Origin of the sequence: Streptomyces sp. NPDC053048, from assembly GCF_044547045.1 — a bacterium.
Taxonomy (GTDB): domain Bacteria; phylum Actinomycetota; class Actinomycetes; order Streptomycetales; family Streptomycetaceae; genus Streptomyces.
In genome coordinates this window covers 227,286-283,462 of record NZ_JBITZS010000005.1, presented here as the reverse complement: position 1 = coordinate 283,462, position 56,177 = coordinate 227,286, and the positions used below count along the sequence as shown (strand labels likewise).

Here is a 56,177-nt window from a genome sequence, read left to right as displayed (position 1 = left end):
CGACGGCGGCACGGAAGGGCTCTACCGGGCACCGGACGAGGGCGGGGCGGCTCGGGAGACCACCCGGGCGGCCGAATCGACGGACCGGGCGCTTCGGCGTCGGCGCCCACGACGGCCGGGATATCCTTGACCAAATTCCATCAAGAGTGAACAAGGACGGCAAAGCACTTGAAGGCGATACCCAAGAGCGTCACGGCGGTCACCGGAATCGCGCTCGCCCTGGCCCTGGCCGCTTGCGGCACCGGTGAGGAGAAGACGAGCGGTACGGGCGGCGACAGGGGCACTGAGCGCCGGGAGGGCGAGAACAGCGCCGACAAGGCCCTCAAGGCCGCCGATCCGCTCACCACCCTCAAGGCGGCAGTCGTCAAGGGCGCTCAGCAGAACACCTACCGCACCAAGGGCAAGCGCAAGAGCGCCGACGGTGAGTTCACCAGCGAGGGCGTCTACCAGGTGAAGCCCGACGCCGCCGAGATGAAGGACTTCGGCCCCAAGACCGAGGACACCCCGGACGGCCTCAGCCACATCATCAAGATCAACGACACGATGTACGGCAACACCGCCGCGATCCCCGGCAAGAAATGGTGGACGTTCGACCTCGGCGGAGCGAAGGCAAAGGAGCAGGCCGAGCCCTTCGTCCTGATGGCCGCCGCCCTGGCCACCACCGGCGACCTCAAGAGCACCGGCGTGGAGACGGCCGGCGGCCGTCGGGCGGCCCATTACCAGGGCACTGTCGTCGTCTCCGAACTCAGTGCCTACAAGGGCGATGCCATGAAGGACAAGGACCGGGACGCCTATGTGAATCGGCTCAAGGACCAGGGCCTCGAGCGGATCACCCTCGGCGTCTGGGTCGACGGGAACGGGCTGGTCGCCAGGACCGAGGAGAAGGGCAAGGGTTCCAAGGGCGACTACAGCACCACCGACGACTACAGCGGCTTCGGTGAGCCCGTGACCATCAAGGCGCCGCCCGCCTCCGAAACCGCGGGCAAGCAGGAGTCGATGGAAGCCCTCGCCAAGAAGAAGTAGCCCCAACTGGTCGTGCGTCATGACGACCCGGGCCCGGGGGCTACCGGCATCGGCAGCCCCCGGGCCCGAGCAGGCCCACCGGGCCGTAGACCGAGTGGCTGCGTGAGATGTAGTACACCGTTTGTGGGGCACGTGCAGCCATGCGGCGTGGTGGCCGGATCTGAATGGTGGGGGAGAGGGGGCGTGCAACCTCTCGGGGGTGTGGAGTGTCTGTCTGGGCACGGAGACGGCCGTCCCGCGTACATCCATCACCCGGCACCATGCGACTCGAGACTCCACGGAGGACACAGTGAGGCATGTTGTACGTACTCGCGTTGCGGGAGCTGCGCTGCTCGCCGCCACCACCGTCACCGCGCTGGTGGCGGGCACCGGGACGTCCGTCGCCGCTCCGGCTCGCGCCGACGCCACGTACAACAAGGAGTGCGGCACCGGATACACAAAGGTCAACCAGATACCGATTCCGGACCGCGGGACGGTCTTCCTGGCCTACAACGCCGCCACCGGCAAGAACTGCGTGGTCACCAAGCGGAACAGCTCGGCCGGCCCGGCCCTGTGGGTGGGCTCCTGGCTCCAGCGCAACCAGGACCTGAAGTCGAAGCAGGAACAGTACGGCTTCTACACGTCGTACGCGGGGCCGGTCTACCTGGACGCCAAGGGCAAGTGCGTCGACTGGGGCGGCGAGATCGACGGTTATGTCGTGGCCCGCTACAAGACAAACTGCGGCACGCTGGCGCAGAGCGGGCAGCAGGCGGGCTGACCGCCTGACCGCCTGACCGCTGACGGCGAACGGCGGGCGGAGGCGCTGAGTGGAGCGGCGGGCTGCGGGACGTACGGCCCTGCCTGCCGCTCCGCTCAGCGCCGCCCGAGCGTGCCCAGTGGGCCGAATGGGTGACCTTTGATTCGATTTTCGGTCGGGCGGACAGCCACCCGGTCGCCCATCACCGAGTTGCCAGTCATGGGCGTGAGAGGTCCGATGGGAGTTCGGGGCCCCTCAAGGCGTACAACCGGGAGGCCGGAGCCATGCGGGTAATTCGTTGGCCACGTCCCGGCACGGCAGAGGTCGGCACTGCGAAAGCACCGCCCGCCCCGGCTGAAGGCGACATCGCCGTGGACGTGGCGGTGACTGTGATGAGTCCGGGCACCGAGCGGGCCCACTTCCTCGGCTTGCCCACCGCCCAGGTCCGGTTCCCGTACCTGCCCGGCTATCTGGCGGCCGGCACGGTCCGTTCGGCAGGCCCGGACCTCCTGGAAGGCCATCGGGTGGCCCTGCGTGGCGTCGGGCATCAGAGCCTCGCCGTCGCTCCGGTCGAATCGGTGCATCGGCTGCCCGATGATGTGGCGTTCGAGGACGCCGCGGTCTGGCATCTCGCTCTGACCGCGATGCACGGGCTGGCGCTCGGCGGCCACCGGGACGGCGAGCCACTGGCGGTGCTGGGAGCCGGTCTGCTGGGAGCCATCACGCGGCGGCTGTGTGCGGCTCGCGGCCCGTCCCCGTCCGTGTGCTTGGCGGTCGCCGCATCGGCCGCCAAGGAGTGGACCACGCGGACCGAGCCCGGCACCACCTTCGCACTCGCCGAGCAGGTCGGCGCGTGGTCGAGGAGGTTTCCCCTCGTCGTGGACGTCACAGGCACGGCGGACGGCCTTCGGACGGCGACGTCCGTGGTGGCCGACGGAGGACGGGTGGTGGTACTGGGCTCGCCCCGGGCGATGCTCGCGCCGTTCCCTTGCGGTGAGGTCTACGGCCGCGGGGTTCAGGTGACGGGTGCTCACATCCGTACCCTTGCCGACCACGAGGAGCCCGCCCTCACCAAGGAATTCTTCGCCATGCTGGCGGAGCACCGGTTCGCTGTACGTGACCTGCTCACCCCCTGGCCGGTGGACGATGCCCATGTCGCCTACCGGCGACTGGCCGAGGACCCGTCATTCGTGGGCGCCGCCTTCCACTGGACGGCCCGGCACGAATACAAACGCGAATGCGAATACGAAAGCGGGCGTGAATACGAAGGCGGGCGCCAAAGGCGCCGGGCCAGGTCCCGCACAGTGTCGCATCGCAAAAAGCCCGAACCGGTGCGGTTCGCGCTCCTGGGCTGCGGTGACATCGGGATCAAGGACGCACAGGCCACGGTCGACGCGGAGGGAGCACAACTCGTCGCCTGCTTCGACCCCACGACGGAGCTGGCCGAGGACATTTCGCGACGCTCGGGATGCCGCGTCGCGGCCGACACCGACGACGTGCTCGGGCGCGCCGATGTGGACGCGGTCGTCATCGCCACACCCCATCACACCCATGAGGCCCTGGCTGTCGCGGCGTTGCAGGCCGGCAAACACGTTCTTCTCGAGAAGCCTCTTTCCACGGACCTGGCCTCCGCCCAGCGCATCGCCGAGGCCGCGAAAACGGCGCACTCGACGTTGAGCGTGCTGTTCCACCTGCGATGGGACGAGCGTTTCCGGCGCGCCCACGCCCTGATGGGCGACGGGTTGGTGGGGCCACCTCTCGGTGTCCAGTGCGCCTATTTGGTGGACAAGCGGGCGTCGTATTTCCACGGAGGATACAGCGGGCGGTCCTTGTCGTCGTGGCGCATGTCGAAGAAGCTCTCGGGCGGCGGCTTCCTGATCATGAACCTCATTCACCACCTAGATGGGATCCGGGCCCTGCTCGGTACCGAGGCCGACCGCGTGTACGCCGAGACGGTCCCCTCACGCATCGCTCCCGAACTCGACGACACCGTCAGCGTCGTCGTGCGATTCGGCGACACCGTCGCGACCTTCGTGGGCGGCTCCGCCGTGGTCGGTGGGGCCGGCCAGCAGATGCTCGTCTGGGGCGAACACGGACGGGTGCAGCTCCTGCCGGAGATGACGTACACCTCGCTGCGGAACTCCCGTCGGCCGGCACAGGACCGCGTCAGCGACGGCGGCGACCCCCGGTCCCGGGCCATCGCCGGGTTCGCCGCGGCTGTCCGCGAGGGCCGGGCGCCCGAGACCACGGCCGGTGACGCACTGGCCGCGCAGGCGATCGTCGAGGCGGCGTACGAGTCCGCGCGGTGCGGGCACGCCGTGGCCCCTGCCTCGCTGCTGCCGGGCGGTGACGGATGAGCGTCCGGCTGCTTCTCGACACCGAACCCGGGGAGGACTACCCGGGACCGACCGGACTGCCGCCCGGCCACGTCTGCTTCCTGGACTGGGGCAGCGGAGAAGGCGCCCGGTGGGGGCGAGGGTACCCGGAGCGGGACGCCGAACGCCGGGCAGCCGAACGCCGGGCAGCCCAGGAATGGGCGGCGACCGCGGAGGCCGCGGCGGCCCAGGCCGCTTCCCTGGCCGGCGGCGGGCCGATCGCCGTCCTGGGCATGGGCGCGCTCGCCGCGCTCGTTCGCATGGCGCTGGAGGGCCCGGCAACCATCCTTGCGGCAGACCAGGCCGTGGTGGTCGTGGACACCACCGGCAGCGCCGCCTGTCTCGACAGGGCACTGAGAAGGGCGGCCCCCCGGGGCATCGTGCTGCTGGCCGCGCCTCCCACCAAGCCGGAGGCCGACGTTCGCACCTATGACGACCTGCACCGCCGCAGCCTCACAGTGACGGCCGTCCGCTGGACCGAGAAACCCCCACGGTCACGGCAGCTCACGGACTGGGCACTGCGCCATCTCGCCGACGCCGACGGCCCTCGCACGGTCGCGGCGCCCTGGCACCGCATCGCCGGTGTGGGGCGTGTCGGCGCCTGAACATCCACCTAGACGACGCCAACATTACGATCAACGACATTGAGTCGAACGGGTGACGAGTGTCCTGTCTCATTCGACCTTGCTGCCGGGGACGCCCTGACCTGCGGAGAGACAAAGCCGGGTGCGGCACCGGAACCTTGCCGTCTCACTTGAAGTTGTCGGCTGGGCGGGAACGGCGGTCTCCCCTTCGCGCGAGGCTTGTGTTGGACTGTCCCGGCATAATCCGTACACGGCAATGGGGTGGATGCGATGCCTCTTGAGGGCGAGTACGAGCCGAGTCCGGCGCAGTGGGTGCGTGAACAGGTCGAGCTGTATGAGAGTTCGGGTGGCACTCAGGGCACAACACTGTGGGACACGGGTCTGCCGGTTGTCATTGTCACGATGCGCGGTGCGAAGAGCGGCAGGATCCGCAAGGTTCCGCTGATGCGTGTGGAGTACGAGGGGCGGTACGCGGCGGTGGCCTCGAAGGGCGGCTTCCCGCGCCATCCGGTCTGGTATTTCAACCTCAAGGCCGACCCGCGGGTGGATCTCCAGGACGGCCCCAACCGCGAGGGCATGGTGGCCCGTGAGGTCACCGGGGATGAGAAGGCCCTGTGGTGGCAGCGCGCGGTCGCCGCGTATCCGCCGTATGCCGAGTACCAGGAGAAGACCCGCCGCGTGATCCCGGTCTTCGTACTCGAACCCGAGCACCTGGCCAGGCCGGCGAAGGCCCCGGCGCCGACGGGGAACTGAGCTTCCCCTTTGACCCGTATCTAGGTCAGACCCGAGAGAGGCTGGAGCCGGGTATGCAGGAGGCAGAATTCGTTGCCTTCCGGGTCGGCCAGGACGTGCCAGCTCTCGGTGCCGGTCTGGCCGACGTCGGCGGGTCCGGCGCCGAGGGCGAGCAGCCGTTCCAGCTCGGCGTCCTGGTCGCGATCGGTGGCGTTGACGTCGATGTGCAGCCGGAGCTTCCCGGTCCGCGGGGTGCTGCTGGGGCTGAGGACGAGGGTGGGCTGCGGGCCGCCGAAGCCGGCGCCGGGCGGCCCGATCTCGATACTTCCATCGTCATCCCGGCCGATTTCGACGTAGCCGAGGACCTCACTCCAGAACGCTGCGAGCCGCTCGGGGTCGGCGCAGTCGAGGACCAGCTCGCTGATGCGGCATGCCATGCCCGTCAGTGTACGCAGACAAACCGAGAGTCGATCGTCGGCCGCGATCGACCCAGTGCCGCTGGCGGCAGCGCCGCAGCCACGCGCGTCCCCTGGTGCTGCGCGCTCCCCCCGCACTGCCGTGCTCCCTTGCCTGCGGTGTGACTGTCCTAAAAGCTGCCCATAGTCGCACCGCATATGACAGCTGTGCTCAAGTCACTGAGCCTCGGGGGAGAAATGGCGCAAGAATCGCAGAGCGAAACGACACAGGGAAGGCGCTGGGGGATCTTCATTTCCTACCGGCGCTCGGACTCGGCCCCGTCCACCGGACGGCTCGTGGCGGACCTCCGCAGATACTTCGGAAAGGAGCGGGTCTATCTTGACATCGACTCGAACACGTCCGCCAGGAACTACATAGCCGAGCTGAATGGCGCCCTCGCAACGTCCCGAGCGGTGATCGCTGTCCTGGGACCGCAGTGGCTGGAAACCCGGGACCCGAACGGCCGGCGACGGCTGGACGCTCCAGAGGACTTGGTCCGCGTCGAGCTGGAGACAACCCTGCGAAACGGCATCGCCCTGATTCCCGTACTCGTCCAGGGCGCAACGATGCCCCCTCCGCACCTGCTACCGCCGTCCCTCAAGACGCTGGCATACCTGCAGGCGGTCAGGCTGGCCACAGAAGACTGGGCATACGATTTCGGGCGTCTCCTGGAGACCCTCGAGGACCATGCGGTACTCCCGGCCCCGCAACCGGACACAGCCCCTCCCGGCGAGCTGACGGTCCTCACCACGAAACGTTATGAGCGGACTCTCCACGCAACCAGGCGGCGAGCGTTCGATGCCTTGACAGGCGCCATCGAGCTGCTGCGTTACCCGGTTACGGAGACGAGCCCCGAAGCGGCACAAGTGATATTCCATGCCAATCGCGGCCGCGCGGTGACAGCAAAGGTGATCGATGCAGACCCCGGCTGGTCGAAAGTGGTACTGGAACTGCCCACGGTCAAGACGGGGGCGGTCGTTGCGGCAAGCGCCGTGGTGGCCCCGGTCACCGGCGGGGCGGCTTTCGTGAGCGTGCCTGTGCTGTGGTGGTGGCAGCGTCGGTTCGCCGGCGGTTTTTTCGACAATGTCGAAGGAGTGCTGGAAGGGCGAGGCGTCGGCGAGGATTCGTCGCTGCTCCCTGGCGTCCATGCCTGGCGTAACCGCAAGCGCGAACTGTGACGCCGGCCTGCCACGGTGTCGAGAGGCCAGCCACCGCATGGCTCCGTCTGGGGCTCGCTCAGGCCGGCGGTGGCCCGCAGTGGTGCGAGCAACTCGTTCTTCATATGGGCTCCGGAAGCGGACCGAGGTGCTTGATCACGCGCTTGCGCAGGAGGAGATAGTCCTCCCACCGGCGTGGCAGCGGGCCCGGCGGGCGCTCGATGACACGGGCAGCCGTGATGGTCTGTCCATGCTGGAACTGTTCGCGTGTCAGGTCGAGTTCCATCCCGCTGGGCAGTCGGTTCCACCAGTGGAAACCGTGCTGAGACCCGTCACGATGCACTTCGCCGACCACGAGGTCGCCGCCGAAGATGTCGTTGACGATCAAGGCCGTGATGTCACAGTGTCCCCAGGCCGGGTTGCCTGGCTGCCAGTCGGCCTGGTCGTCGGGTGAGCAGGTGTCGGCGGCCCAGCCGGCTCGCAGGGCCGTGTCGAGATCGAGAAGATTCCAAGGGGTCACGTCGGCAGCATCGCAGCCGCCACTGACATCACCGTGCAGTGGGGCTGGATGCCGAAGGCCGAGCCGGGTTTCGTGTCGGTCACCGAGCAGGTGGGGCGCCCGCTGATGGTGTGGCGGTCGGGACGCGCCGGGCGATCCGCGCCCGTGGGACCTGCCGGTCGCCACTATGGTCGGCGCATGACGCTGTCGATGCGAGAACGAGAGCGGTTTCTGGCGGAACCCCATATCGGTGCGCTGTCGGTCGTCGAACGACCGGACCGCGCGCCGCTGACGGTTCCCATCTGGTACCACTACACGCCGGGCGGCGAACTGTGGGTGCGTACCGGGTCCGATTCCCGGAAGGCGCGAGCGATTGGGTCCGCGGGGCGTTTCAGCCTGATGGCGCAACGGACCGAGCCGACGGTGCGCTACGTGTCGGTGGAAGGACCGGTGACGAGGACAGAACCGGACAGTCCGGAGCGGTCCTGGGAGATGGCCGAGCGGTACCTCCCCCAGGACAAGGTCGCCGAATTCGTCGAGTACGACCGGACCCACCACGGCGAGAACATCACCATCTACATGAGGCCGGAACACTGGGTCTCCGCCGACCTGGGAACCGTCTGACGGCGAGCCACCCAGCCCCTTCCGCACGCGGGTCAGCCGACTCCGCTCGCTTCGGCGTTACTTATGAGCCCGGCGCGCGAATGGTCCGCCGGTGCCGAACGCGAGGTGTGCGAAGTTCTCGCCGATGCGCTGGTGGCCTGCGGGGCAGGGGTGGATCTCGTCGGGCAGCGGCAGTTCGTCGTAGTCGCTCTCGCCGTAGAGGTCGCGGCCGTCGAGGTAGTACAGGTTCGCGTCGTCGGTGGAGCGCGTCTCGACGATCCGGGCGAGCTCGTCGCGGATGACCCGCAGCGTCAGCCGTCCGGCGGCGACGTCGGCCGGGTCGCCCGTGGCCTTGAACGTGAGCGTGCCGCTGGAGAAGTCGGGGGCGAGGGGGCCGGGGGTGTTCTCCTGCACCGGGCACCAGGTGGGGGAGACGACCAGGAGCGGTGTGGTGGGGTGGCCTTCGCGGATGGTGTCCAGGAAGCCGTGCACGGCAGGGGTGAAGGCGCGCAGGCGCATCGCGTCGGCGTTGACGAGGTTGATGCCGATCTTGGCGCTGATCACATCCGCGGGCGTGTCACGGATGGTGCGGGCGGTGAAGGGGTCGAGGAGGGCGCTGCCGCCGAAGCCGAGGCTGACGAGTTCGACGCCCGCTCGGTGGGCGGTGAGGGCGGGCCAGGTGCCGGTGGGGTGGGTGGCGTTGGAGCCGTGACTGATGCTGCTGCCGTGGTGCAGCCACACTCGCCGTCCAGCATCCCGGGCAGGCAGAACGGGGGCGTCGGTGCGCAGGGCGATCAGCTCGGTGATCTCCGTGTGCGGCAGCCATACCTCGATGTCCTTCATGCCCGTGGGCAGGGTGGTGAAGCGTGCGGTGCCGGGCTCCCCGTCCTGGAGCTCGGTGGCCCCGGTGGACAGGTCGATCCGAAGGAGCTTGCCGCCGGCCACGGTTGCCTGTGAGGCGAGGCGGCCGTCCACCAGCAGGTCGTAAACCCCGTCGGCCGGCGCTGGCATGCCGCGGTAGGCGCGCTTGGTCGGCCGCGTCTCCAGCTCGACGGCGGTGGCCTCGGTACGGAAGGCCAGGCGCACGCCGGAGGGCTGGGCTTCGGCCATGGCGAGCTGGCCGTCGGGGATCTGCCGGCGGGCCCAGGCGGGGAGGCGGTGGGGGAGCAGGCCGTGCTCGGTGCGCTCGACGTCCAGGGCGCCGCGCAGCATGCCGGGGGTGACGGGCGTAGTGATCATGTGGTGGTCCAGGTGCGCAGAAGGCGGTCGAGGGAATCGATGGTCCAGGTCCACGACTCGCCGGGACCGGGGGTGCTGTGGGCGAAGGACCCGGCGAGCTCCAGGTCGGTGAAGCCGTGGAAGACGGCCCCCAGGAGGCGGAGCGCGTGGGTCTGCTCGGGCTCGGGCAGGTCGTAGCCGCGCAGGACGGCCCGCATCATCTGCGAGTGCCGTACCCCGGCGCTGGCGGCCGCGGTCTGCGGGTCGAGCTGGTGGCGGGCGGCCTTGTAGCGGCCCGGGTGCCGTCGGGCGTAGTCGCGGTAGACGGCGGCGAACGCGGCCAGGGCGTCCTTTCCGGAGCGCCCTGCCACCGCGTCGGCGGCCTCGTCGGCCATCTCCTCCAGTGCGAGCAGGCAGATGCGGGCCTTCAGGTCCTGCGCGTTGGCCACATGGGCGTACAGGCTCTGGACCTTGACGCCGACCTGCCGGGCGAGAGCAGAGGGCGTCACTTGGTCGAAACCGATCAGGTCGGCCAGTTCGGCGCCGGCCTGGGTCAGCGTGTCCGGGGTGAGTCCTGCTCGGGCCATGGTGGTGCTCCTCCTCCGCTTCAACGAATACCATCATGCACTTGCCTGAAGCTTTCAGGCAAACTAGCCTCGTGATCACGACGGTCGTGCACTGCGCCGCCCAGCAGACCGGACGGGCCGGGGTTGCGCACGGCGCCGCACGCATCGTGGACACCCGGCATCACACCGCCCGTACCAAGTCACCGACCAAGTCACCGAGAAGAAAAGGAACGTCCCCCATGCGCACCAACCGCACAGCCGCTGCCGCCCTGACCGGCGCCACCGCCCTCGCCCTCGCTCTGACCGGCTTAGCGGCCACCACCGCCGGCGCCGCCGCCGGGAAGGCGGGCCCCACCTGCGTCCCGCGCGACGTCACGCTGACGGTGCACGACGTACAGCGGCCGATCAACCACCAGCTCATCACCGTGACGAACACCTCCAGCAGGGCCTGCGTCGTCCACGGCGCCCCGCACGTGTCCTTCGACAAGGACACCCGCGACATCCCCGTGTTCACCGACTCGCAGCCGGGCCCGGCGTTCTTCATCCTCCAGCCCGGCGACAGCGCCTACGCCGGGCTGCGCACCTCCTCCGGCGACGGTTCCGGCACCCACCTACGCACGGTGAAGTCGCTGTCCGTCGGCTACGACGACGGCAACGGCTCAACGAAGTGGCGGCACTCCATTCCCGAGGTGAAGGGCACCGTCGTGGACAGCGCGGCGGCCGTCACCTACTGGAACGACGACCCGGCAGCGGCCCTCGGCTGGTAGCCGACCTCCTGCTGGTGCGGCTCGAATCCGTTCCTGTGGCGGCCGCGGTGGTGGCTACCGGGGTGACGGCGCTCGCGCCTGGGGACGTCCCCTGGATCGAGGCGTCGGAGACCAGCCATGGGCGACGGCTCGAGGGCGGCTCTGGAGCCGTACTACCGGGACCATGCCGTTACCGGCGGATTCGCCCACGACCGGCGAGTGATTGCGCGGCAATCACCCATAGCTTCCTGGCCGCCGCCAGACACGTCCTGCCCAGCCCGGACGAATGTGCCTCGGCGTTCTGCATGGCCGGTCCGGCCAGGTGCGTGCGCGCTCAGCGAGGCCGGCTGTTGGTCGCGGGATGGGATGCGACGGCCACATGGTGTCGGGTGGGCTCAGCGGGTGAGCAGCGTGCGCAGGTCGATGACGCGGTAGCCGTGGGCGGTGACTGCGTTGAGGATCCGGGGCAGGGCCTGGGCGTCGATCACCTCGGTGCGGCCCTGTGGCGCTCCGACGTGCATTTGCAGGACCGCTCCTGGGCGCAGGGCGTCCAGTGCCCTGTCCACCGCACGGTCCACCGTCATGCCGCCTTCGGTCCCCTTCCAACCGTTGGTGTCGGTGGTGAACTCGATGTCCGCGAACCCGAGGGCGTTGACCTCCCTGATGTGAGCGGGACTGGTCTCGCTGTACGGGAACCGGAAGAACGGCGTCAGCGCCCGGCCCGCCCCGGCCGCGCGAAGGGCCCGGTCCGCCGCCACCACCTCGTGCTCTCGTCCGGCCTCGTCCAGGTCCTTGAAGTGGGGGTGGCTGAAGGAGTGGTTGCCCAGCCCGTGGCCGGCTGACGCGATCTCCCTCACCACCGCGGGGTAGCGGTCGGCGAAGTCGCCGGTCAGGAAGAACGCAGCGGGTGCGCGACGGCGGGCGAGTTCACCGAGGATGCTGTCCAGGCCGGCGTCGTTCCAGGCCGCGTTGAACGTCACCGCGACCACCCGCTCGTGCGTACGGATCAACCGGTTCTCCGATCCGAACAACGCCCGCAGCCCCTCACCGTGCACGGTCGCCGCCAGGTACGGCGCGACGGCCTCCTCCGGCCGAGCCACTGAACCCTGCCCGAAGCTCCACAGCAGCAGGACGGCGGACAGCCCGGCACCTGCCCCCAGCAGGCGACGGACGAAAGGACGGCGGTCCCTGATCACAGAAGGTGAGTGCATGCCCCAGCCATCGGCCGGCCGCGCCCCGCTCTTGAGCACAAACCGGCAGCGTCCGCAGCGCGGTCGGCTTCTCCAGGTGGCGTACGCCCAAATCTGTGTTCAGTGCGTCGTGCCGGGGCGGCATCGTTGTCGGCTGGTGGGATGTGGCTGATCGGCGCTTTGACGGGGGCCGATCGGGCAGCTTGTCCGGGGCGGTCGGGTGGCGGTGCCGCGGCGTCGGTCAACTGTCGGGGGCTGTCGGTCCGATGTCAGCGACTCGTCGGCGGGGCCTGGGACCTTTCCGGAGGCGGCCGGTCGGAGTTCCCCGGGCGGCCCGACCCCGAAGGAGTCATCATGCACACGCCCGTTACGGTCATCGGCGGGGGACTCGGCGGACTCACGCTGGCCCGCGTCCTTCATGTCCACGGAATTCCGGTCACGGTCTACGAGGCCGAGTCCTCCCCGACGGCGCGCTCGCAGGGCGGGATGCTCGACATCCACGACTACAACGGACAACTCGCCGTCGAAGCAGCCGATTTAATGGACGAGTTCCGTGGCCTCATCCTGGAGGGCCGCCAGGCCATGCGGGTCCTCGACCCGGACGGGACCGTCCTGCTCGACAAAGCCGACGACGGCACGGGCGGGCGCCCCGAGGTGCAGCGCGGCGAGCTGCGACAGATCCTGCTCGACTCACTCCCGGCCGGCACCGTCCGGTGGGGGCACAAGGCCAACAGCACCCGTGCCCTCGGCGAGGGCCGACACGAGGTGACGTTCGCCGACGGCAGCACCGTCGTCACCAGCCTGCTGGTCGGCGCGGACGGCGCGTGGTCACGGGTCCGGCCGCTGCTCTCCACCGCCACACCCGAGTACATCGGCAAGTCGGTCGTCGAGACCTACCTGTTCGACGCCGACACCCGGCACCCGGCCGCCGCGAAAGCGGTCGGCGGCGGGTCGATGATCGTGCCTGCGCCGGACAGGGAGATCTTCGCTCACCGGGAACGGGGTGACACTCTGCACGCCTACGTGGGGCTGTCGGAGCCGCAGGACTGGTTCGACGCAATCGATTTCACCGATGCCGCCGTGGCCACCGCACGGATCGCCCGCGAGTTCGAGGGCTGGGCGCCGGAGCTCACCACGCTGATCACCGACAGCGACACCGCGCCGGTCCTGCGCCCGCTCTACGCCCTGCCGACCGGGCACCGGTGGGACCGCGTGCCAGGGGTGACCCTGCTCGGCGACGCCGCCCACCTTGCGGCCCCGAACGGCGAAGGCGCCAACCTCGCCATGCTCGACGGTGCCGAACTCGGCAAGGCCCTCGCCGCGCACCCCGACGACATCGAGACCGCGCTCACCGAGTACGAGCAGGCCATGTTCCCCCGCAGCGCCGAGCACGCCACTTTCGAAGGTGCCGAGCTCTCCGAGATCTTCTCCGGCGATGCCACTCCATGACTTCCGTTCGTGGAACGGTCGCCGTGATGACCGTTCCACGAACGCTTTCCCAAATCCTCGCTCCTCGGGTGGCCATAGCGCAGAACCGCGGCGTCCGCTGTTACGCGGCGCTCGTCTGCGATGGTTTGACGCCCCCGCAGGTACCGATGCACATGTAGGCGAACCCGGTGCCGCAGCCATTGAGCTTGGGCTGGCACCAGCAATCACGCTCACAACACACACAGTCGCCGGACGAGCACCAGCTGCTGACACAGCTGCACGTGCACCCCGGGAGGGCCGCGGCAACGGGGCCGAGCGTCGCCAGCGCCGCGCGGCCCTCTTCCAGGCCGAGTGCCGCGATGGCGTCCTTCCGCAGAGATTCCAGCTCCTGGTGCAGCGCGGCATCCACGCTGCCGACGAACGTCGACTCGCGTCCGAAGACCACCTCGGCCCGGTCCAGGACCAGTCGCTGCTCCGACGTCAGGCCCGGGTGCGAGGCGCGGTACCGCGCGAGGTGCTCCAGCCACAGACGGCTGCGGTCCGCCGGTTCAAGCGCGGCGAAAATTGCCTGGCGGTAGGACATCTCGTGTGCGGCGAACGCCTCGTACTCCCGCGGCAGGCGGGCCCGGTTCGCCCTCACCCACCTCTGCGCCGGAGTCGCGGCCCACGCCTGGGACAACGGGCCCCCGCCCAGCACAGCGGCCGCCACGCCCAGCCCGGCCAGCCGAACGAACCGTCCCCGGCCCATACCCTCCGCCGGCACATCCGGAGCCCGCCTCTCACGCCCCAGGGCGCGCAGCAGGCGCGTCGTGCCGCGAGGTCCGAGCCGCAGCGCGAGGCGCACCCCCATCGGCCAGCCGGTCCAGGCGCGCACGGACGCTTCCTGGTCCGCCACCTGGATCAGGGTCGGCGCGTGCGGCGGGCGCGGCCCGAGGGCCTGGGCACGCCACGCCTGGACGAGCGGATCGTCCAGCGGCATGACGTCGAGCCGGAGGCCGGCGTGCCCCTTGACCTCGTCAGCCATGGCCCGGCACCGGCAACAGGAGGAGTCGAACGCGAGAACCCAGCGGACGGCAACCATGACCAACCCCCGCAACACGACTGATTGTCACTTCTGTCACCATCAGTCTTGAACGGGAAGGGTTACCTCAAACGGCGCGCAGAGGCACTCGGGGCGGATCCCGAACGCCGGCACGCCGCCACCGCACGAAGCGCCTGCCGGTACGCAGTGATGACCCGCCCCACCCGTAAGACGGAAACACCTTCTTCCACGGAGTAGCAGCGCCCCTCACCCGCGACTGTCATGCGGATGCTGCGCAAACCCGACGAGCAGACTGCCAAGTTCACGGCGGTGAGGCCCGCCGGGTGCGGTCCCCTCCGGCGATGGCCTCGGCGACCTCTTGGATGGCGCGACGGAGGAGGTCGCCGTAGGGATCACGAGGAAGGTCGGGGGCGTGTGCTTTGGCCGCGTTGATGTGTTCGGTGGCGGCTTCGAAGGAGCCGAGTCGGCGGTAGTTGTCGGCGAGGTTGAGGTGCAGGGAGGGGTAGAAGCCGGCTATGTGGAGGCCGGCGTGGTGTTCCTGGACGCGCTGCTCGGTCACGGCGTCGGCAGCGTCCAGGGCCCGGATGTCCCAGGCGAGGGCTTGGGCGGCGTCTTCGTAGAGATCTGCGAGGTAATGAGCGAGGGAGCAGCGGTGCAGCGGGTCACCGGTGACACCGATTGCGGACCACAGGTCCAGCAGTTTCTGTCGGGCGGAAGCGATGTCACCGGCTCGGCCTTCGGAGACGGCGTGGCCGATGGCTTCCATGGTGGGGTCGGGGCCGGCGGGTGCGGTGGTCATGGAGTGTTCCTCGTCGTCTCTGTCAGGCGGGGTGGTCGGGGTTGATGGGCATGGCCAGGGTGGTGAGATCGCCGCGGTCGGCGGAGCGGATCGTGACGGGCTGGTCGTGTCCTCGTAGGTCGAGCAATACGTCGGGGCCGATCGCGGTGCTCACGGCGGGATAGAGCGTGGTCAGCCCGAACCAGATCCGGAGGGCCTGACCCGTCGCGGTGGCCGGGAGTGGGGTGCCGGGCTGTTCGTCGTCCGCTGACACGACGTTGACTCCGTGGTCGGCGACATGCAGCCCGAGGCGCTCGCCGGGGTGTTCTTCCAGGGCTCGCAGGAGCAGATCCTTCGAGACCGTCGCACGAGTGGTGACCTCGCCCAGTGACGCGAGCATCAGCCGGTAGTCGGGGAACTCATCGGGCAGCAACCGGCAGTGCCGGTCCTCCCGGTCGGCCGCGCGGAACCGGATCCCGTTCGGGACCGCTTCCAGTCGCACCAGCGGACTGCGGCGGCTCGCGGCGGCCGTAGCCCGCAGTTCATCGCCGTCGACCGTGCCGGCCCACGTCTGCCTCGATGATTCAGCCGGCACCAAAGTTCGGGTGGAGAGCCGGTAACGGTCCGTGGCGGTCAGGGTGACGGCCTCATGACTTGCCTCGATGCGCAGACCGGCGAGTGCCGGTATCCCGGGCTCGTGCGCCGTCGCGGTCAGGACCTGCTCGACCGCGTCCGCCAGCACGGGCCCCTTCACCGCCGCGATCGGAAGACCTGGCACGTTGCCGAGGGCGGACTTGATGACAGCAGCCTTTCGTTGCACGGCCGCCGCATCCCCAACGACCCTTGCGACATGATTGTCGAGTAGCCGGCACGCCTCGTCAGGCCCGGAACCGAGTACCGCCTCGACAGAGGCGAGGGGCATGGCGAGCTCGCGGAGCTGACGCAGCGCGGTCGCCCGCGCCACCTGGTCGGCGCTGTAGTAGCGGTAGCCCGAGACCGGGTCGACATCGGCAGGGGGCAGCAACCCGGAGTCGGCATAGAACCGCAACGCGCTGGAGGTCAGACCACTGCGCTGGGCGAAGGCCCCGATCGGCATCAGCTCATCATTTGGCACCGCGTCATCATCGACCTTCAACCAACTTGAAGGTCAACACCGACGAGCACCGACACCAACCTCATGGCCGGCAACAGCTGGGTCGCTCAGGGAGTGACCCCTGGGGGCACCGTGGTGGCGGGGTCCGGGATGCTGTGCCGAGTGAATGCCCACAGCACGAACCCGAGGGTGCTGAACGCGGCGCCCAGTGCGCATACGGCGCCCCAGCCGGCCACCGTGTAGAGGGAGGTCGATGCGATGGCGCCGGTGGCGCTGCCGATCGAGTAGAAGACCATGTATCCGCCGATCAGCCGGCTGCCCGCGTCCGGGTGCAGCGCGTAGATCAGGGTCTGGTTGGTGACATGGACCGCCTGCACGGCGAGGTCGAGAAGGATCACCCCGACGACCAGGGCCCACAACGAGCTGCGGGTGAAGGCCAGGGGCAGCCACGAGGCGGCGAGCAGTGCCAGGGCGATGCCGGTCGTCCGCCGGGAGTGTCCGCGGTCGTTCAGCCGGCCTGCCATGGTCGCGGCCAGGGCGCCGGCGACACCGATCAGCCCCAGCGCCCCGATCGCACTGTGGGACAGGAAGTACGGGGCCTTGCTGAGCGGCAGCGCGACGCTGCTCCACAGGGTGCTGAAGGCGGCGAAGATCAGGAGAGCGAACAGGGCACGGAGCCGCAGCAGTCGTTCCCGCGCGAACAGGGTGATCGTGGAGCGCAGGAGCTGTCCGTATCGCAAGGTTGACGGCGGGGCGTCGCTGTGGCGCGGCAGCACTCGGTACAGGACCAGAGCGATCAGAGCGGTAAGCGACGCCGAGGCCAGGTAGACGGAGCGCCAACCCGCCAGATCGGCCATGAGACCGGATGCGGTGCGGGCGAGCAGGATTCCGATGACCACGCCGCTGGTGACCAGACCGACGACCCGTCCGCGCCCGGCGGGAGGGGCCAGTGATGCCGCGAAGGCCACCAGCGTCTGCGTGACGACGGAGAGAAGTCCCATCGCGGCCATGCCCGCGAGCAGGATCGCGGCCGTGTGGGCGGCGGCTACCACCGCCAACGCCACCACCAGGAGCAGCAGCTGGGCCACGATGAGCCGTCTGCGGTCGGTCACGTCGCCCAGCGGCACGAGGAAGAAGAGTCCCAGCCCGTATCCGATGTGCGTGAGCGTGACCACGCTGCCGACAAGTGCCGGGCTCATGGCGAGGTCGTGGCCCATGGTCACCAGGAGCGGCTGGGAGAAGTAGACGTTGGCCACCGCTGCCCCGCAGGCGACGGCGAACAGTACGACGATGCCGCGGGACAGGGCTAAGGCGGGATCTTTCCCGCTCCGGGCTTCGGCCTGTCGTGACACGGCCTCACTTTTGCCAGGCATCAGCATTCCTCCGCTGCATGAATGGTTTCATTTTGCTACCAGTGCGACGGTAGCCCTACTGGTAGCATGTTGCAACCATCGTGAGAGTGAGGACGTCATGGTGACCAGAACGCGCTTCGACGACAGCGAATGTCCGGTCGCCCGGTCGGTGGACGCGATCGGCGACTGGTGGTCCCTGCTGATCGTGCGGGACGCCTTCGACGGAAGCCGACGCTTCGGGGAGTTCCAACGCAGCCTCGGCGTCGCGAAGAACATCCTCACCGCGCGTCTGCGTACCCTGGTCGCCGGCGGTGTCCTCGAATCCGTCCCCGCCTCGGACGGCAGCGCCTACCGCGAGTACGTACTGACTCCGAAGGGCAAGGCACTCTTCCCCGTCATCGTGGCACTGCGGCAGTGGGGCGAACAGAACTGCTTCGCCCCCGGCGAACCGCACTCGCAATTGGTCGACCGCCAACAGGGACAGGACCTTCGGGCACTGGAGGTGCTGTCTGCGGACGGGCGACGACTGAACCCCGGCGACACCATCGTCCACAAGGTCTCCGCCACACAATGATCCGAGCCGGAGACCCGAAAGGCACCGTGGTGGGCGAGGCGGTCACCAAGGGCAGAGCTGCACAGCTGGTCTGCGGTGGTGGTGGCGTCGCCGCCGGCCGAGAGGTAGCCGGTGGTGAGAGTGGGGTACGCACCGTTGGGCGAACGACAGCCGGTCAGGTTGCCCGTCCAGGCGACCTGAGACTTGGCCAGTCATGGACGCCCCCGGCGGTGCTGCGCGCTGGGCTTCGCCCAACCGTCGGGTCCGGTCCGTGTTCCCGTCACCCGGGTGGCCCGTCTGTAGTAGTCCCCGGCCCGGTGGCGTGGTGGCGTGGAGGAAGTCCGGCTCGTGTGAGACGGAGGTCCGGCGTCGGGCGGAGAGGTGCGCCGGCGCTTCATGCGTACGTCGACAGGAGTGGTCATGTCCTTGCAGTGGAGCCGCGCGGTGGCGCTGGGTTGCGCGGCGGCTGCCACGGCCTGTGTCCTGTCCTGGGCGGGCGTGGCGACAGGGCTCACTCCGAGCGTCCTGCCTGCTCCGCAGCTGAAGGTCGGCAAGGCGCAGGCGGATCTGTGCCCGACTGCCGCCGCCGCGAAGGCGCTGGCCGATCAGGGGGTGACGCTCGGCGCCAAGAGCCCGGCGGTGATGGCCCATGTCGACGGCCGCACGTGCGTGCGCCTACCCATGACGCGGGGCGAGTTCGCGGCCGACCTCAGCACGGGATCGGTACCGGCTGACGGCGGCATCACCTTCACGAAGTCCGGTGGCCGCAGCCTGTCCCTCACGGGCATCGTCTTCGAGTTCGGCGAGCGTACGGCCAGGGGCACGGCCACCGTCGAGGGTGCCGCGGCCGGCGCTGCTCGTCGGCAGCCGGTCGACCTGTTCACCTTGGACTTCCAGCTGGACAAGACCAAGATCGACGTCACCAAGGGCACGGCGGAGGGTGCCGCGGCCCTGGGCCTTGGGAAGGGCGGCGACAGCGCGCTCAAGGACGCATTCGGCACCAACCCGCTGCCTGCCCAGGGCGCGGTGTTCGACGCCACCGCCGGCGGTGACGCGACCCAGGCGGTGCAGGTGTTGTCCCGGGCCCTGCTGCTGTGACCGGCACGGGTGGCGCCACCCTGGCCCCGGCAGCCGGAAGTACCCCCGTTGCCGGCCTGCCCGAAGCCGAGGAACGGGTCGCGGACGTCATCCGGGTGCAGATCCCGCCGCGGTACTGCCCACTGTCCTGCGCCGAGCACCCGGACACCGACCGGCTGAACGAGCGGGCGGCGGCCTGGGTGAACGGATACGGCCTGTGCCGGGACGGGACGCAGCGAGCGCGGATGACCGGCAACGACTGCGGAGGCTTCTACGGGCGGATCATGCCCCGCGCGCCGGCCGACCGGCTTCAGGTCGCCGTGGACTGGTGCGTGCTGATGTTCACCTTCGACGACCTGCACTGCGACGAGGGACCTGCCAGCATGCGCGCCGGCGACTTCACCGACTTCGCCACGCGCCTGCTGCGCGTGCTTGAGACACCGAGAACACCGGGAACGGGACCACCGGGAACCGGACCACCAGGAACGGCGGCGGACGGATCCGTGGGCCCCTTCCTCGCAGCGGCGGGCAACCTGGCGGGGCGCTGCCGCGCGCAGGGGACGCCGGTGCACATCCGGCGCATGGCCGAAGGGCATCGCTCCTGGTTCCTCGGCGTGTTGTGGGAGTTCGGCTGCCGCCTGCGCGGCCGTACGCCGTCGCTCGACGACTACGCGCACATGCGGCAGCACACCGCGGCCGGCTCGGCGACCTTCAGTTGGACGGAGGTCGTCGACGGCCAGGAGGTCCCGGAGCGGGAAATGGCGTCGCCGGCGGTGCGGGCGTTGCGCGAGCTGGCCTTCACCACGGCGGCCTTCGACGACGACCTGTTCTCCTACGGCAAGGAGCAGTGGCTCGCCGCGCGCAGCGAGCACAGCAACGGGTGCCGGCTGAATCTGGTGGACGTCCTGATCGAGGAGCGGTCCCTGTCCCTGGCACAGGCGATGGAGGAGGCGGTGGCCCTGAACAACCGCCTCACAGCCCGCTTCGTACAGCTGCGCGACCAGGTGCTGCCCGGGGCGAGCGAGCCACTGCGCCGGCACCTGGAGCATCTGTCGGCGCTGATCAGGGGCAATCTGGAGTGGGGCCTGCAGGCGGGGCGTTACACCAACCCCGACGGCTGCCATCCCGGCGCTGTGGTCACCACCGGCTCCTTCACCGGGACGGCCCCGCCGGTCGGGCCGCCGGGCGTTCCGTCCATGTCGTGGTGGTGGGACCGGCTGTAGGACGGCGCAGCGAGTCCGTGCGGAGCCGACGATCATGCTCGACGAGGGGTGAACGTCAGGCTGAGGCGACCTCGAGGCGGCAGGGCCACGGCCAGGCGCGGGCGGGGATCGCCGCCGACGTGAACGTCGTAGCGGCTCAGCACGGTGGCCAGCACCAGCACCGCCTCCATGACGAAGAACGCCTGCCCAACGCACTGGTGGACACCGTCCCCGAAGGGCAGATAAGCCAGCGAATGCCGCTCGCGCACGGCTTGCTTGTCGAACCGGCCGGGATCGAAGCGCAGCGGGTCGGGCCAGAACTCGGCCAGTCGGTGGGTGAGGTAGGGAGACATGACGAGCGTGGTGCCGGCCGGCACGGTCACCCGGCCGACCGTGTCGTCCTCCCTGGCAACCCGGGGGACGGCCCACGCCATCGAGTACAACCGCATCACCTCGGCCATCACCTGCTGGGTGAACACCAGCTTCCGTACGTGCGCGGGCCGCGGCGGCCCGCCGGCCAGCACCCGGTCCGCCTCCTGGCGCAGCCCGGCGACGACGGCCGGATGCCGGGCCAGCACCGCCCAGGCCCAGGTGAGCGTGAGCGCGCTGGACTCCGAGCCGGCCACGAACAACGCCACGATGTCCCGAACGACATGCTCATCACTCAGCGGCCTGCCGTCGGGCCCCCTTCCCCGTAGCAAGCCGCTCATCAGATCCGCGCCGCCATCGCCCTGCCGGCGGGCGCTGTCGATGACGGGCACAAGGATCCGGTCGATGGTGCGGGTCGCCCGCAGAAACGCCCGGTCACCGGGCATCGGCACCCGGTTCGGGACGAAGGGCATCGCCATGCGCCACAACAACGAGCCCAGCGCCGTGGCCACCTCTCCGCCCAGCCGGTCGCACTGCGCGGCGCTGACACGGGAACCGAAGAAGACGGGGTTGATGATCCGGTGGACCAGGTGAGTCATCTCCACCACCGCGTCCACCGGCCGCCGCAGCGCCCGGTCGGCCAGCTCCTCCACGGCCACGTCGACCGAGGCAGCGATCACCTCTCCCGTCCGCTGCAGATATCCGCCCGACATTCCTTTGACGAGGACGTCGCGGCTGGCCCGCCACCCCGGCCCCTCTCCGGCGATGCCCCGACCGGTCAGCCGTCCGAGCGCCTCCCACATCGCGGCCCCGCGAACGTAATTCTCCGCTGCGTCCCGCAGCACGTGCCGCACATGGTCAGGGTGCGTGACCAGCAGCGGCCTGAAAGGCCCCAGCCCCAGTCGCACCACCGCCCCCTGCGCCTGCCGACCGACCCCCTCCACCAGCCCCAGTGGACCCCCTCTCACCAACTGGCTCAGAACACGGTGAAGGGGCACGTCATGAACCCGATCGACGGTGGGTGAGGGCATCAGCAGCCGCCTTTCGGCTCCGGACCTCCGGACCGGGCCCGGCTCCGGACCGGGCCCGGAGGCGCCCGACATCAGTCAAGAACTCATTGTGGGTCAAATTACGATATTCATCGACTATTTCCCCGCGTCAGAAGGGTGTGCGCAGCAAGCAAGGGCCGCGGGCCGCCGCCCGCATGCGCCAGGCGGTCGGGAGTCCCGATGGGGTCGCGAGAGCATGGCGTCATGGACGATCTGACGCAGACACGGGAGCTGACGCCGATACGGGAGCTGACGCCGATACGGGACGTGGCGGACCGGTTCGACCTGCCGCTCTCGACGTTGCACTACTGGGAGCGGCGCGGCCTCGTGGAGCCGCACCGGCGGTCCGGGCGGCGGTACTTCGACGCCGAGCAGGTCTACCGCGTAGCGCTGATCAAGCTGTGGCGGGAGACCGGGCTGATGTCCATCGAGGAGATCGCCGCTCTCCTGCGCCGTGACGCTGCCGGCGCCGCCTGGCAGGAGACCGTGCACGGTCGTATCGCTGCCCTCGATGCGCACATCGCCCGCCTCGACGCCGCGCGCGCCTACCTCGGCCACCTTCTCACCTGCGCGCACGGCGACGACCTGGAGAAATGCCCGGCCTTCCGGGCGACCGTCCCCCTGTCCCCCTGACCAGTCACCCCGCGACGAGTGGTCCCGGGGTGCCGGTCACCCGGAGCGGGGCATGGTGAGGGCCGCCACGAGTGCGGCGGCGGCCACGCACCCGGCACAGACGAGGAACGCGACGCCGTAGCCGTGCGCCAGCGCGGCCGCCCCGTGCGCACCGCCACGTCCGGGATGCGCGTGTGCCCACGCGGCCGCCGCCGCGGCCGAGACCGTACTGATCACGGCGAGCCCGACCGCCCCACTGGTCTGCCGGACCGTGTTCAGCACCCCCGCGGCCAGACCGCTCTGCGCCGCCGGGACGCCGCCGGTCGCCGCCACCGTGACCGGGGTGAACGCGGCAGCCGTCCCGAACCCGAACACCACGCCGGACACCACCACCGTCAGCAGGTAGGAGCCGTCCACGCCACCGAACGCCGCCACACCCGCGAAGCCGGCCGCGCCCACCAGGCAGCACACCACGGACGTCCGGCGCGGCCCGAACCGTACCGTCAACGGCCCGGCCGCCCTGGCGCCCGCGAACATCGCGGCCCCGACCGGCAGATAGCCCAGCCCGGAGCGCAGCGGCGACCAGCCGTGCACGTCCTGGAAGTACAGCGACAGCAGAATCGGGCTGGCGAAGAAGCCCAGACCGAGCAGGAACATCACCACGTTGCCGCTGCTCACCGCACGAAGCCGGAAGAGGCCGGGCGCCAGCAGCGGCTGCCGGGCCCACCGCGCCTGATGCGGCACAAGAACCCCCAGCAGCGCTACCCCGCCGACCAGCGGGCCTGTGACCTCCCCACTCGTCCAGCCCGCGACGGCGGCGCGCATCACCGCGTACACCACGCCCGTGAGCCCGACCGTGGCCAGCGCGGCCCCCACGACGTCGAGGCACGGCCGGCCGGCCCCCTCGTGCCGCGGCAGCCCGCGCGCGGCGCCGACGAGCAGGAGCACCCCGATCGGGACGGTCACGAAGAACACCCAGCGCCAGCCGGCCCACTGGGTCAGGGCCCCACCGACCACCGGCCCCAACGCGGCACCGACCGCCCCGACCGCGCTCCACGTGCTCAGCACCTGTGCACGCCGGTCCGGTTCGGCGAACGTCGTGGTCAGCAGCGACAGCGTCACCGGCATCAGGAGTGCCCCACCGAGCCCCTGCGCCGCCCGCGCGGCCAGCAGCGCCTCCGCCGTCACCGCAAAACCGCACGCGACCATCCCGGCGGTGAACAGCGCCGTCCCGGTCAGCAGCGTCGCCCGGTGGCCGAACACGTCCGCGCACCGACCGCCGAGCAGCAGGAAGCCGGCGAAGGCGAGGGTGTAGGCGTTGACCACCCAGGGCAAGGCAGCCGGTGAGAAGCCGAGGTCGGCGCGGATGCCGGGCAGCGCCACCGACACGATGGTGGCGTCCAGGACGACGACGAACGACCCGGCGCAGGCCAGGGCCATCACCAGCCGTTCACCTCCGCGAGCACGCCGCTCACGCCGCTCACGCCGCTCACGCCGTTCACATCGCTTTACGGGCCGGGCCGCGCCGGGTTCCACGGCCGCCGCTCGCGTGCTCATACCGGCTCCTCGTCGTCCGGCCGGACGGTGACGTCAGGGCGCAGCACGGGCCGGGCGTGGCGCGCCGCGGGGACGTCGAACAGCCCGTCGACGGCAGGGCGCTGGGCGGTGTACGCCGCCACGAATCCGGCGATCTCCCGCTCGCCCGCGGGCAGTCCGGCGGCGGCCAGCAGGCTCCGCACCCTGACAGCCGCGTCGGGGTGCGCGGCAGTCTCGACACGCGGCCCGGTCATGCGCCGACCACCACGTCCACAGCGGCACACTCGTGCGCTGCCGCAGCCACGCACGGATCAGGGGTGCGCCGGTGCCAGTCGGTGTGCTGCTGGAAGGCGTCCCCGACCCGCAGGATCGCAGCCTCGCCCGCCACCGGGCCCGCGATCTGCATCGACAGGGGAAGCCCCGCCCCCGTCCGGCCCATCGGCACCGCGAGGACGGGGTTGGCCAGCGCGTTCCAGTACGGCGTGTAGATCTTCCCGAACACCCCCGCGTGGTCCTGGTGCCCCGCCTCGTCGGCCAGGGCGGCGAACGGCGGCGCCCCGATCGACGCGGTCGGGCACACGATCACGTCGACATCCGCGAACAGCGCGTCCACAGCCCGCTGCGCCACCGTTCGCACCCGCTGCGCCTGGACGTAGTCCGCGCCCGATACCAGCGCACCCGTGGCGAGCAGGCCGCGCGTGGCCACGCCGTAGTCGTCCCAGTGCCGGGACAGGTCGGCGCGGTGGTGGGCGAGGCCCTCGCCGGCCGCGGTCACGAACGTCGCGGTGATCATCTCCTGCCAGTAGGGCAGATGGGCCTCCACCGGGACGGCGCCGAGTCCGGCGAGCACCGACACGGCCTCGTCGAACGCGCCAGGCAGCGCCGGATTGCCGTCCGCGGGGAGGTGGTGTTCCTGTACGACGCCGATCCGCAGCCCGCCCAGATCCCCGCCACACCAAGGCTCCTGGAAGGAGCCGCCGAAGCCGTCCCGCGCTCCGGTGATGACACCGAGCACTGCCGCGCAGTCCCGGGCAGTACGGGCGAGCGGGCCGACGCGGTCGAGGCTGTACGCGAGCGGTACGCACCCGGACACGGGAACCCGCCCGTACGTCGGCATCAGCCCGCTGACTCCGCAGAACGCGGCGGGCATCCGGATGCTGCCGCCGGTGTCGCTGCCGAGCCCGGCCAGGAACATTCCCGCCACGACACCGCTGGCCGAGCCCGAACTCGAGCCTCCGGCCCACGACTCGGTTCGCCATGGATTGCGCGGGAACGGGAACGGCTTGTCCTCCTCCGGGAGCCCGCATCCGAACTCCATCGCGGTCGTCTTCCCGGTGATCACCGCCCCGCCCACCCGCAGCCGGGCCGCCACGGGGGCGTCCTGCCCGGCCCACCAGTTCCGGTCGTGGACCAGGCTTTGCGCGGTGGTCGGCCCGTCCGCCACCGCGATGGTGTCCTTGACCCCGAACGGGATCCCGTGCAGCGGCCCACGGTCGATGCCGCGCGCCAGCTCCTCGTCGGCGCGCCGGGCAGCCGCCCGCGCCTGCTCGTCGAACCGCGTCAGATACACCCCGAGCGCCCCGTCGGCACGCTCGGCCGCGGCGATGGCCGCCTCGGTCAACCCGACGCTGGTCACGCTCCCGTCCCGCAACGCCCGCGCGGCCTCGGTCAGGCTCATGGTCAACGCTTCGCTCACGCTCCACCTCCACGTCTCCACAGCCGCCGTCGCTCGTCGCCGACGGCCGGTGGTAGGCGACCCTCCCAACTCAACCCGGGTTGAACGCAACCTCCTCGGCACCGCACCCCGGCCCGGCAGCGCGTCAGAGGAACCCGAAGGGTCACCGTGGCGACGTCCGCGCTGGCTGCGGCCGGCGATGGAGGGTCGTGACCTTTTTGGGTGAATTGCGAACGCGGCCCCTATCGAACGTCATTGCATGTGCTGTTGCCTGAACTTGCCATGCAAGCGAGGCAATACGAACTGAAAGGGGTATGGTCGTGAATTTCCGGATCATTAAAAAGTGGCATGCCTCGATCGTCGCAATGACGGTGCTGGCCGCGACGGTGCTGATCTTTTCTTCAGGGGCGGCTTCTGCTGCCGTCGAATCGCCGGTAGGTGACGGCCAGTACCATGCCATCAGCAATGTCAGCGGCCTCGTGCTCGAGCGGGAGGGGCGGTGTGCCAATCAGACCGGCTACGCCATTATCAACACCGCTGGTGGATTCGCCGCGCAGCAGTACCGGTTCGACCTCAACTCGGAGGGAACCGTGTACATCTACGACCGGTGCGCGCTATCTCGTGCGCTGACTGCCCCTCCCAGTGCTGGGGGTAAGGTCGAACTGCGGACGTACGATTCGTCCCGTGCCGATCAGAAGTGGAACGTCACTCAGGACCCCAGCGGCAAGCTGACCATCGCCAGTGTGGCGGGCGGCTTTGTGCTCGACAGCGCAGGCGTGGTCGCAGGTTCTTTCGTAGTGGCCAACACGGCCGATCCCCAATCTCCCACGCAGAAGTGGGCCGTGGTCAGCTGATCCGCCAGGATCGGACGGGAGTCGAGCCGGGACCACCTCGAGTCGAATGCGCCATGCCGGTCTGATCGTGGTCAGGTGCGCAGGGTCAGGCCGGCGAACCGGGAATGACCGGATGTGGCCGGTGTGCGGGGGCAGGGCGAGCTGTAGGTTCGCAGCGCAGCGGCTGCCGCGCGGCACGGACCCATCAGCCACAGGTGGAGGAGGGATCGCGCATGTTCACCTACGACGCCGGCGAACGGAACGCCTTTCTGGAGGAATGGGCGAAGTCGCTCAGCACCGGCGAAGCGACCGCGCCTCTGCGCTTCTACGCCGATGACGCGCTCGTCGAGGACATGGCGATGAAGAAGTCCTCCCGAGGCCCCCAGGAACTGAAAGCGTTGCTGCAACGCCTCTACGACGCCGCACCGGATACCCGCATCGTCGTGCGCCGTTGTCTCACGGCACCCACGCACGGGGTCGTCCACTGGACCTGGACGGGAACCCTGAGCGGAAAACTGTACGGCTTCACCATGTCGGCACCGGAACCGTCCTTCTCCGTGGAGGGCGTGACCGTCGTCGAATTCGCCGATGACGGTCGCATAGCCAGTGAAGCCGACTACTGGAACGCGGCGGACCTGCTGCACCAGGTCGGCGCCGTCGCCGTATAACCGTCGCCGGCCTTCGTTCACCCTGTCACGTACGACGGCAGCACGCGCTCGAGGACGTCGTGTGTGTAGCTGTCGATGACCGGCGTCAGGTCGTGGGACGGGCATCCCTGTCCCGCCGCGACCACGGCCTGCTGCCGGGCGGTCTCCAGCAGGGTCGTCAGCTCACGGGCGCAGGCCCGTCCGGTCAGCAGCAGGTGGCCGAGGTTGCCTTCGCGTTCGCCTTTGAGACGGTAGTCCTGGAGGTCGTCCGCGACCATGGTGATCATGCCGAAGGAGTGCCCGAACGTCCGGGCGTGCTCGGCCGCCTCCGGGACGTCGCCCGCCAGGGCGGCCAGCAAGGCGTAGCAGCCCTGGAACGAGCCACTGTAGTGCTCGGCATCGGACCACCACTGGGCCAGGTCGCACGCGGGTCGCCGCTTGGCCCTGACCTGGCCGGTGCCGATCCGGACGAACTCCCGCTCCAGCACCTCCAGCAGCCGCACCGCGTCCGGCGTCCGGTGCGCCAGACGGCGGGTGGCGGTGTGCCACATCAGCAGGCAGTAGCCCAGTTCATAGCGGTCGTGGTCGGTATCGAGGTCCAGTAGGTCGTCGAAGAGCTTCATCCCCAGGCCGTGCAGGGTGAGTTCCCAGGCGAGCTCCCGGCGTGTCCGGGGGCAGGGGGTCCAGACGGTGAGCAGGTAGGGAGACCGCAGGTAGCCGCGCAGGCCGAGCAGGTACTCGGTCAGGTGGAGAGAGGCGTCCCAGCCGGCGAGCAGCCCCTGCAGTCGTTCGCGGATGCAGTCGTGGACCTCGTCCCACTCGGCGAGCAGCGCGGGCGAGGGGCCGGGCCGGTGCGTCCCGCTGTTCACGGCCGGATCCGGCGGGTCACGGGATCGCCCGCTGTGGGCGGGGAGGAAAGTGGGGTGTCCGGGGCCGTGATACCGCTCAGAGCCAGCAGCGCCGTGGCCGTCGTGAACAGTCCCGCACGGTCCTGGGTCATGGTGCCCACCACCCGCGCGCCGCGTCCCTCGTACCGCCAGTCGTAGGGGGCGTCGGGGTCGGCCATGGAGGGCGGGGGAAGCCGTACCCAGGCTGAGCCGGGCCAGTCTCCCGAGGGACGTTGGGTGTGCAGCAGCCGGTGCAGGACGCGGCCGGACGCGTCGCCGGGCGCGGGCGTGGGGCCGTCCGTGGCGTGCCGGAGCGTACGGGCCGCGAGGGCGGTGGCAAACGCCGAGCCGGCGCCGGCAGTCGCGGTGCGGACCGCTCCGTCGGGGCCGATCCGCCCGGCCATCCACGCGCGTGCCGCCTCCGCTGCGCGGCCCGCGCCGTCGAAGGCCTCGTATGCGAAAGCCGTGGCGTACTCCGGATCGGTCCACCAGTACGACTGCCAACTGCCGTCCGGCCGCTGGCGCGCGGCCAGATGGCGCAGCAGCCGCTCGCGCTCGGGCAGGGCGCGCAGGCCCGCCGCGGCGGCCGTGACGCAGATGTGCGAGGAGTACCAGCCGTCCCAACCGCCCGGCACCGGGTGACGGTCGAAGAAATGGCCCGCGTCCTGACGCGAGTACGTGGCGACTCCGCCGTCCGGCCGGACATGCCGGGTCAGGAAGGCATAGCCGCGCGCCGCGGCCGGCTCCTTGTCGCCGCCCACGGCCTCGGCCAGCCGCAGGACCCATGCCGTGGTGTCGGCGTCGGGGGGCGCGCCGGGGCCGTAACCCCAGCCGCGCGCGACCGCTTCGGGCCCGGCGAGCAGCCCCCAAGCCTCCCGGGCCGCTTCCTCGCCGCGGGGCACGCCGCACCCCGCCAGGGCGGCGCCTACATAAGCGGTGAGCCAGGTGCTGCTCGGCCCGTTGACATCGAAATCCCGCCACCAGCCGTCCGCGCCGCGCGAACGCAGCAGAAAGGCACACGCCCGGTTCCGCGCCACCGCGGGAGACCGGGGCGGGCCGCCGTGCGTCGCGTCGGCCTTGCCCGCAGCATCGGGGCCATCCGCGTCGGGGCCCTCCGCGACGATGCCCTCACCTTCCGGGGCACTGCTCCACTGCGCCATGTCCTCTCCCTGCCTCGAGGGCCCTGGATCCCGCAATGGGCCGGCGGTGTGCACGCGTCGTGCGCCGTCGGTCCGCCGCCGCGCCCGCCACGCGTCACTCCGGCGCGGCGCCGTACATCGCGTAGGGACGGCCTGCGGCAGCCGCCATGCGGCGGCCGGCTTCCACCTGGTACGTGTCCAGGCCACCGGGCTCGAACGGCCCGGCCGCCCCGGCGGTCAGCGCGGCCGCGGACTTCGGCACCACTCCCAGGTCCGCGCGCACCTTGTCGAGCGGCTGGTCGGCCAGGGCGAACCAGTCGACGCTGAGCAGGTCCGTGCGCACCAGCGCGCCGCGCCGCAGGGCGTCCCGTACCCGGACCGCCATCCCCTCCTTGGACACCGGCCCGCGTCGCGCCGCGAACTGGGCGGCGGCCAGGCCCGTGTACCCGATCAGATGGAGCCCGACGACCCAGGCGAGGAGCTCGAAGCCGCGGCGGTCGAGCAGGGCACGGGTGACCAGTGAGAAAACCTCGAGTTCGGTGGTGAGGGTGGTGCCGTAGTCGGCGACCACGTGCACCCAGTCGTGCTGTGTCAGGTACGCCGGCGTGCTGCCGGGCCGGCCGGGGAAGGGGAAGCCGCGGGCCAGGAAGTAGCGGTGCACAGCCAGTCCCAGCGAGCCGGGCGGGCAGCCCGCGAGCGCTTCCCAGCGGGCGGCGAGCCGTGCGTCGTCGAAGCAGGGACGCCACGCGGCGCTGAGCGCCTCCACGGTGTCCAGCGGGCGGCCTTCGTGGTCCCTGCGCAACGGCCGGTAGCCGCAGGCCCGTTCGAACTCGATGAGGGCGGCCCAAGGATCCCCGTCCTTGAGGCTGCGGGCCAGGGCCACCAGGCCGTCGGGCGCGCCCACGCCCGCCACCCACTCGGCGACCCGTGCGGTGATGTCGTCGGTCAGCGGCGACAGGATGACCTCGTTGACGATCAGCATCAGGGCGACCCAGGTACGGAATTCGGTGTCCCGGTGCCCGGCGTCCAGCGTCCGCTTCAACTCGGCCAGGGTGACCGGCTCGAGCGGGCCGGGGGGAACCTGGTGCCCGGTCATGACGGGACACAGGGCGCGCAGCAGAACGTCCTGCAGGGCGCCCGGTCCCTGTGGCGGGGCGGTGGCGGTGATGACGGCCCGGACCAGCACCTCGGTCTCGGCGGGGCCGGGCCGGGGGACGGTCCCGCCCGGGGCCGCCGCCGCATCCCGCCCGGTGTGCCGCGCGGGGGGCTCCGCGGGTGCCTGTGGGACGTCCTCGGGCCTGCTCATCCGTGTGCACTCCCCTCAGCGCGCCCAAGCGGCACGGCTGTTGACCGGAGCGGGCATGGCGATGACTCGCGTGGAACGGACGGCGACACATTGTGGCACGCACGTCGTGCGAGGCGTTCAGGCAAATCCGGCCACATGCCACGCGTTCCGGTCCGTGGCGGCCGGCCTGTCCCCGCGGCGCCGGGCCGGACGGCAGCCCGGCGCCTTGACATCGGAGTACGGCTCGAGGGGCGCCCCTCATCAGGGATGGCAGATCACCTTGCGGAGGGGCACCTCACTACGGGCACCTCACTACCGGTACCCCTCTACGGGTACCTCACTATGGAAAGGGTCACCTTGGCGTCGCTGCCGTTGTGCCAGCCGGTTTTGTACTCCTCGCTCCACTGCGTGTCCGGGCCGCCGGGGTTGTAGTGCGAGTACGTGGCTTCCCATGCGCCGATGACGACCCTCGCCCTGGGCGATGAGTTGTACCCGTGGTCCGCGACCCGCAGCGTGACGCTGGACTGCCGCTTGCCCTTGTACGTGCGGTGGCATTCCTTGTACCTGACCTTGCCTCCCGGCTTTGTGATCAACCGCGACTCTTCGCACGTGGCCGCCATGGCGGCCGTGGACGTGCTCGCGGAATCCGCCGCGTGGGCGGCGCCGCCGAACGCCGTGCCCGCCAGGACCAGGGTGGCCGTGCCGATGCCGACCCGCTGGAACATGTTGCCGATGAGCATGTGCGCCTCCTCATGTCGTGACCGTGAGGCCCGACCGGCGGGCGGTCGCTTGCCCCGCCGCCGGATCCGGCACCCACAGATTCGTACGCCCGGCGGCAGGCCGCCAGAAGGCTGCCCCGAGGTGGGCCGACGGGGGACGAAGCGTGCTGTGACCTGCTGGGACGCCGCTTCCCACGAGAGGATGGGGGACACCCTGGGACGCGGCGGCACCGTGCGGCCCGTTCCCCGTTGGCGCCGCAAAAGCGACTGCATCGGCAGCGGCAGCCCCCTTGTACCGGCGTCCGCCATGAGACCACTCTGAAGCCATGACCACACCGCCGGCCGACGACCTGCCCTACCCGCCGGGTCCGCTCGGCGACCCGCCGTGCGAGTACGCGCGGCTGCGTTCCGAGGCCCCGCTGACCCGGGTGCGCCTGCCGACCGGTCACGAGGTGTGGCTGGCCACGCGCTACGAGGACGTCGTCACCGTCACCTCGGACACGCGCTTCGCACGTGACGACCGGTACCTGTTCATGCGGATCCCCGCGGACGACGCCGCGCAGGACGGGGACGGCGGGGAACAGGACCGGCGTTCACAGGCCCGCCTGCGCCTGCGCCAGGTCGTCCAGGACGCGCTCCGGCCCCGGCACGCGCAGGCCTGGCAGGGGCGCGTCCGGCAATTGGTGCGCACCTGCCTGGACGATCTCGAGGCCGCCGGGGCACCGGCCGACCTCGTGCGGCAGTACGCGTTCGCCGTGCCCGTGTCCGTCGTGTGCGAGCTGCTGGGCGTTCCCGACCGCGACCGGGACCTGTTCCACCAGTGGGCCAACATCAGGCTGTCCGTCACGGCCTATTCGAAGGACGAGGTCGCCGAGGCACACCACGCGTACGAGGAGTACGTGGGTGACCTGATCGCCCGCCGCAGACGCGCCCCGGGGGAGGGGCTGCTGGACGCGATGATCCGGGTGAAGGACACCGACGAGGGGCTCACCGAGTACGACCTGCGGCGCATGGTCCGCGGGCTGATCACCGCGGGCCACCAGGCCAGCACCAACATGATTGCCCGTGGTGTGCTCCTGCTGCTGCGCCACCCCGGCCAGCTCGACCGGCTGCGCGCGGATCCCGGGCTGATCGGCGGTGCGGTCGAGGAGATCCTGCGCTACAACATGCCGGGCGACACCGGGGTGCCGCGGGTGGCGTACGAGGACGTGGCCCTGACCACGGGCACCGTGCGGCGGGGCGAGGTGGTACTGGCCCCGCCGGTGTCCGCCAACCGCGACGAGGGCCGGTTCCGTGACGCCGACCGCTTCGACATCGGGCGTTCCGACAACGCGCATCTGTCCTTCGGCCACGGGGCGCACTACTGCCTGGGGGCGAGCCTGGCCCGTATCGAGCTGCGTACGGCCATCGGCATGCTCGTCGAGCGCTTTCCCGGCCTCGCTCTGGCCACGGACCCGGAGCGGTTGCGCTGGAGCGACGGGCTGCTGGTGCGGCAGCTGGAGGAACTGCCGGTCACGTGGTGACGGGCGCGGTTCAGCCGTCGCCGTTCAGCCGTCCGGGTTCCGCCGGTGCCACAGTCGGCGCATCTCCGGGCAGCTCGACAGCAGTTCGGGCAGCGGGCCGCAGCCGGCGACGGCACCGTCGCGCAGCACCAGTATCCGGTCCGCCCGGCGCAGCAGCGCGGGCCGGTGGGTGACCACCAGCGCCGTTCTCGCGGGGCCTGGCCGAGGGCCGAGGACCCGGTCCCACAGCAGGCGTTCGGTGTCGGCGTCGAGCGCGCTCGACAGGTCGTCGCACACCAGCAGGTCGGGGCGGCGCACCAGCATGCGCGCGGCGGCCACCCGGTGCAGCTGCCCGCCGGACACGCCGAGCCCGGCGGCGCCGAGCACGGTGTCCAGCCCGTCGTCCAGGGCATCGAGGTCGGGTTCCAGCACGGTGAGCTCGAGGGCGTGGCCGAGGCCGGCGGCGTCCGGGTCGAGGCCGAGAAGGATGTTCGCACGGATCGATCCGCTGAACAGCCGCGGGCTCTGCGGGGTGTACGCACACCGCGGGGGCACCATGAAGGCTGCCGGATCCCGCACCTCGCGGCCGTTCCACAGCACCACCCCGTCCTCGGCCGGCAGCAGTCCCAGCAGCACCCTGAGCAGTGTTGTCTTGCCCGAGCCGACCCGACCGGTGATCACGGTGAGGGTGCCGCGCTCCAGTGACAGGTCCACTCCCGTGATGCCGCGTCCGCTGCCCGGGTACCGGTAGGTCAGGCCGCCTGCGGCCAGGTGGCGGAGCGTGTCCTTCCGGAGGTTCGGCGAGGTCTCCGCGTGGCGGGGCCGCGGCGGGTCGGTGGGCCGGTGGCCGGCGGACAGCGCCGGCACGTCCCCCAGCGCGCGGGCCATGTGCTCCGTCGCCACGACGGCGCGGTGGTACTTCGCGCTGAACATCCCGAACGTGCTCACCGCCTCGTTGAGGAACTGCAGGTAGTAGCAGAACATGGCCAGGTCGCCGACGGTGAAGCCGCCACCGTGTATCCGCCTCGCGCCCAGCAGCAGCACCAGCCCCGTGCTCACCGCCCCGCCGTTGGTCAGCAGCATGGTGCGCAGGCTCCCGAACAGCTCCTCGCGGGCGGCGAAGGCGCTGCGACGCCGGTACAGGCCGGACAGGTGGGCTGCGACGTTCTTCTCGGCCCGAGCCGCCTGGACCGTTTGGACGGCGGCCAGGGTGTCGCGCAGCGCGCCGCCCGCCGAGGCCGTGGCCTCCCGGTTCGCCTTGCGGTACGCGATGAACCGGGCGTTCACCGCCCGTCCGCCGGCTGTCGCCAGCACCAGGGGCACCACCATGCCGACGGTGACGAGCGCGTCCGTGCGGAGCATCAGCAGGACCGCCGCGACCGCGAACACCCAGCGGGCGATGTTGACCGGCGACCAGGAGACGAACGAGCTGACGTCGTCCACGTCGGCCGACAGGGTCGTCAGCGCCTCCCCGGTGCTCCCGCACGGTACCTGTGCCCCGGGGCGGGAGAGGATGCCGCGCATCATGGCGGTCCGCAGGGAGGCCGACGCGCGGTGCTCCAGCCGCGGTTCGAGCCGGCCGAGGATCACACCGAACTGCAGGGTCATGCGGGCGGCCTCGATGGCGGCCACGGCCGCCACCAACGACCATGCCGTGGACGCAGCGGCCCCAGCGGATTCCGCGGACCCCTGGGACAGCAGGTCGAAGAATTCGCGCAGGAGCAGGCCGACCTCGAACGTTCCCGCACGCCACAGCAGCCACAGCAGTGTCACCGTGCAGTAGAGGGGCGCCTGCAGGCGGATCAGCTCCGGCACCAGCCGGGAAGGCCTCACCAGATCACCTCGCCGACGCGCAGCAGCCTGCTGAGCTCCGACCGCGGATCGGCGATCAACTCCTCGCGGGCGCCGTACTCCAGCGGCCCGTTCTCACCCAGGACCAGGATCCGGTCGACCTCACGCAGGGTCTGCAGCCGATGCGCCACCACGACGGCCGTACGGTCGGCCAGGAACCGGCGCAACGCGGTCTGCAGCAGCCGCTCGCTGTGCGGGTCGAGCCGTGAGGAGAACTCGTCGAGCAGCACCAGCCCGGGGTCGCGCACCCACGCCCGCACCAGGGCCACCAGCTGGGCCTGGCCCGCCGACAGACCGATGCCCGCACCGCCCAGCGGGGTGTCGAGTCCTTCCGGCAGCGTCTCGTACCACGGTGTCAGACCGACGTTGTCCAGCGCGCGCAGCACCCGCCGGTCGTCGGCCCCGGGATCGAAGAGGACCAGGTTCTCCCTGAGGGTGCCCTCCAGGATGTGGACCTCCTGGGTGACCAGCGCCACCTTGCCGCGCAACGAACCCAGGCGCAGCGACCTCGCGTCGTGACCGCCCAGCCGCACCACGCCCTCGTCCGGGTCGTGGAAGCGGAACAGCAGGCGGATCAGCGTCGACTTGCCGCACCCGGTGCGTCCCACCACGCCGAGCTGCCGGCCGGCCGGCAGCTCGAACGAGACATCGGCCAGCACCCTCGGGCCACCGGCGTAGCCGAACGAGACGCGGTCGAACTCGACCGGCACAGGCCCCACCCTCAGCTCTCCCGTGCCGTCGGTCAGCCGGGGGCAACAGGCCAGCAACCGCCGGATCCGGCGCAGGCTCACCACCGCCTCCTCGAACTCGCCCAGTTGCTGGGTGATGCGCACCAGCGGCTGACGGAGCAGCATGACGTAGGAGAGCGATGCCAGGACGTCCCCGGCGGACAGTTCACGGCGCTGGTGCAGCCAGGCACCGAGCGCCAGGGCGAGCGCGAAAGCGAGCTGCGACAGGGCCTGCACCGACATCGGCCAGCTCACCGCGGCGCGGGCGGCACGGGCCGCCGCTCGCCGGTAGGCGGTGAGCCGCTCGCCGAGGTCCCGCAGCACGTACGGGACCGCGCCGTTCGCCCGGATGTCCTCGGTCGCCGACAGCCGCTCCTCCAGCCACCCGAGCAGATCGGTACCCGCCTGCCGGCCGGCTTCCAACTGCGGCGTGGCACGGCCGAATCCGCGCGCCAGCAGCGGCAGGGCGGCCGCCCACAGCGGAAGGTAGAGCAGCCCCAGCCGCCAGTCGAGGACGCACAGGGCGGCCAGCACGCAGACCATGAGCAGCAGCTGAGCCACCACGTCGAGCGCCATCCGGGACAGGAATCCGGCCAGCTTCGTCACGTCGCCGTCGATGCGGTCGAGCAGTTCACCGGGTGGGTGACGGCGATGGTAGTCGGCGTCGAGCCGCAGGCAATGGTCCACCAGCCGGGCGCGCAGCCGGTCGCCGCTGTCCCGGGCCACCGAGACGGCGCAGTGCTGCGCCGCCATGGACGCGGCCTGACCGGCGAGAGCGGTGGCCAGGTAGCAGCCGCCGAGCACCAGCAAGGTGCGTTCGGCCGCCTCGCCCAGGGCCCCGTCGATGAAGTACCGCAGGAACTGGGGCTGTGACACCAGCAGCACTGTCTCGGACAACAACAGCACGCAGAGGAGGAGGAACCGGCGGCGCTGCGGAGCGAGTTGCTCGCGCAGGAGCAGCAGATACGCCCGGAGGTCGGAGGTGCCCAGGCCCGCAGATGACACCGCTCGCCCCCCTCCGGGCCGGCCGTCGCGTGTCCGGCCACGGCCCCGCTGCGGAAACCCACTCAGGATAGGAACGGTGTCTCCCGCGGACAACGGTCACCAGGCGGCCGCCCGTTCGAGCCCCGGCCCCGGCCGACCGGGGCCGCTCTCTTGCCTGTGTCATGCCGCTGATTTAGAGTCTGGCGTTGGATTTCGCCCGCCTGAGTCCATCCCGCACCCGCTGTGCCGGCGTCATCAGGACCGTGGGTTCGTTCCATCGAGGCGCTGCTGTGGAGCTGAGCCCGTCCGTGCCCCGGGCCACGATTCGTCTGCCGGGGCCGGGTCGGCACGTTCGTCCGCCGGTGATCCGGCCGGCGGCCCGCGCGTCGGCTGTCATGCCGCTCGCTGCCCGAGGAGTCGAGTCGGATGCCCGCATCGGGTTCACCGGAAGACGCGTACCCAGGTGTACGCGAGCAACTGCTGTGCGGCGGCCCTGTGGTCGTCACCGGCGCCGCCGGCTTCATCGGATCCCACCTCGTGCAGGCCTTGGCCCGGTGGAAGGTCCCCTTCCTGGGCATCGACCGCCGGTGGGGGGACGGCGCCGACACGGCACAGGCGCCGCCATGGGGAGCCGGCGGGGACCTCGCCACCGTGGACCTGGAGCCCCTCCTGCGCGGCGCCGGAGTGGTGTTCCACCTGGCGGCCCGCCCGGGGGTCCGGCCCTCCTGGGACGCCTTCCCGGACTACCTCCGCGACAACGTCCTCGTCACGCAACGTCTGTTGGAGACCTGCGTCCGGCTCGGGGTGCCGCGGGTGGTCATGGCGTCCTCCTCCAGCGTGTACGGCGACGGTGACGGCACGCCGATGGACGAGGAGCGCACGCCCTGCCCCGCCTCCCCGTACGCGGTGACCAAGCTCGCTGCCGAGCGGCTGGGCATGGCGTACGCCCGGCGCGCCGGCGGCGCCCTGCGCGTGGTCGCGCTGCGGTACTTCACCGTCTACGGGCCCCGCCAGCGCCCTGACATGCTCATCGCCCGTGCACTGCGGTCGGCGCGGGAGGGCGAGCTGCTGCGGGTGCACGGTGACGGGTCCGCGCGGCGGGACTTCACCTTCGTCGGTGATGTCGTCGGGGCCACCCTGTCCGCCGCCGCCCGGAGCGTGCCCAGCGGCACGTACAACGTGGGCACCGGGCGCAACACCAGCATCAATGAACTGCTGGCGCTCGTCGCGGATGTGACCGGGAGGTTCCCGCGCGTGGAGTACGCCCACCCCTACCCGGGCGATGCCACGGTCACCCTGGCCGACCCGGCCAGAACGGCGGACGTCCTGGGCTGCCGGCCCGCGACGGTCCTGTACGACGGCCTGGTGGCGCAGGAACGATTCCTCACCGCGCGCGGCGCCTGGCCGGCGGCCTCCTCACGCCAGGCCGGATAGCCGGGCCACCGGCGCGTCGGCCGCTCACGAATCCGTCTCGTCGCGCCGCAGCACCACCAGAGCGGCGCACAGGGCCACGGCGACCCACAGGCACAGTGCCACCAGCCCCGGGGGCACACCGTGCGCCGTCCGGTCCGACAGCACCTGGAGCCCGCTGGTGAACGGACCCTTGTAGCGGAACTGCTCCAGCGCGCCTTCGACGATCGTGCCGACGATCAGAACGACCAGTGCCGCCGTGGAGTTCCGCACGATCGTGCCCAGGGCCAGGCCCAGCACCCCGAGCAGCGCCACACCGGCTGCCGTGACCCAGTAGAGCCTGGCCACTTCCCCGGCCTGGTCCAGGTGCATCCCGGCCGCGCCGTGCCGCAGGAGACCGGCTCCCAGCCAGATCGTCTGGGCGACGGCGGACAGGGCGGCGCCCAGCCCGGCCACCGCGGCGGCCTTGGCGGCCAGGACGCGCCAGCGGGCCGGAGTGGTCAGGAAGGCGCCGACGATGGTCCGGTAGCGGTATTCCTGGGTGATCGCGGTGATGCCGAGCAGCAGCACCGGGTAGCCGGTGCACACCCCGGCGCGTGGCCCGAGGCCGTTGCGCACCAGCGCGGACTCGGCCTGCATGCCGATCAGCAGGGCGAAGAGGAGCTGGGCGAGCACCACCGCGGCCGAGGCCACCCATGGTCCCTTGGTGCTGCGCAGCTTGAACAGCTCGGTGCGTACCAGGTGGCTCACTCAGCCGCCTCCCCGGCGGTTCGAGGTACGGTGGCGGCCCGCGCCGGTGGCCTCGTCGGCGGTCCGGGAGCCGGTGAGGCTGAAGAAGATCTCTTCCAGGGTGGGCGCGGAGGTGTGCAGTTCGTACAGCGGGATGCCGTGCTCGGCCGCCAGGTGACCCACGACCTGCGCCCAGCCGCCCGGTAACTGGAGGGTGTCCGGACCGGTGACGAGGACGTGCTCACCGGCGGCCCGCAGTAACTCGCCCAGGCGCACACTCTGCGGCGACTGGACGCTGACGGTCTGCCGGCCGAGTGCGCCGAGTTCGGCGATGGTGCCCTCGGTGACGAGTCGTCCCTGGTCGATCACCACGACGCGGTCGACGGTCTGCTGCATCTCGCTGAGCAGATGGCTGGAGACGAGCACCGCCCGGCCTTCCGCCGCCAGTCCGCGCAGCAGCCCGCGCAGCCAGTGGATGCCCTCCGGGTCCAGGCCGTTGGCCGGCTCGTCGACGACCAGGATCCGCGGATCGCCCAGGAGCGCGGTGGCCAGCGCGAGCCGCTGACGCATGCCGAGGGAGAAGTCGCCGACCGGGCGGTCCGCCGACTGTTCGAGGCCGACCGCGTGCAGCAGTTCCCGGATCCGGGCCTCCGGAGTCCGCAGCGGCCTGCCCAGCACGCGCAGATGGTTGCGGGCGGTGCGGCGAGGATGTGCGGCACCACTGTCCAGGGACGCGCCGATGAGGCGGCCCGGCTGGGAGAGGCGGCGGTAGGGGCGGCCACGGATCAGGGCCGTGCCGGAGGTCGGGGTGACCAGACCGAGCAGCATCCGCAGCGTTGTCGTCTTGCCCGCGCCGTTCGGCCCGAGGAATCCGACGACCGAACCGGGTTCGACGGTGAAGGACAGGCCCTCGACCGCGACCGTGTCGCCGTAGTGCTTGGTCAGGTCGCGGACCTCGATCGCTGCCACGACGTGCCTCCCGCCCCTTCCTCGGAAGCCCAGGCGTCTGCGTGTCCGAAGCGACCGCGGACCGTCGGACACCCTAGCACGGGGGACAAACGCCTGATACATGTCAACAGCGCCACTGGCGCCTCCCTGGTCCGGCGCCAGTCACGAGAAGGGTGGGTGGACTGTGCGGGTAGTCGTCATCGGACAGGGATACGCGGGGTTGCCGCTGGCGGTGCGAGCGGCGGAGGCGGGACACCGGGTCGTCGGGTACGACGTGGACGAACACCGCGTCAAACAGCTGGTGGCCGGGGAGTCCTACGTCGAGGACGTCCCCGCCGAGCGATTACGCAAGGTGCTGGCGTCGAGTGCCTACCAGCCCACGGTGGACCCGCAGGACTGTGCAGGATTCGGCGTGGCGGTCATCTGCGTGCCCACGCCCTTGCGCGACGGCGTGCCGGACCTGTCCTTCATCGAGGCGTCCGGGCGGATGCTCGCCTGCCACCTGCGCCGGGGCGCACTGGTGGTCCTGGAGTCGACCACCTATCCGGGCACCACCGAGGAACTGCTCGGGCCGATCCTCGAGGAGGGCTCCGGGCTGTCGGCCGGCCGGGACTTCCACCTCGGCTACAGCCCGGAGCGCATCGACCCCGGAAATCCCGTCTGGCACCTGGAGAACACCCCGAAGGTGATCTCCGGCATCGACGCCGCGTCACTGGAGGCCGTCAGCGCCTTCTACGCGTCGCTGGTCCGGACGGTCGTCCCGGCAGCCGGCTGCAAGGAGGCGGAACTGGCCAAACTGCTCGAGAACACCTTCCGGCACGTGAACATCGCCCTGGTCAACGAACTGGCGATGTTCGCCCATGAACTGGGCATCGACGTGTGGGGCGCGATCGACCTCGCGGCGACGAAGCCGTTCGGCTTCCAACGGTTCACGCCCGGCCCCGGAGTGGGCGGGCACTGCCTTCCGATCGACCCCTCGTACCTGTCGTGGCGTGTCGAACGCACCCTCGGCCAGCGCTTCCGCTTCGTGGAACTGGCCCGCGACATCAACGGCCACATGCCGGACTACGTCGTCAGGCGGCTGACGGAGGGCCTCAACGCACGCGGCCGTGCGGTCAACGGCTCCCGGGTGCTGCTGCTCGGACTGGCCTACAAGGCGGGCACCGGCGACGTCCGCGAGTCGCCGTCGGCCCGCGTGGCACAACTGCTGCTGAGGCTGGGAGCCCAGGTACGGGCCGCCGATCCCCAGGTGGCCGCGCCGGGCCCGGACGACGAGGCGGAGCCGCGGGGCGTCGTGCGCGTGGAGGCCACGGCCGAGGAACTGCGAGCGGCCGACGCGGTGATCCTGCTCGTCGACCAGGCGGAATTCGACTACGACGCGGTGCTCGAGCACGCGCGCTACGTCCTGGACTGCCGGCGCAGGCTGCGGGGCCCGGCCGTCGAGGTGCTGTGAGCGGCGGATCCGGCCACCGGGTTCCGGTCGTGCTTCCGCCATTCGTCCACGGGTCATTGCGTACCGACGTGAGTGGTGATTACAGTCAAGCGCTGGCCTTGGCTGCGGCTCTGTGCACCCTCGCGGTGGGACACACCGCCGACCACACGTGCAGGAGCGGTCCTCCGCACGGCCCGGCACCACCGACCGACCAAGCGCTCCCAGGGGAGAGGGCATGTGCGGCTTCGTTGGTTTCACCGACCCGGCAGGCGGCCGGGAGACGGCCCTGGACCTCGCCGGCCGCATGCTCACCGACATCCTGCACCGCGGCCCGGACGGCACCGGCACCCTGCACGAGACCGGGCTGACCCTCGCCCACTGCGCCCTGCGGTTCGTCGACGTCCACGGACCCGGACAGCCCCTGCGCTCGGCCAGCGGCCGCACCGTCGTCGTCCTCAACGGAGAGGTGTACAACCACGCCGAACTGCGCCGTGAACTGGTCCGCGGAGGGGCGCGCCTGCGCACCGCAGGGGACACCGAGATCCTCGCCGAACTCTACGAGCGCACAGGCATGGGATTCCTCCGGCGGCTCCACGGCATGTTCGCCTTCGCCCTGTACGACAGGGCACACCGCAAGCTGATCCTGGCCCGTGATCCGTTCGGGAAGAGGCCCCTGTACTACCTGCGCACCCCGGCCGGGGTGGCCTTCGCCTCCGAGCTCACGCCGCTGCTGCGCCACCCGGCCTGCGGCGGCGAACCCGATGTCCGGGCCCTGGCCGACTATCTCGTCCTGCGGGCCTGCCCCGCACCCCGCTCCGCCGTCCGCCACGTGGCCAAGGTGCGGGCCGGCAGCTACGTCGAGGCGAGCCCGGGAGCGGGACCGGACGGCTTTCGCGAGACGGTGTACTTCACCCCCGGTCTGCCGGCCACCAGGCGGCGTGTCCCGCTGCGGACGGCGGCCGCCGAGTTCGAGGACCTGCTCCGGGCGGCCGTCCAGCGGCGCGTCACCGGTACCCCCCGCCGGTTGGGGGTACTGCTGAGTGGTGGCCTGGACTCCAGCACCGTCGCCGCCCTCGCACAGGAGATCTCCGACCGCCCGGTGCCCGCCTTCACGGCCGGGTTCGCCGACACCGCCTTCGACGAGTCGTCCGCCGCCGCGGCCGTCGCCCGCCATCTCGGCCTGGAACACCACCTCCTGAGAATCACCGAGGACGATCTGGCCGAGGCGTTCACCGAGGAGTACACCGGCATCGACGAGCCACTGGCCGATCCCTCACTGTTGCCCACTCTGCTGCTGTGCAGGGCCGCGGGCCAGGAGGTGCGCTCCGTGCTCACCGGCGACGGGGCCGACGAGATGCTGCTCGGCTACCGCTTCTTCCAGGCGGAGAAAGTGCTCGGCCTGCTCGGCCACCTCCCGCGGCCGCTGCTGGAGGGTCTCGCCCGGTCGGCCGCCCGGCAGGGCGGGCCCCACCGGGGCAACCTGCCGTGGCGGGTCGCCCTGCGCCGGCTCGCGCAGGGCATGAACGCCCTCCCGGAGCAGCGCTTCTACGCTGCCGGGGCACCGTTCAGGCCGGACGAGCTGGCCGGTGTGCTGTCCGTCCGGGCACGCCACGAGCTGGTGTCCCACCAGCCGTTCGAGGAAGTCGAGCGGGTGCTGGCCGCAAGTCCCGGGCTGTCACCGCTGGAACGCTGCCAGTTGGGCATCATCACCCACTTCCTGCGGGACGTCATCCTCACCAAGACCGACCGCGGGGGGATGCGCCATGCGCTGGAGACCCGCTCGCCCTTCCTGGACCGCGATCTGGTGGAGTACTGCGCGTCGCTGCCTGCCGAGCTGAAGCTGCGCCGCCTGACCGCCAAGTACGTGCTGCGGCGCACCGCGGCCGGCCACCTGCCGCCGCAGGCGGTCCGGCGCCGCAAGCTCGGGTTCCGCGCCCCGGTCGCGGCCCTGTTGAGCGGCCGGCTGCGGCCGGTGCTGATGGACGCGCTCTCGCCGGAGAGCCTGGCCCGGCACGACCTGTTCGAACCGTCCGCCGTGCGGCGCATGGTCGACGACCACCTGGCCTCGCGCCGGGACAACTCGGTGAGGCTGTGGGCACTGCTGTGCTTCCAGTCCTGGCACGACGCCGTCCTGCGGCCTGTCCGCACCGTGCTGCCGCCGGTGGCGGCGCCTTCGTCGGGAGCCTGAGATGTCCGTCCCGCGCATCCATGTGATCTCGCCCCGCACCTGGGGGGAGTTCGGCAACTACCTGGCCGCCACCCGCTTCGCGCGCGTGCTGGAGGAACATCTCGACGCCGAGGTCTCGTTGTGGGAGGCCGAGTCGATGCTGCCCTGGGTCGGTGACATCGGTGCCCGGATCCGGGACATCACCCTCACCAGCCCGACTCCCGCTACCCGCACCGAACGGTACCTGGCGTTGATGGACGAGCTGGCGAAGGACTGGCCGCGTGACGTCGAGGTCGCGCCCCTGGCGGGCACCGAGCGGGAGCGCCGGCTCGAGGGCATGGCCGGCCACTTCCGCAAGCACGCGCCCGACCTGGTGGTGGGGACCAAGGGGTTCATCAGCCGGCTGTGCGTGGCCGCCGTGCGGCTCGCCGGTGGGCGCGTCCCGCCGGTCGTACACCAGGTGACCAACCCCGGACTGCTGGAACTGCCCCTGCACCGCACGCGCCACCCGGACCTGACCCTGGTCGGCTTCGACTGGGCCCGGACCCGTCTGATCGCAGACGAGGGCGCCGACCCGCGGCGGGTTCGCACCGTGGGCCCGCTCGTGGCACGGCACGACCTGAAGGGCTTCCTTACCGAGCCCGTCCCGCCGCACCGTGCCCCCGCCCGTCCCGCCGCCGACGAGCCGGCCGCGGAACCGGCCGTGGAATGGGGCGATCCGGCCGCGCCCGAGCGTCCCCGGCTGATCGTCTTCTCCAACCGGGGCGGGGAGGACTACCTGAGGATCGTCGCGCGCCTGGCCGAGCGGGACGCCGACATCGACCTCGTCTTCGTGGGCTACGGCGACGTGGAGACCACCCGCAGGGCAGCCGCCCTCGCCCGGGGTGGCAACGCGCGGCGGTGGCGTTTCCACCAACGGCTGACCCAGCCCGAGTACTTCGAGTACATCGCCCGTGCCGCACGGTCCCCGCACGCGTTCCTGGTGTCCAAGGCAGGACCGGCGACCACCTTGGAGGCCGCCTGGTTCGGCATCCCCGTGCTGATGCTGGAATCCGGGCTGCCCATGGAGTCCTGGGTGCCGCACCTGATCCGCGACGAGGGGCTGGGCCAGTGCCACCGCTCGGTGGACGACCTCGTCGCGGGACTCGCGGCGTGGCTGGAGGATCCGTCCGCCATCGCCGCGTGCAAGGCTCGGGCCACCGCCTACGCCGGCAGGGCCCTCGACCAGTCCGCCACCGCAGCGCGGATCGCACGGGCGGTACGGGACGTCCTGGAGCGGTCATGAGACGGCCGCCGCCCGGGACGGGCAGCGGCCCGGGACCGCAACCGTGGACGTGACGAGCCAGGTGCGTCCCGCCACCGGACATCGGGGGGTGTCGATGACCAGTACCGGCCGAGGGGTACTCGGACTGCTCCGGGCACGCAGACGCAGCCCGGTCCACGTCGTGGACCCGTTCAAGGTGCCGGTGGAGGAGGCCGTGCACAAGGCCGTCGCCGTCGAACGCCTGGGACTTCCGTTCCTCATCCTGGCCAGCACCGACTACCAGGACTTCGACGCCCGGATGCCCGGCTACGTGGCCCGCGTCAAGGCAGCGGTCCGGATACCGGTCGTCACCCACTTCCCGGCCCGGCCCGGCACAGGGCTGCCGGTGGCCGACGGCGCCGACGCGATGCTCTGCCCGGCCCTGCTCGGATCACGCGACGACTACTTCGTCTGGAAGAGCGTCCTGGAAACGGCCGCCCGCGCGGGCCACGGGACGGCGCGCACGCGCCCCCTGCCGGAGATGCTGCTCGAGGCGGCGCTCACCTTCGGCGGCGACGACGTGTCGTTCGACGCCATGGCGACCGTCCCCGTCGAACGCTCCCCGCAGGCCCTGGACTTCCTCATCCGGGTGATCCGGCTGCTGGGCTTCGACGTGGTGTACCTGTACTCGCGCTACGAGGACGTCTCGCCCGAGGTCTGCCGGTACTTCCGGCAGCGGCTGCGGCCGGACCAGCTCATCTTCATCGGCGGTGGCATCAGGACCCGGCAGGCCATCGACGCCTACATCCGCGCGGGCGCCGACTACGTCGTGTTCGCCGGGGCCCTGGAGAAACCGGACTGGCGCGCCGAGTTGGAGCGCCTGTGCGGTCGGCGCCGCCCGGCAGAAGGAGCCTCTTCCGCCGCGGCATGCCGTACCGACGCGGCAGGAGGGGGAACGGGATGACCGGCACAGCACGGCCGCAGGAAGGGCCCCCGGGCCAGGGCGGGATACGGCCGCGCACCGCGCTGCCGATCGTGAACACCGCCGGGCCGCCCGCCCCGCGGAGCCTTCCGCTGCGCACCCGGCCGCCGCGCTCGCGCAAGCTGCGCATCGCGCTCGTCCGCCATCACGACCTGTGCCTGAACACCCGGCAGATCAACGCCGTCCAGCGGCGCGCGGGAGTGCTCCCGCACCTGGGGCTCGGCTACATCCATACGGCCCTGAAGAAGGCCGGGTTCGGCAACGTCGTCCAGATCGACACCCCCGCGATGGGGCTCGACGGCGAGGGACTGCGCCGGCTGCTGGCCGACTACCGCCCGGATCTCGTCGGCGTGACAACCACCACCCCCGGCCTGCCGGGCGCCATCGAGGCATGCCGGGCCGCGAAGTCCACCGGCGCCCGGGTGATCCTCGGTGGCCCGCACACCGAGGTGTACGACCGGGAGAACCTGTACCACGACTGCGTCGACTACGTCGGCGTCGGCGAAGGCGTCACGATCATGCCGTCGCTGGCCGAGGCCCTCGAGCACGGCGACGAGCCGCAGGGCATCCCCGGGCTGGTCTCCCGGACCTACGACGGTGGCGCGGCGCCGATGGTGAACCTCGAGGACGTGGGCTGGCCGGAGCGCGAAGGGCTCCCGATGGACCGGTTCTTCTCCATCATGGCCCCACGCCCCTTCGCGACGATGATCTCCAGCCGGGGCTGCCCCTTCAAATGCAGCTTCTGCTTCAAGCAGGCCGTGGACAGGCGGTCGATGTACCGCACCCCCGAGGACGTGGTCGGGGAGATGGCCCACCTCAAGGACCGGTGGGGGGTGAAGGAGATCATGTTCTACGACGACGTCTTCACCCTGCACCGGGGAAGGGTCTTCGAGATCTGCGAGCTGCTCCGCGACAAGGGCGTCAACGTGCGCTGGGAAGCCCCGACCCGGGTCGACCTCGTGCCCGAGAAGCTGCTGCAGGCGATGTCCGGAGCGGGCTGCGTGCGCCTGCGCTTCGGCATCGAGCACGGCGACCCGGACATCCTGCGCCGCATGCGCAAGGAGAGCGACCTCGAGAAGATCGAGAACGCGGTCACCACGGCTCACCGCGCCGGGATCAAGGGTTTCGGCTACTTCATCGTGGGATGGCTGCGCGAGAGCCGCGAGCAGTACCGGCGCACCGTCGACCTCGCCTGCCGGCTGCCGCTGGACTACGCCAGCTTCTACACGGCCACACCGCTGCCGGGCACCCCGCTGCACGAGGAGTGCGTCGCGGACGGGGCCATACCCGGCGACTACTGGGACTCCTTCGTCCGCGGACACTTCCAGCGGCGCATCGGCTACCTGGTCAAGGACGCCGAGGCACGCGCCCGGGAGGCCTATCGCTCGTTCTTCCTGCGCCCACGGATGGTCCGGCCCCTGCTCGCCCACATGGCCGCCACCGGGCAGTGGCGCAACACCACCTCGGGACTGCTGAGCCTGGCGCGTTCCGACTCCAACACCGTCCGCGACTTCTGACACCGCCGATGCCGCCGATCCCGCCGAACCGGACGCGACGAACGGACGCCGCCGCCATGGCCGAGGGCACCACCACCGCAGTGGAGCCGGTACTGCTGGCCCACATCCGCCGCCGCATCGCCCGCGGCTACCGGCCGACCGGTACCTGGGCCACCCTGGTGGAGTACCTGCCCGCCGGAGTCCTCCCCCCGCCCGGCTCCCGGGGCGGGGGAATCGGCCTGGTGGTGCCCACCCAGGTCACCCGCGCCACGCCACAGGAGCAGCGGGAGACGTTCCGGGACCTGCTGGAGAAGGTCGGCCAGGCACGCCGCGCCCACCCGGACCTGCGCCTGGTACTGATGATCGGGATGCAGTGGCAGGCGCCGCAGCAACGCGACGAGGCACGGCAGCGCCTGCGCGCCCTGCTGGAACTGGCCGCCGACGGGGACGTCATCGGCCTGCTGCTCCGGGGACCGCTCAAGGTGCGCACGCTCAACGCGGCCATCTCGGTCGCCGAGCGGCTGGCGCTCGAGGGCATCGGCTGGATCGACGACGACGTGCGCATGGAGGACGACTGCCTGGCCCGGCTGGTCTCCGCCTTCCGCGAGGGCGGATGCCGTGGGGCCGTGGGAGCGACGAAGATCCCGCACGCGAGCAGCCACCTCACCTCCAGGCTGCTCCACCGGGCCAAGGCCGTCGCCGCGCCCGCGACCAACTACCCGCACGGCTGCTGCATCCTCCTCGCCACCACCGTCGTGGCAGGCGGCATCCCGGACCGGTACGTGTCCGACGACGGCTATGTGTGCGGTCGGCTGCTCGACCCCGCGGCCCCCGACCCGCTCCACCAGCTGCGCCTGGTCCCCGGCGCCCGCGTGCACTACCAGGTCGCCGGGCCGGCCGGTCCCACCCGGCGCAGGATCCGCAGGCTCCTGCTCAATCACCACATCTACCTCGCGGACTGGCCCTATCCGACCGCGCGTTACTACTTCCGCGAGGTCCTCTTCCTCGGCATGTGGCCGCTGGCTCCCTGGGACCGTTCCCGGGGTGTCCGCCACGCGTGCCGGAAGGCAGCCGTCAAGTGGTTGTACTTTCCGTGGTTCGCCGCCATCGGCACGGAGTTGTACCTGCGCGGGCTGTGCGGCCGCCCGCTGCGCGAGGTCGCCTGGAGCGGCTACCGGAGCGCAGCCGCTCCCGGCCCCGGCACTGACACCGCGCGGGAACTCCACCCCTGCGACGAGAGGAAACCCGGTCCATGAAGGTGTTGTCCCTCCACTCACTGGGGCACGACAGCGGAGTCGCCTACTTCGAGGACGGACGCCTGGTCCACTCGATGGAGACCGAGCGGCTGACCCGTTGGAAGCACGACCACCGGATCGCGCTGGCCCTGCGGTACATCCTGTCCCGGCCCGATGTCGACGCGGACGGCATCGACCTCGTCGCGGTCAGCTCGCCGGTGCGCGACTCCGTCCTGCGGATACCGGACCTGGACCGGGCGATGGCCGCCGTCAACAGCGGAGCGCCGCACTACCGCACGACCTGCGACCTGCTGGGCAGGACGGTCGACTGCGTGATCGTCACCCACGAGGTGTCGCACGCCGCGCTGGCGCTGCAGTACGCCGGCCACCCCGAGGGCTGCCTGGTACTGACCAACGAGGGACGCGGGCAGATCTCGCACAGCTCGCTCTTCCGTTACGCGGAGGGACGACTCGAATGGATCGAGACCGAACCGCTGCCCTGGTACGGCACCGGCTTCGGATGGAGCGCCTTCGGCTATCTCTACGGCTTCGGCAAGGGCCCGAGCGTGGCCGGCAAGGTGATGGCCCTCGGAGGCTACGGACAGCCGTCCGCCGCGATCCGGGAGATCCTGGAGGGCATCGACGACCGCATCCTCACCGACCGTGCCCTGGCCGAGCGCGTCGGCGCCGAACTGATGACGAGGCCGGAGTTCGGTGCCGACTTCCAGCAGCGGGCGGACTGTATCGCCTCGCTCCAGCAGATGTTCACCGAGAGCGTGTACGCGGGGCTGGCCAAGCACATCGACGCCGCCGGCCGCGACGACGTTCCGCTGGCGCTCGGCGGCGGGTGCGCCCTGAACGTGGTGGCCAACGCCCATCTGAGGAAACGTTTCAACAGGGACATCGCCATCCCCCCGGCCTGCGGCGACGCGGGGCACCCGCTCGGCGCCGGCGTCTACGCGCAGCGGTTCCTGTACGACCGGCCCGTCGAGCCGTTCGGGGTCTACCTCAACGGCCAGGCCGAGACCGAGGAGGAGATCCGCGGCACCATCATGGCCGCCGCGCTCGACCCACTGCCCTACGAGCCGGACGCCGCCGTCCGCGTACTGGCCGGCGGCGGGGTCGTGGCCATGGTCGGCGGGCCCTCGGAGAGCGGGCCCCGGGCGCTCGGCAACCGGTCCCTGCTGGGCAGTCCGGACGTCGCCGGGATGCGCGAAAGGCTCAGCGAGCGCCTCAAGGAACGCGAATGGTTCCGGCCGCTCGGCGCGGTGATGCGCACCGAGGACTTCCGGCAGCGGTTCCCCGGCGAGCCCCCTTCCCCGTACATGCTCTTCAACTACGACGTCCCCGAGGGACTGATACCCGAGGCCCGGCACGTGGACGGCACCTCGAGACTGCAGACCGTCAGCCACGACCAGAACCCCCGCCTGCACCACCTGCTGGCGGAGTTCGAGCGGGCGACCGGCACACCGGCCCTGATCAACACCTCGCTCAACGCCCGGGGCCGGGCCATCGCCCACCGGGCCCACGACGCGTTGCTGGACTTCCGCGAGCGTGATGTCGACCTGTTCGTCCTCGGGGATCTCATGGCCTACAACGGAGGCCGGGCGCGGCCGCCGAGATGAACGCCGCTCGGCCGGGTGTGCCGCAGGCCGCCCGGCCGCAGCCCCCCGGCGTGACGGCGCTTCAGGGCTCGGGCAGCCCGGCCGCCAGCGTGTCGGCGAGGATCTGCCCGATGGCCGACCGCCGAGGCCGCCAGCCGAGCCGGTCGCGGATGCGCCGGCTGTCGGCCCGCAGGACCGCCGGCCCGCCGCCGCCCTCCCGGTGGACGACCGGCACGCGGCGGCCCGTCAGTTCCTCGGCTGCCGCCACCACCTCGCGCACGGAGACGCCGGTGCCGCTGCCCACGTTGAACACCGCGTGCTCGCCGGCACAGCAGCCCTCCAGCGCGGCCACACAGGCCCGCGCCACGTCGTCGACGTGCACGAACTCGCGGACCGCGGAGCCGTCCCCGGCCACCGTCAGGGCGGGAACGCGCCCGGTGGCCGCCAGCAGCGTCCGCGGCACCAGCCGGGCCGGGTCCGGATCGGGCCGCCCGTCGGCACCCGCGATGTTGACACATCGCAGGGTGACGGCACCCAGTGAGCCCGTCGCGGCCTGGAACCCGATCACCTCCTCGGCCGCGCGCTTCGACGCCGCGTACGGCGTGTCCGGGCCGAGCGGGTCGTCCTCGCGCGCCGGTGTGCCGCTGCCCGGCCGGTACACGGCGCAGGTGGAGACGAAGACCAGACGGGCGGGGCCGGCCCGGCCCCGCCCGGTGAGCGCGCCCAGCACGTTCACCGTGCCCTGGACGTTGGTGGCGAAGTACCCCAGCGGATCACGGCGGGAGTCGGCTGTGCGGGTGAGCGCCGCGAGATGGCAGATCGCGTCGATCCGCTCCTCGCGCACCATCGCCGCCAGTCCCCGCGCGTCCCGCACGTCGCCGCGCACCGGCCGTGCGCCGTCCGCCCGGCGGGCCGCACCCGCCGGACGCCGGGTCAGACCCAGCACCTCGCACCCCGCCTCGCACAGCCGCCGGACGACGGACGTGCCGAGGTAGCCGTCGGCCCCCGTCACCAGCACGCGTGCCCGGGGCGGGGCCCCGCCGTCCGTCACCGTTCGCTGCCGCCCTCGGGGCGACGGCCGTGCCGCGGATCGTAGGCCCCGGAGGCGACCAGCTCCGCCACGTCGCGCTCGAGGTGGTCCAGTCCGTGCTCGCGCACGATGCCGTGGGCGATCTGCAGCATGGCGTTGGCCCGGTTCTTGAACGGGTCGCACACCTTGGGGCAGATGGACGGCAGCTGGGCGCGCAGCGCCATCCGCCGCTCTCCCTCCCAGACCTCGCGGAAGGAGGAGTCGACCGCGCTCCCGTACGAGGCGCCGTTCGGCCGGGGGTGGTAGTTGCACGGGTAGAGATGCCCGTCCGAGCCGATGGCGGCCATCATGTCGGTGATCGAACAGTGGGAGAACCGCCTGGTCGACTCGCCGAGCTCGTCGAGCCGGTGCACCTCGACGAGCTCGAACGCGTCGTCGACCAGGTCCTCGCGGATGCTCGCGATGAGCCGGTTGGCGTGCTCACGCTGCGCCGCGTCGAGCAGTCGGTCACCGGAGATGTCCCGCTTCAGCCGCAGCCGGTCGGCTCCGATCTCCCGTACCAGTTCGGCGGCCTCGCGCACCTCGTGGTAGTTCTCGGGGTAGAGGATGAACGAGACGCTGATCTCCAGGTCCGTGTCCAGCTCGCGACGGCGGGCCACCAGTTTGCGCAGGTTCTCCACCGCCCGCTCGAACTTCACCGCCCCGGAGTGGTGTCCCTTGAACTTCAGCGCCCCGTAGGTCTCGGCCCTGCCCGCGTCCAGGCTGAGGTGGAGATAGGCGGTGTGCACCAGGACGTCGATGGCCCGGTCGTCCATCAGCACCCCGTTGGTGAACATCCCCACGCGGACGCCGTGGTCCGTCAGATGGCGGATCGCCGGTATCAGCGCCGCGCGGGCGACCAGCGGCTCGCCGATCAGTCCGGAGAAGGAGACATTGCGCACCGCGAACTCCGCCGTGTGCCGGGTACCGCCGGACCGGTAGCCGGCGGTCGTGCGGTAGCCGACGAGGTCCTCGGCGAGCTTCATCATCGCCTTGGGGTCGGCCAGCACGTCCGGCAGCCGGTCCGGGGCCTCCTTCGAGGCGTCCAGCATCACCAGCCGTTCGCGGTCGTCGTCCCAGACCTCGACCGGAACGTGGTCACCGATGCACCACTGGCATCGCAGGTTGCAGCCGCTGGAGGGGTGGATGAGCACCTCGTACGGGGGCAGCACCTTGCCCTCGGTGTTCGCGGCGAACAGGGCCCATTGCCGGCGCAGTACATCGAGTTCGTTGAATCTCCCGGCCAGGTCGGTGCGGAACGATCCGCTCAGACTCGTCGGCTGTTGCGCCATGTTCCTCACCCTTCGAGCTCGGTCACTGCCATGGGGAACGACGTGCTCGGTGTCGGCGGCCGTGGGGGAACGAGGTGGTCGGACGTGTCCGCCCACGGGGCCCGCAGGAGCGGGCGACCCAGCAGCCCGCGGACCAGCAACGCCGATCCGGCGGCGGCGAACCAGGAGAAATGGATCGCCTTCACCGCCCATCGCAGGGTGCCGCCGACCGGCCCCCGGCGGCCGTCCCACGGGGCGAGCGGCCACAGCCCGTGGAAGAGGGTCTCCTCGAAGTACACCCGCGCTGTGGGCCAGGGATAGTCCGCCATGTGCATGAGATGACTGAAGAGGGTCGAACGCAGCCGGCGCACAGCCATGCCCCAGCTCGCCCCGTGGACGAACAGGCACCGCGCCTCCGGCAGCACTTCCAGGGCGTGGAAGGGGTCCGCGGCGGCCGGGTCGAGGAGTTCGAAGAGTACGTACGCGTCGTCCGCGCCGAGCCTGGTGGGAATGCCGCCGGCCACGACGCCGGCGGCCACGAGCATGCAGCAGGCGCTCGGGTAGTTCCTGCGCGGCGCGGTGGTGAGGCCGATGCGGCGCAGCACGCGCGAGGCGCGGCCCCGGGTGGCCAGCGCCACCTTCGCCGCCCCCACCGCACCGGTCCGCCCGCGTTCCTCGAACCGGTCCACCAGCCGGGCGACGCACCCGGGCTCCATGCGGACGTCGTCGTCGAGCCAGAGCCATCCCGCGGGGCGCAGCGGTGCGGCCGCCCTGATCGCCGCGTTCGTCGTGCGCACCTTCCCCGGGCCGGGCAGGGACAGGCCCACGTACACCAGGCCGGGCACCCTCTCCCGGGCCGCCTCCCCGATCCGGGCGAGCCGGCGCGTGGCCTCTTCCTCCTCCCCGGCCTGCCACTGCATCCCGAAGAACAGGACGAGCGGCAGCCGGGGGTGCGCACGGCGCAATCCCGCCAGCTGGTCGAGGACGTGCCCTGCGACCTCCAGGTGCTCGGCCAGGCCGCAGCGTCCGACGTAGCTGGGGCAGAGCGCGGCCAGACCGTGCGGGGACACCCGGGGCAGGGCGGCGGCCAGTTCACGCTCGGACAGCCGCGACCACGTGCCGTCGGCAGGGTCGCGCAACAGGACCGTGACGGGGGCTTCCGGCTCGGGCGGGGGAGCGAACCCACGGGCCACCAGCCGCTGCGCGCGGCGCCGTAAGGGCTTGCCGCCGGCTGTCACCGGCCCCGGGCCCGGTCCGTGGCGGCCGCTACCGGGCGGGTGCGTCCGGGGGCCGGTGCGACGTGAGCCGGTGCGACGCGGGCCGTACCCGGTAATCGTGGGGGCTGGGTGGTGGCGCCTGCCATGCTCTGCTCCCCGGTGCGAGGAAGGAGTCCGGAGTCCGGTACCACGGCGTTACCTGTACATGACCAGCATGCTCCGCCGGACTCTACTCCAGCGCTCCATGCCGCGGAAGACACGCGTGCGGCGATTTCAGCGGTCCCGGCGAAGCTTCCACAGCAGGACGGCCGGCAGCCCGGTGAACGCGGCGCGGGCGGCCTCCGGCAGTTGCGCCGCGGCCGACATGCTCACCCGGCAGTCGTCGCTGAAGACCGGTTCGTCGCTGTCCACCACGCGCAGCCGGTGCTCGGCGAACGCTTTGAGGTAGGCCGAGTGGGGGTGGTGGTGGTTCCGTACAACCCCCAGGCGTCCTGCGCCGAGCGGCACGGTGGCATGGCCGCCGAGCAGGACGAGCGTGGGATGGACATCGCAGACGATCGCGTGCCCACCTGGTCGCAGCATGCGCGCCAACTCCCCGACCGCCTGCCGCAGACCGGCCTGGTGCGCCAGGCCCAGGCAGCACGTCACCACATCGAAACCGCCGCTCGTGAAGGGCAGCGCGCACATGTCCGCGACCACGAACGCGCCGCCGGGCAGTTTCCGCCGGGCCCGGTCCAGCATCGTCGGTGACGCGTCGACGCCCACGGGCCGGTGCCCCAGCGCCAGGAGCCGCTCGGTCTGGCGCCCGGTTCCGCACGCCACGTCGAGCGCCCGTCCCGCGGGAATGTCCGAGAGCGCGCGCTCGAGGGCGCGGTCGGCCAGCACCATGACGGCGTTGGGGGAGTCGTCGTACGAAGCCGACCACGTCCGATAGCCGTCGGGCACACCTCGCTCCTCCACTACGACGTCTCCGCTCGCCGACCGCTCGGACCACTGCCTGCACAGCTCGGCGACCTCCGCGATCCGCGCGGCCGAGGCGGCGGCGTCACCGACGGGCCAGGACCGCAGCAGCGCCAGCCCCTCGACACCGAGCAGATAGTGGGCAAAGGGCAAGGTGCTGGGCACGGCCGCCTCCCGGAGATCCGCAATGTGAGCCCAACTTGACGTAAGCGAAGCTAAGTTGGCCCAGTGGTTGTCGTCCAGGGGCTGCGGCGTGGGTGTCAGTGGGCGAGCCGCAGAGGGACGGTGACGGGAAGGTCCGGCCATCCCGTATTGGTGACGATGGCGAGTTCCCAGGGATGGCGTGTCCCACGGTGCCACTGGCCTCCGGCCAAGCGGACCTTCGCGATGTCGGGGACGGGGCCCGCTGTCCAGTCGAGACGGCCGGCCATGGTGTCCAGGCGTGTCCGGCCCAGTGAGGCGGCGACCGCGTGGCGGTCGAAGGGGTCGTCGGCGGTGGCCAGGGCATGTACGGCCACCTCTTCTGCCTCCCCGTCGGCAGTGGACGGAGGGGCGGGGGCTGGGTAGGCCAGCCGGCGTGAGCACGTGATCAAGGCGGGCAGCAGCCCGTGTTCCGCGGCCTGCCGTCGGAAGAGTGCCAGGTCGGCTACGGTTGCGGCGCTGGTCACGATGGACACGCCTGCGTCGAGGAACGCGGTGATGTGTTCGCCGAAGTCGGGCGTGTTCTCGTCATAACCGCCCGGGTCGACGATGCGGTGGACCCTGCGGGTGGCCGTCGGCGGCAACCCGTGCTCGCCGTGCGCGACCAGGTGCCCTGGGGGCCGGTGTTCCACAGGCAGCCGATCTTCTGTCCCGGGCCGACGACTTCCCACATGTCGGTGAACACCGAGGCGATGTCGTCCAGTCCCCAGCAGAAGTGGTAGCTCCATGTGAAGGGACGGCGTACGGTCGCCCCGCGGCCGAAGTAGTAGACCTGCCACGGGAAGGTGCTGCTGAGGCATGGGACGCCGAGTTCCTCGCAGGCGTCGCTCACGGCGGGCAGGACCTGGGTGCCGGCCAGCGTCACGATGATGTCGGCGCGTTCATCCTGGACCAGTTCCTTGACCGCGATCCGCGCGCCCGCCGCCTCGGAGCGGCTGTCCCGGATCGCCAGGCGCACCGGGCACCAGCGGGTCGCCCAACCGAGCCACCCGGCCGGTGCGCGCGGCCACCACACCGATGACGAGTGCGTCGCGGGCTGATCGCCGGGGTGCGGACATGGATGGCGGGTCCTTTCGGGCACGGCACTGCGCAGGCAGCCGCAAGTCATCCCTGAGGCCGTCATTCAGCCTCCGGGGGCACGGCCTGAACGCGTGCATTTCCTGGACCCGGGGCGGGGATGCCGCCGTACGCCCATATGTGTGAACAGTGCCCCTGCGCTCCCCGCGCTCGCGCGGAGCGTCCGCTCCGCGCTCGCGCTACGCGGACTGCGCCTGTGCAGCGCAGCATTCATCAACCGGTGAGCGTCACGCACGGCAGCCCGACGCTGGCGCCGCCGCGAAAGCCTTCCGCACACAGCCGGGTACCCGCCGGGAAGTGTCGCTGAGGGTAGGCCTGGTCGCGGTACGTCCGGAACGCGGCGACGCTCTCGGCCTTGGTACGGGCGCTCCAGCCGCTGGTGGTCCACACCCGCGCTGTGATCTGGTGCGGCTGGTTGGTGTTGGTCACCGACACCTCCACCCTGCCGAGGTACGTCCCGTGGTCGTACGTCTCGATGCAGACGGAGTGGTTGCACCACTTGCCCGCGGCTTCAGCGGACGGGCCGACGGTGAAGACGCCGCCGAACGCCGCAGCGAGCGTGGCGATTCCTGTGATGATCTTTCGGAAGGTGGTCATACCTGCAACAACGACCACCCCGACCCCTTGTCACTGGCAGTTCCGACGGCCCACCCTCCCTACCTGCCCGTTCTCCGGCGTATTCGACCGGTCAGCGTGTGGTGGTGCTGGGTTGCGGCAGAGGGCGGTGATGCAGGTAGTCGACCGCGGTGACGGCCGTGGCGACGTCGACCACTTTGACGGCGTCCGTGTGGATGCCGAAGTGACCGCCGGTGCCATGCGCGGACAGGACGGTCGTGGCCTGGGACAGCGGAGCCGTCAGTCCGAGGACGTCGGTGACTTGGGACAGGCGGTCGGCCAGGCTTTGGAGGAA

General features: G+C 71.2%; 53 protein-coding genes (1 of these 53 only partly in view). 24 read left to right on the top strand and 29 right to left on the bottom strand.

Annotated features, from left to right (window positions below):
• The first annotated feature begins 168 nt into the window (after positions 1-168).
• The 5 genes from ACIG36_RS15245 to ACIG36_RS15225 all read left to right on the top strand — a co-directional run bounded on the left by ACIG36_RS15245 (position 169) and on the right by ACIG36_RS15225 (position 5,471).
• Positions 169-1,023, top strand: a complete 855-nt coding sequence (locus ACIG36_RS15245; RefSeq protein ID WP_399926953.1) for a hypothetical protein — start codon at positions 169-171, stop codon at positions 1,021-1,023.
• 289 nt (positions 1,024-1,312) lie between these two features.
• A complete protein-coding gene (locus tag ACIG36_RS15240; protein WP_399926951.1) occupies positions 1,313-1,780 on the top strand; it encodes a spore-associated protein A in 468 nt (155 codons plus the stop codon).
• A 371-nt stretch (positions 1,781-2,151) separates the two neighbouring features.
• Positions 2,152-4,116: a Gfo/Idh/MocA family oxidoreductase gene (locus ACIG36_RS15235; RefSeq protein ID WP_399926949.1), complete on the top strand. Its 1,965-nt coding sequence runs from the start codon at positions 2,152-2,154 to the stop codon at positions 4,114-4,116.
• Positions 4,113-4,739, top strand: a complete 627-nt coding sequence (locus tag ACIG36_RS15230) for a hypothetical protein (RefSeq protein WP_399926947.1) — start codon at positions 4,113-4,115, stop codon at positions 4,737-4,739. The genes ACIG36_RS15235 and ACIG36_RS15230 overlap by 4 nt, the downstream gene beginning before the upstream one ends.
• Positions 4,740-4,988: 249 nt before the next feature.
• The gene (locus ACIG36_RS15225) at positions 4,989-5,471 is read left to right on the top strand and encodes a nitroreductase family deazaflavin-dependent oxidoreductase (protein WP_399926946.1); all 483 of its coding nucleotides are present in this window, start codon (positions 4,989-4,991) and stop codon (positions 5,469-5,471) included.
• A 20-nt stretch (positions 5,472-5,491) separates the two neighbouring features.
• Here the strand turns inward: ACIG36_RS15225 and ACIG36_RS15220 are convergent, their stop codons facing one another.
• Positions 5,492-5,887 carry a VOC family protein gene (locus ACIG36_RS15220; protein ID WP_399926944.1) on the bottom strand — a complete coding sequence of 132 codons (396 nt, stop codon included), beginning with the start codon at positions 5,885-5,887 and terminating at the stop codon, positions 5,492-5,494.
• Between the two features lie 177 nt (positions 5,888-6,064).
• On the opposite strand from ACIG36_RS15220, the gene ACIG36_RS15215 reads away from it, so the two are divergent.
• On the top strand, positions 6,065-7,084 hold the full coding sequence (locus ACIG36_RS15215) for a toll/interleukin-1 receptor domain-containing protein (RefSeq protein ID WP_399926942.1): 1,020 nt from the start codon (positions 6,065-6,067) through the stop codon (positions 7,082-7,084).
• A gap of 100 nt (positions 7,085-7,184) precedes the next feature.
• Here ACIG36_RS15215 and ACIG36_RS15210 read toward each other — a convergent pair whose 3' ends face one another.
• Complete coding sequence (locus ACIG36_RS15210) at positions 7,185-7,583, bottom strand: hypothetical protein (protein WP_399926940.1); 399 nt, start codon at positions 7,581-7,583, stop codon at positions 7,185-7,187.
• A gap of 177 nt (positions 7,584-7,760) precedes the next feature.
• Between ACIG36_RS15210 and ACIG36_RS15205 the strand changes: the two genes are divergently transcribed.
• Positions 7,761-8,186, top strand: a complete 426-nt coding sequence (locus ACIG36_RS15205) for a pyridoxamine 5'-phosphate oxidase family protein (protein ID WP_399926938.1) — start codon at positions 7,761-7,763, stop codon at positions 8,184-8,186.
• Positions 8,187-8,243: 57 nt separating this feature from the next.
• Here the strand turns inward: ACIG36_RS15205 and ACIG36_RS15200 are convergent, their stop codons facing one another.
• Positions 8,244-9,404, bottom strand: coding sequence for a GDSL-type esterase/lipase family protein (locus ACIG36_RS15200; RefSeq protein ID WP_399926936.1), 1,161 nt, complete (start codon positions 9,402-9,404; stop codon positions 8,244-8,246).
• Entirely contained in the window at positions 9,401-9,970 is a 570-nt protein-coding gene (locus tag ACIG36_RS15195; protein ID WP_399926934.1) for a TetR/AcrR family transcriptional regulator, read from the bottom strand. The genes ACIG36_RS15200 and ACIG36_RS15195 overlap by 4 nt, the downstream gene beginning before the upstream one ends.
• A gap of 71 nt (positions 9,971-10,041) precedes the next feature.
• Here ACIG36_RS15195 and ACIG36_RS15190 point away from each other — a divergent pair, with 71 nt between their 5' ends.
• Entirely contained in the window at positions 10,042-10,716 is a 675-nt protein-coding gene (locus ACIG36_RS15190; RefSeq protein ID WP_399926932.1) for a DUF4232 domain-containing protein, read from the top strand.
• A gap of 374 nt (positions 10,717-11,090) precedes the next feature.
• Here ACIG36_RS15190 and ACIG36_RS15185 read toward each other — a convergent pair whose 3' ends face one another.
• A complete protein-coding gene (locus ACIG36_RS15185) occupies positions 11,091-11,906 on the bottom strand; it encodes a polysaccharide deacetylase family protein (protein ID WP_399926930.1) in 816 nt (271 codons plus the stop codon).
• Between the two features lie 333 nt (positions 11,907-12,239).
• On the opposite strand from ACIG36_RS15185, the gene ACIG36_RS15180 reads away from it, so the two are divergent.
• A complete protein-coding gene (locus ACIG36_RS15180; protein WP_399926928.1) occupies positions 12,240-13,334 on the top strand; it encodes an FAD-dependent oxidoreductase in 1,095 nt (364 codons plus the stop codon).
• 100 nt (positions 13,335-13,434) lie between these two features.
• Here ACIG36_RS15180 and ACIG36_RS15175 read toward each other — a convergent pair whose 3' ends face one another.
• From ACIG36_RS15175 to ACIG36_RS15160, 4 genes are all read right to left on the bottom strand, one after another.
• Positions 13,435-14,337 carry a bacteriocin fulvocin C-related protein gene (locus tag ACIG36_RS15175; protein WP_399926926.1) on the bottom strand — a complete coding sequence of 301 codons (903 nt, stop codon included), beginning with the start codon at positions 14,335-14,337 and terminating at the stop codon, positions 13,435-13,437.
• Positions 14,338-14,656: 319 nt separating this feature from the next.
• Complete coding sequence (locus tag ACIG36_RS15170) at positions 14,657-15,154, bottom strand: hypothetical protein (RefSeq protein ID WP_399926924.1); 498 nt, start codon at positions 15,152-15,154, stop codon at positions 14,657-14,659.
• Between the two features lie 22 nt (positions 15,155-15,176).
• A complete protein-coding gene (locus ACIG36_RS15165; RefSeq protein WP_399927616.1) occupies positions 15,177-16,247 on the bottom strand; it encodes a MerR family transcriptional regulator in 1,071 nt (356 codons plus the stop codon).
• 86 nt (positions 16,248-16,333) lie between these two features.
• A complete protein-coding gene (locus tag ACIG36_RS15160) occupies positions 16,334-17,605 on the bottom strand; it encodes an MFS transporter (RefSeq protein WP_399926922.1) in 1,272 nt (423 codons plus the stop codon).
• A 91-nt stretch (positions 17,606-17,696) separates the two neighbouring features.
• Here ACIG36_RS15160 and ACIG36_RS15155 point away from each other — a divergent pair, with 91 nt between their 5' ends.
• The 3 genes from ACIG36_RS15155 (at position 17,697) to ACIG36_RS15145 (ending at position 20,431) form a co-directional block, all read left to right on the top strand.
• Complete coding sequence (locus ACIG36_RS15155) at positions 17,697-18,152, top strand: winged helix-turn-helix transcriptional regulator (RefSeq protein ID WP_399926920.1); 456 nt, start codon at positions 17,697-17,699, stop codon at positions 18,150-18,152.
• 399 nt (positions 18,153-18,551) lie between these two features.
• The gene (locus ACIG36_RS15150) at positions 18,552-19,229 is read left to right on the top strand and encodes a hypothetical protein (RefSeq protein WP_399926919.1); all 678 of its coding nucleotides are present in this window, start codon (positions 18,552-18,554) and stop codon (positions 19,227-19,229) included.
• The gene (locus tag ACIG36_RS15145; RefSeq protein WP_399926917.1) at positions 19,226-20,431 is read left to right on the top strand and encodes a glutamate dehydrogenase; all 1,206 of its coding nucleotides are present in this window, start codon (positions 19,226-19,228) and stop codon (positions 20,429-20,431) included. Before ACIG36_RS15150 ends, ACIG36_RS15145 begins: the two co-directional genes overlap by 4 nt.
• 32 nt (positions 20,432-20,463) lie before the next feature.
• Here the strand turns inward: ACIG36_RS15145 and ACIG36_RS15140 are convergent, their stop codons facing one another.
• On the bottom strand, positions 20,464-21,723 hold the full coding sequence (locus ACIG36_RS15140; RefSeq protein ID WP_399926914.1) for a cytochrome P450: 1,260 nt from the start codon (positions 21,721-21,723) through the stop codon (positions 20,464-20,466).
• 309 nt (positions 21,724-22,032) lie between these two features.
• Between ACIG36_RS15140 and ACIG36_RS15135 the strand changes: the two genes are divergently transcribed.
• Entirely contained in the window at positions 22,033-22,461 is a 429-nt protein-coding gene (locus ACIG36_RS15135; RefSeq protein WP_399926912.1) for a MerR family transcriptional regulator, read from the top strand.
• 36 nt (positions 22,462-22,497) lie between these two features.
• On the opposite strand, the gene ACIG36_RS15130 is transcribed toward ACIG36_RS15135, so the two are convergent.
• Genes ACIG36_RS15130 through ACIG36_RS15120 form a run of 3 tightly spaced genes read right to left on the bottom strand, consistent with a single transcriptional unit; the run spans position 22,498 to position 25,672 of the window.
• Entirely contained in the window at positions 22,498-23,997 is a 1,500-nt protein-coding gene (locus ACIG36_RS15130; protein WP_399926910.1) for a DHA2 family efflux MFS transporter permease subunit, read from the bottom strand.
• The gene (locus tag ACIG36_RS15125; protein ID WP_399926908.1) at positions 23,994-24,230 is read right to left on the bottom strand and encodes a hypothetical protein; all 237 of its coding nucleotides are present in this window, start codon (positions 24,228-24,230) and stop codon (positions 23,994-23,996) included. The genes ACIG36_RS15130 and ACIG36_RS15125 overlap by 4 nt, the downstream gene beginning before the upstream one ends.
• On the bottom strand, positions 24,227-25,672 hold the full coding sequence (locus ACIG36_RS15120) for an amidase (RefSeq protein WP_399926906.1): 1,446 nt from the start codon (positions 25,670-25,672) through the stop codon (positions 24,227-24,229). Before ACIG36_RS15120 ends, ACIG36_RS15125 begins: the two co-directional genes overlap by 4 nt.
• A 299-nt stretch (positions 25,673-25,971) precedes the next feature.
• On the opposite strand from ACIG36_RS15120, the gene ACIG36_RS15115 reads away from it, so the two are divergent.
• Together ACIG36_RS15115 and ACIG36_RS15110 are read left to right on the top strand one after the other, a co-directional pair.
• Positions 25,972-26,505: an RICIN domain-containing protein gene (locus ACIG36_RS15115; RefSeq protein ID WP_399926904.1), complete on the top strand. Its 534-nt coding sequence runs from the start codon at positions 25,972-25,974 to the stop codon at positions 26,503-26,505.
• 212 nt (positions 26,506-26,717) lie between these two features.
• Complete coding sequence (locus tag ACIG36_RS15110; RefSeq protein WP_399926902.1) at positions 26,718-27,152, top strand: ester cyclase; 435 nt, start codon at positions 26,718-26,720, stop codon at positions 27,150-27,152.
• A 17-nt stretch (positions 27,153-27,169) separates the two neighbouring features.
• Here the strand turns inward: ACIG36_RS15110 and ACIG36_RS15105 are convergent, their stop codons facing one another.
• From ACIG36_RS15105 to ACIG36_RS15090, 4 genes are all read right to left on the bottom strand, one after another.
• Positions 27,170-28,000: a Moenomycin biosynthesis protein MoeN5 gene (locus tag ACIG36_RS15105; RefSeq protein ID WP_399926900.1), complete on the bottom strand. Its 831-nt coding sequence runs from the start codon at positions 27,998-28,000 to the stop codon at positions 27,170-27,172.
• Positions 27,997-29,178, bottom strand: a complete 1,182-nt coding sequence (locus ACIG36_RS15100; protein ID WP_399926898.1) for a prenyltransferase/squalene oxidase repeat-containing protein — start codon at positions 29,176-29,178, stop codon at positions 27,997-27,999. The genes ACIG36_RS15105 and ACIG36_RS15100 overlap by 4 nt, the downstream gene beginning before the upstream one ends.
• Positions 29,179-29,272: 94 nt before the next feature.
• Positions 29,273-30,463 (bottom strand): hypothetical protein, encoded by a 1,191-nt coding sequence (locus ACIG36_RS15095; protein ID WP_399926897.1) that lies wholly within the window; start codon positions 30,461-30,463, stop codon positions 29,273-29,275.
• A 305-nt stretch (positions 30,464-30,768) separates the two neighbouring features.
• Positions 30,769-31,182 carry a hypothetical protein gene (locus ACIG36_RS15090; RefSeq protein ID WP_399926895.1) on the bottom strand — a complete coding sequence of 138 codons (414 nt, stop codon included), beginning with the start codon at positions 31,180-31,182 and terminating at the stop codon, positions 30,769-30,771.
• Between the two features lie 305 nt (positions 31,183-31,487).
• On the opposite strand from ACIG36_RS15090, the gene ACIG36_RS15085 reads away from it, so the two are divergent.
• Complete coding sequence (locus ACIG36_RS15085; RefSeq protein WP_399926893.1) at positions 31,488-32,684, top strand: cytochrome P450; 1,197 nt, start codon at positions 31,488-31,490, stop codon at positions 32,682-32,684.
• A 24-nt stretch (positions 32,685-32,708) separates the two neighbouring features.
• Here ACIG36_RS15085 and ACIG36_RS15080 read toward each other — a convergent pair whose 3' ends face one another.
• The gene (locus ACIG36_RS15080; RefSeq protein WP_399926891.1) at positions 32,709-34,496 is read right to left on the bottom strand and encodes an ATP-binding cassette domain-containing protein; all 1,788 of its coding nucleotides are present in this window, start codon (positions 34,494-34,496) and stop codon (positions 32,709-32,711) included.
• Positions 34,493-36,247, bottom strand: a complete 1,755-nt coding sequence (locus ACIG36_RS15075; protein WP_399926889.1) for an ABC transporter ATP-binding protein — start codon at positions 36,245-36,247, stop codon at positions 34,493-34,495. Before ACIG36_RS15075 ends, ACIG36_RS15080 begins: the two co-directional genes overlap by 4 nt.
• A gap of 405 nt (positions 36,248-36,652) precedes the next feature.
• Here ACIG36_RS15075 and ACIG36_RS15070 point away from each other — a divergent pair, with 405 nt between their 5' ends.
• Positions 36,653-37,660 carry an NAD-dependent epimerase/dehydratase family protein gene (locus ACIG36_RS15070; RefSeq protein ID WP_399926887.1) on the top strand — a complete coding sequence of 336 codons (1,008 nt, stop codon included), beginning with the start codon at positions 36,653-36,655 and terminating at the stop codon, positions 37,658-37,660.
• 24 nt (positions 37,661-37,684) lie between these two features.
• Here ACIG36_RS15070 and ACIG36_RS15065 read toward each other — a convergent pair whose 3' ends face one another.
• Together ACIG36_RS15065 and ACIG36_RS15060 are read right to left on the bottom strand one after the other, a co-directional pair.
• Entirely contained in the window at positions 37,685-38,386 is a 702-nt protein-coding gene (locus tag ACIG36_RS15065; RefSeq protein ID WP_399926886.1) for an ABC transporter permease, read from the bottom strand.
• The gene (locus tag ACIG36_RS15060) at positions 38,387-39,334 is read right to left on the bottom strand and encodes an ABC transporter ATP-binding protein (protein WP_399926884.1); all 948 of its coding nucleotides are present in this window, start codon (positions 39,332-39,334) and stop codon (positions 38,387-38,389) included.
• 163 nt (positions 39,335-39,497) lie between these two features.
• On the opposite strand from ACIG36_RS15060, the gene ACIG36_RS15055 reads away from it, so the two are divergent.
• The 7 genes from ACIG36_RS15055 to ACIG36_RS15025 all read left to right on the top strand — a co-directional run bounded on the left by ACIG36_RS15055 (position 39,498) and on the right by ACIG36_RS15025 (position 49,493).
• Entirely contained in the window at positions 39,498-40,766 is a 1,269-nt protein-coding gene (locus tag ACIG36_RS15055) for a nucleotide sugar dehydrogenase (RefSeq protein ID WP_399926882.1), read from the top strand.
• A gap of 214 nt (positions 40,767-40,980) precedes the next feature.
• The gene (asnB, locus tag ACIG36_RS15050; RefSeq protein ID WP_399926880.1) at positions 40,981-42,933 is read left to right on the top strand and encodes an asparagine synthase (glutamine-hydrolyzing); all 1,953 of its coding nucleotides are present in this window, start codon (positions 40,981-40,983) and stop codon (positions 42,931-42,933) included.
• Between the two features lies 1 nt (position 42,934).
• The gene (locus tag ACIG36_RS15045) at positions 42,935-44,197 is read left to right on the top strand and encodes a Moenomycin biosynthesis protein MoeGT1 (RefSeq protein ID WP_399926878.1); all 1,263 of its coding nucleotides are present in this window, start codon (positions 42,935-42,937) and stop codon (positions 44,195-44,197) included.
• Between the two features lie 160 nt (positions 44,198-44,357).
• Positions 44,358-45,119: a geranylgeranylglyceryl/heptaprenylglyceryl phosphate synthase gene (locus ACIG36_RS15040; protein WP_399926876.1), complete on the top strand. Its 762-nt coding sequence runs from the start codon at positions 44,358-44,360 to the stop codon at positions 45,117-45,119.
• On the top strand, positions 45,116-46,654 hold the full coding sequence (locus ACIG36_RS15035; protein ID WP_399926874.1) for a B12-binding domain-containing radical SAM protein: 1,539 nt from the start codon (positions 45,116-45,118) through the stop codon (positions 46,652-46,654). Before ACIG36_RS15040 ends, ACIG36_RS15035 begins: the two co-directional genes overlap by 4 nt.
• Before the next feature lie 56 nt (positions 46,655-46,710).
• Positions 46,711-47,889, top strand: coding sequence for a hypothetical protein (locus ACIG36_RS15030; RefSeq protein WP_399926872.1), 1,179 nt, complete (start codon positions 46,711-46,713; stop codon positions 47,887-47,889).
• On the top strand, positions 47,886-49,493 hold the full coding sequence (locus tag ACIG36_RS15025; protein WP_399926870.1) for a carbamoyltransferase C-terminal domain-containing protein: 1,608 nt from the start codon (positions 47,886-47,888) through the stop codon (positions 49,491-49,493). The genes ACIG36_RS15030 and ACIG36_RS15025 overlap by 4 nt, the downstream gene beginning before the upstream one ends.
• Positions 49,494-49,554: 61 nt before the next feature.
• Here the strand turns inward: ACIG36_RS15025 and ACIG36_RS15020 are convergent, their stop codons facing one another.
• From ACIG36_RS15020 to ACIG36_RS14985, 8 genes are all read right to left on the bottom strand, one after another.
• A complete protein-coding gene (locus tag ACIG36_RS15020) occupies positions 49,555-50,523 on the bottom strand; it encodes an SDR family NAD(P)-dependent oxidoreductase (RefSeq protein WP_399926868.1) in 969 nt (322 codons plus the stop codon).
• Positions 50,520-51,833 carry a radical SAM protein gene (locus ACIG36_RS15015; RefSeq protein WP_399926866.1) on the bottom strand — a complete coding sequence of 438 codons (1,314 nt, stop codon included), beginning with the start codon at positions 51,831-51,833 and terminating at the stop codon, positions 50,520-50,522. The genes ACIG36_RS15020 and ACIG36_RS15015 overlap by 4 nt, the downstream gene beginning before the upstream one ends.
• Positions 51,834-51,838: 5 nt before the next feature.
• Positions 51,839-53,050, bottom strand: coding sequence for a glycosyltransferase family 2 protein (locus ACIG36_RS15010; protein ID WP_399926864.1), 1,212 nt, complete (start codon positions 53,048-53,050; stop codon positions 51,839-51,841).
• Between the two features lie 252 nt (positions 53,051-53,302).
• On the bottom strand, positions 53,303-54,154 hold the full coding sequence (locus ACIG36_RS15005) for a class I SAM-dependent methyltransferase (protein ID WP_399926862.1): 852 nt from the start codon (positions 54,152-54,154) through the stop codon (positions 53,303-53,305).
• A gap of 95 nt (positions 54,155-54,249) precedes the next feature.
• Positions 54,250-54,507, bottom strand: coding sequence for a hypothetical protein (locus tag ACIG36_RS15000; protein ID WP_399926860.1), 258 nt, complete (start codon positions 54,505-54,507; stop codon positions 54,250-54,252).
• 146 nt (positions 54,508-54,653) lie between these two features.
• Positions 54,654-55,148 (bottom strand): hypothetical protein, encoded by a 495-nt coding sequence (locus ACIG36_RS14995; protein WP_399926858.1) that lies wholly within the window; start codon positions 55,146-55,148, stop codon positions 54,654-54,656.
• A gap of 332 nt (positions 55,149-55,480) precedes the next feature.
• Entirely contained in the window at positions 55,481-55,864 is a 384-nt protein-coding gene (locus ACIG36_RS14990; protein ID WP_399926856.1) for a hypothetical protein, read from the bottom strand.
• A 91-nt stretch (positions 55,865-55,955) separates the two neighbouring features.
• Positions 55,956-56,177 carry the 3' portion of a hypothetical protein gene (locus tag ACIG36_RS14985; RefSeq protein WP_399926854.1) on the bottom strand. It continues 108 nt past the right edge of the window, so 222 of the gene's 330 nt are visible here — the last part of the coding sequence; its start codon lies off the right edge, out of view; it ends in the stop codon at positions 55,956-55,958.

What these genes read in the sequence shown, in the direction of transcription:
- ACIG36_RS15235 (WP_399926949.1), top strand. Translation starts at nt 2,152, where the DNA reads ATGAGTCCGGGCACCGAGCGGGCCCACTTCCTCGGCTTGCCCACCGCC.
- ACIG36_RS15230 (WP_399926947.1), top strand. Translation starts at nt 4,113, where the DNA reads ATGAGCGTCCGGCTGCTTCTCGACACCGAACCCGGGGAGGACTACCCG.
- ACIG36_RS15225 (WP_399926946.1), top strand. Translation starts at nt 4,989, where the DNA reads ATGCCTCTTGAGGGCGAGTACGAGCCGAGTCCGGCGCAGTGGGTGCGT.
- ACIG36_RS15220 (WP_399926944.1), bottom strand. Translation starts at nt 5,887, where the DNA reads ATGGCATGCCGCATCAGCGAGCTGGTCCTCGACTGCGCCGACCCCGAG.
- ACIG36_RS15215 (WP_399926942.1), top strand. Translation starts at nt 6,065, where the DNA reads ATGACAGCTGTGCTCAAGTCACTGAGCCTCGGGGGAGAAATGGCGCAA.
- ACIG36_RS15205 (WP_399926938.1), top strand. Translation starts at nt 7,761, where the DNA reads ATGACGCTGTCGATGCGAGAACGAGAGCGGTTTCTGGCGGAACCCCAT.
- ACIG36_RS15200 (WP_399926936.1), bottom strand. Translation starts at nt 9,404, where the DNA reads ATGATCACTACGCCCGTCACCCCCGGCATGCTGCGCGGCGCCCTGGAC.
- ACIG36_RS15195 (WP_399926934.1), bottom strand. Translation starts at nt 9,970, where the DNA reads ATGGCCCGAGCAGGACTCACCCCGGACACGCTGACCCAGGCCGGCGCC.
- ACIG36_RS15185 (WP_399926930.1), bottom strand. Translation starts at nt 11,906, where the DNA reads ATGCACTCACCTTCTGTGATCAGGGACCGCCGTCCTTTCGTCCGTCGC.
- ACIG36_RS15180 (WP_399926928.1), top strand. Translation starts at nt 12,240, where the DNA reads ATGCACACGCCCGTTACGGTCATCGGCGGGGGACTCGGCGGACTCACG.
- ACIG36_RS15175 (WP_399926926.1), bottom strand. Translation starts at nt 14,337, where the DNA reads ATGGCTGACGAGGTCAAGGGGCACGCCGGCCTCCGGCTCGACGTCATG.
- ACIG36_RS15170 (WP_399926924.1), bottom strand. Translation starts at nt 15,154, where the DNA reads ATGACCACCGCACCCGCCGGCCCCGACCCCACCATGGAAGCCATCGGC.
- ACIG36_RS15160 (WP_399926922.1), bottom strand. Translation starts at nt 17,605, where the DNA reads ATGCTGATGCCTGGCAAAAGTGAGGCCGTGTCACGACAGGCCGAAGCC.
- ACIG36_RS15155 (WP_399926920.1), top strand. Translation starts at nt 17,697, where the DNA reads ATGGTGACCAGAACGCGCTTCGACGACAGCGAATGTCCGGTCGCCCGG.
- ACIG36_RS15150 (WP_399926919.1), top strand. Translation starts at nt 18,552, where the DNA reads ATGTCCTTGCAGTGGAGCCGCGCGGTGGCGCTGGGTTGCGCGGCGGCT.
- ACIG36_RS15135 (WP_399926912.1), top strand. Translation starts at nt 22,033, where the DNA reads ATGGACGATCTGACGCAGACACGGGAGCTGACGCCGATACGGGAGCTG.
- ACIG36_RS15130 (WP_399926910.1), bottom strand. Translation starts at nt 23,997, where the DNA reads ATGAGCACGCGAGCGGCGGCCGTGGAACCCGGCGCGGCCCGGCCCGTA.
- ACIG36_RS15125 (WP_399926908.1), bottom strand. Translation starts at nt 24,230, where the DNA reads ATGACCGGGCCGCGTGTCGAGACTGCCGCGCACCCCGACGCGGCTGTC.
- ACIG36_RS15110 (WP_399926902.1), top strand. Translation starts at nt 26,718, where the DNA reads ATGTTCACCTACGACGCCGGCGAACGGAACGCCTTTCTGGAGGAATGG.
- ACIG36_RS15100 (WP_399926898.1), bottom strand. Translation starts at nt 29,178, where the DNA reads ATGGCGCAGTGGAGCAGTGCCCCGGAAGGTGAGGGCATCGTCGCGGAG.
- ACIG36_RS15095 (WP_399926897.1), bottom strand. Translation starts at nt 30,463, where the DNA reads ATGAGCAGGCCCGAGGACGTCCCACAGGCACCCGCGGAGCCCCCCGCG.
- ACIG36_RS15090 (WP_399926895.1), bottom strand. Translation starts at nt 31,182, where the DNA reads ATGCTCATCGGCAACATGTTCCAGCGGGTCGGCATCGGCACGGCCACC.
- ACIG36_RS15085 (WP_399926893.1), top strand. Translation starts at nt 31,488, where the DNA reads ATGACCACACCGCCGGCCGACGACCTGCCCTACCCGCCGGGTCCGCTC.
- ACIG36_RS15070 (WP_399926887.1), top strand. Translation starts at nt 36,653, where the DNA reads ATGCCCGCATCGGGTTCACCGGAAGACGCGTACCCAGGTGTACGCGAG.
- asnB (WP_399926880.1), top strand. Translation starts at nt 40,981, where the DNA reads ATGTGCGGCTTCGTTGGTTTCACCGACCCGGCAGGCGGCCGGGAGACG.
- ACIG36_RS15045 (WP_399926878.1), top strand. Translation starts at nt 42,935, where the DNA reads ATGTCCGTCCCGCGCATCCATGTGATCTCGCCCCGCACCTGGGGGGAG.
- ACIG36_RS15035 (WP_399926874.1), top strand. Translation starts at nt 45,116, where the DNA reads ATGACCGGCACAGCACGGCCGCAGGAAGGGCCCCCGGGCCAGGGCGGG.
- ACIG36_RS15030 (WP_399926872.1), top strand. Translation starts at nt 46,711, where the DNA reads ATGGCCGAGGGCACCACCACCGCAGTGGAGCCGGTACTGCTGGCCCAC.
- ACIG36_RS15025 (WP_399926870.1), top strand. Translation starts at nt 47,886, where the DNA reads ATGAAGGTGTTGTCCCTCCACTCACTGGGGCACGACAGCGGAGTCGCC.
- ACIG36_RS15015 (WP_399926866.1), bottom strand. Translation starts at nt 51,833, where the DNA reads ATGGCGCAACAGCCGACGAGTCTGAGCGGATCGTTCCGCACCGACCTG.
- ACIG36_RS14990 (WP_399926856.1), bottom strand. Translation starts at nt 55,864, where the DNA reads ATGACCACCTTCCGAAAGATCATCACAGGAATCGCCACGCTCGCTGCG.